The sequence below is a fragment of the Bradyrhizobium sp. HKCCYLRH3059 genome, assembly GCF_051168035.1.
In the GTDB taxonomy this organism is placed as follows: Bacteria; Pseudomonadota; Alphaproteobacteria; order Rhizobiales; family Xanthobacteraceae; genus Bradyrhizobium.
In genome coordinates this window covers 1-56,516 of sequence record NZ_JBNPUF010000017.1, presented here as the reverse complement: position 1 = coordinate 56,516, position 56,516 = coordinate 1, and the positions used below count along the sequence as shown (strand labels likewise).

Annotated in this window: 50 protein-coding genes, 1 tRNA gene and 2 pseudogenes (1 of these 53 running past the window's edge); 29 read left to right on the top strand and 24 right to left on the bottom strand. The window is 65.4% G+C overall.

The genetic code is table 11. From position 1 onward, the window contains the following. A protein-coding gene (locus ACQR13_RS32030; RefSeq protein ID WP_315737661.1) for a histone crosses the window boundary here: on the bottom strand, nt 1–100 show its start. 194 nt of this gene lie to the left of the window's left edge; the window shows 100 of its 294 coding nt (coding positions 1–100); it begins with the start codon at nt 98–100; the stop codon falls past the left edge of the window. A 72-nt stretch (nt 101–172) separates the two neighbouring features. After that, the gene (locus ACQR13_RS32025; protein ID WP_316203031.1) at nt 173–1,618 is read right to left on the bottom strand and encodes a cryptochrome/photolyase family protein; all 1,446 of its coding nucleotides are present in this window, start codon (nt 1,616–1,618) and stop codon (nt 173–175) included. Nucleotides 1,619–1,744: 126 nt separating this feature from the next. Here ACQR13_RS32025 and ACQR13_RS32020 point away from each other — a divergent pair, with 126 nt between their 5' ends. Beyond that, nucleotides 1,745–3,448 carry a methyl-accepting chemotaxis protein gene (locus ACQR13_RS32020; RefSeq protein WP_315717688.1) on the top strand — a complete coding sequence of 568 codons (1,704 nt, stop codon included), beginning with the start codon at nt 1,745–1,747 and terminating at the stop codon, nt 3,446–3,448. 9 nt (nt 3,449–3,457) lie between these two features. Here the strand turns inward: ACQR13_RS32020 and ACQR13_RS32015 are convergent. Both ACQR13_RS32015 and ACQR13_RS32010 read right to left on the bottom strand, forming a co-directional pair. Next, nucleotides 3,458–3,607 (bottom strand): annotated as a pseudogene (locus ACQR13_RS32015) (C4-dicarboxylate ABC transporter permease); the annotation flags it as partial. A gap of 542 nt (nt 3,608–4,149) precedes the next feature. Continuing rightward, nucleotides 4,150–4,773, bottom strand: a complete 624-nt coding sequence (locus ACQR13_RS32010) for a hypothetical protein (RefSeq protein WP_316203030.1) — start codon at nt 4,771–4,773, stop codon at nt 4,150–4,152. Between ACQR13_RS32010 and ACQR13_RS32005 the strand changes: the two genes are divergently transcribed. The 5 genes from ACQR13_RS32005 (at nt 4,772) to ACQR13_RS31985 (ending at nt 8,648) form a co-directional block, all read left to right on the top strand. Further along, nucleotides 4,772–5,278 (top strand): Spy/CpxP family protein refolding chaperone, encoded by a 507-nt coding sequence (locus tag ACQR13_RS32005; protein WP_316175958.1) that lies wholly within the window; start codon nt 4,772–4,774, stop codon nt 5,276–5,278. The two genes, ACQR13_RS32010 and ACQR13_RS32005, sit on opposite strands and share 2 nt — an antisense overlap. A gap of 180 nt (nt 5,279–5,458) precedes the next feature. Further along, a complete protein-coding gene (locus tag ACQR13_RS32000) occupies nt 5,459–7,426 on the top strand; it encodes a DEAD/DEAH box helicase (protein WP_316203029.1) in 1,968 nt (655 codons plus the stop codon). Nucleotides 7,427–7,498: 72 nt separating this feature from the next. Further along, a complete protein-coding gene (locus ACQR13_RS31995; protein ID WP_315754333.1) occupies nt 7,499–7,900 on the top strand; it encodes a DUF2177 family protein in 402 nt (133 codons plus the stop codon). An 83-nt stretch (nt 7,901–7,983) separates the two neighbouring features. After that, nucleotides 7,984–8,268: a type II toxin-antitoxin system ParD family antitoxin gene (locus ACQR13_RS31990; protein ID WP_316203028.1), complete on the top strand. Its 285-nt coding sequence runs from the start codon at nt 7,984–7,986 to the stop codon at nt 8,266–8,268. Nucleotides 8,269–8,297: 29 nt separating this feature from the next. Next, the gene (locus ACQR13_RS31985) at nt 8,298–8,648 is read left to right on the top strand and encodes a type II toxin-antitoxin system RelE/ParE family toxin (protein ID WP_315799207.1); all 351 of its coding nucleotides are present in this window, start codon (nt 8,298–8,300) and stop codon (nt 8,646–8,648) included. A gap of 18 nt (nt 8,649–8,666) precedes the next feature. Here the strand turns inward: ACQR13_RS31985 and ACQR13_RS31980 are convergent, their stop codons facing one another. Next, nucleotides 8,667–9,326: a peroxiredoxin gene (locus tag ACQR13_RS31980; protein WP_315717694.1), complete on the bottom strand. Its 660-nt coding sequence runs from the start codon at nt 9,324–9,326 to the stop codon at nt 8,667–8,669. 365 nt (nt 9,327–9,691) lie between these two features. On the opposite strand from ACQR13_RS31980, the gene ACQR13_RS31975 reads away from it, so the two are divergent. Together ACQR13_RS31975 and ACQR13_RS31970 are read left to right on the top strand one after the other, a co-directional pair. Further along, nucleotides 9,692–10,261, top strand: a complete 570-nt coding sequence (locus ACQR13_RS31975) for a hypothetical protein (RefSeq protein WP_315717695.1) — start codon at nt 9,692–9,694, stop codon at nt 10,259–10,261. Between the two features lie 196 nt (nt 10,262–10,457). After that, nucleotides 10,458–11,186 (top strand): hypothetical protein, encoded by a 729-nt coding sequence (locus ACQR13_RS31970; protein ID WP_434863568.1) that lies wholly within the window; start codon nt 10,458–10,460, stop codon nt 11,184–11,186. A 329-nt stretch (nt 11,187–11,515) separates the two neighbouring features. On the opposite strand, the gene ACQR13_RS31965 is transcribed toward ACQR13_RS31970, so the two are convergent. Next, nucleotides 11,516–13,372, bottom strand: a complete 1,857-nt coding sequence (locus ACQR13_RS31965; protein WP_316165046.1) for an alkaline phosphatase family protein — start codon at nt 13,370–13,372, stop codon at nt 11,516–11,518. A 203-nt stretch (nt 13,373–13,575) separates the two neighbouring features. Here ACQR13_RS31965 and ACQR13_RS31960 point away from each other — a divergent pair, with 203 nt between their 5' ends. Then, nucleotides 13,576–14,070, top strand: a complete 495-nt coding sequence (locus ACQR13_RS31960) for a ferritin-like domain-containing protein (RefSeq protein ID WP_315737676.1) — start codon at nt 13,576–13,578, stop codon at nt 14,068–14,070. A gap of 181 nt (nt 14,071–14,251) precedes the next feature. On the opposite strand, the gene ACQR13_RS31955 is transcribed toward ACQR13_RS31960, so the two are convergent. Further along, the gene (locus ACQR13_RS31955) at nt 14,252–14,923 is read right to left on the bottom strand and encodes a TetR/AcrR family transcriptional regulator (protein WP_315754786.1); all 672 of its coding nucleotides are present in this window, start codon (nt 14,921–14,923) and stop codon (nt 14,252–14,254) included. Nucleotides 14,924–15,004: 81 nt separating this feature from the next. On the opposite strand from ACQR13_RS31955, the gene ACQR13_RS31950 reads away from it, so the two are divergent. Next, a complete protein-coding gene (locus tag ACQR13_RS31950) occupies nt 15,005–16,129 on the top strand; it encodes an FAD-dependent oxidoreductase (RefSeq protein WP_316193707.1) in 1,125 nt (374 codons plus the stop codon). A 44-nt stretch (nt 16,130–16,173) separates the two neighbouring features. Here ACQR13_RS31950 and ACQR13_RS31945 read toward each other — a convergent pair whose 3' ends face one another. The 3 genes from ACQR13_RS31945 to ACQR13_RS31935 form a co-directional block, all read right to left on the bottom strand. Beyond that, on the bottom strand, nt 16,174–17,424 hold the full coding sequence (locus ACQR13_RS31945; protein ID WP_316193670.1) for an arsenic transporter: 1,251 nt from the start codon (nt 17,422–17,424) through the stop codon (nt 16,174–16,176). A 22-nt stretch (nt 17,425–17,446) separates the two neighbouring features. Beyond that, nucleotides 17,447–18,727 (bottom strand): MFS transporter, encoded by a 1,281-nt coding sequence (locus tag ACQR13_RS31940; RefSeq protein ID WP_316193669.1) that lies wholly within the window; start codon nt 18,725–18,727, stop codon nt 17,447–17,449. A gap of 116 nt (nt 18,728–18,843) precedes the next feature. Further along, nucleotides 18,844–21,309 carry a PAS domain-containing hybrid sensor histidine kinase/response regulator gene (locus ACQR13_RS31935; RefSeq protein WP_316193668.1) on the bottom strand — a complete coding sequence of 822 codons (2,466 nt, stop codon included), beginning with the start codon at nt 21,307–21,309 and terminating at the stop codon, nt 18,844–18,846. A gap of 226 nt (nt 21,310–21,535) precedes the next feature. On the opposite strand from ACQR13_RS31935, the gene ACQR13_RS31930 reads away from it, so the two are divergent. The 5 genes from ACQR13_RS31930 (at nt 21,536) to ACQR13_RS31910 (ending at nt 26,478) form a co-directional block, all read left to right on the top strand. Continuing rightward, nucleotides 21,536–22,663, top strand: a complete 1,128-nt coding sequence (locus ACQR13_RS31930) for a zinc-binding metallopeptidase family protein (protein ID WP_316175952.1) — start codon at nt 21,536–21,538, stop codon at nt 22,661–22,663. Between the two features lie 68 nt (nt 22,664–22,731). Beyond that, a complete protein-coding gene (locus ACQR13_RS31925; RefSeq protein ID WP_315754780.1) occupies nt 22,732–22,959 on the top strand; it encodes a hypothetical protein in 228 nt (75 codons plus the stop codon). Nucleotides 22,960–23,115: 156 nt separating this feature from the next. Further along, nucleotides 23,116–25,131, top strand: coding sequence for an acetyl/propionyl/methylcrotonyl-CoA carboxylase subunit alpha (locus ACQR13_RS31920; protein WP_315717707.1), 2,016 nt, complete (start codon nt 23,116–23,118; stop codon nt 25,129–25,131). 181 nt (nt 25,132–25,312) lie between these two features. Further along, nucleotides 25,313–26,179, top strand: coding sequence for an isocitrate lyase/PEP mutase family protein (locus ACQR13_RS31915; RefSeq protein ID WP_315754776.1), 867 nt, complete (start codon nt 25,313–25,315; stop codon nt 26,177–26,179). Beyond that, on the top strand, nt 26,176–26,478 hold the full coding sequence (locus ACQR13_RS31910; RefSeq protein ID WP_315717709.1) for an acylphosphatase: 303 nt from the start codon (nt 26,176–26,178) through the stop codon (nt 26,476–26,478). The genes ACQR13_RS31915 and ACQR13_RS31910 overlap by 4 nt, the downstream gene beginning before the upstream one ends. Nucleotides 26,479–26,502: 24 nt before the next feature. Here the strand turns inward: ACQR13_RS31910 and ACQR13_RS31905 are convergent, their stop codons facing one another. Further along, the gene (locus tag ACQR13_RS31905) at nt 26,503–27,312 is read right to left on the bottom strand and encodes a class I SAM-dependent methyltransferase (RefSeq protein ID WP_315717710.1); all 810 of its coding nucleotides are present in this window, start codon (nt 27,310–27,312) and stop codon (nt 26,503–26,505) included. Nucleotides 27,313–27,461: 149 nt separating this feature from the next. Between ACQR13_RS31905 and ACQR13_RS31900 the strand changes: the two genes are divergently transcribed. From ACQR13_RS31900 to ACQR13_RS31890, 3 genes are read left to right on the top strand one after another with little or no spacing between them, the layout of a single operon-like run. Then, nucleotides 27,462–28,022, top strand: a complete 561-nt coding sequence (locus ACQR13_RS31900) for a GbsR/MarR family transcriptional regulator (protein WP_315717711.1) — start codon at nt 27,462–27,464, stop codon at nt 28,020–28,022. A 16-nt stretch (nt 28,023–28,038) separates the two neighbouring features. Further along, a complete protein-coding gene (locus ACQR13_RS31895; RefSeq protein WP_316226505.1) occupies nt 28,039–28,698 on the top strand; it encodes a DUF4166 domain-containing protein in 660 nt (219 codons plus the stop codon). After that, entirely contained in the window at nt 28,695–30,131 is a 1,437-nt protein-coding gene (locus ACQR13_RS31890) for a TIGR01777 family oxidoreductase (RefSeq protein ID WP_434863567.1), read from the top strand. The genes ACQR13_RS31895 and ACQR13_RS31890 overlap by 4 nt, the downstream gene beginning before the upstream one ends. Before the next feature lie 16 nt (nt 30,132–30,147). On the opposite strand, the gene ACQR13_RS31885 is transcribed toward ACQR13_RS31890, so the two are convergent. Together ACQR13_RS31885 and ACQR13_RS31880 are read right to left on the bottom strand one after the other, a co-directional pair. Next, nucleotides 30,148–31,194 carry an AraC family transcriptional regulator gene (locus ACQR13_RS31885; protein WP_315754769.1) on the bottom strand — a complete coding sequence of 349 codons (1,047 nt, stop codon included), beginning with the start codon at nt 31,192–31,194 and terminating at the stop codon, nt 30,148–30,150. Between the two features lie 59 nt (nt 31,195–31,253). Beyond that, on the bottom strand, nt 31,254–32,111 hold the full coding sequence (locus tag ACQR13_RS31880) for a LysR family transcriptional regulator (RefSeq protein WP_315717715.1): 858 nt from the start codon (nt 32,109–32,111) through the stop codon (nt 31,254–31,256). A gap of 108 nt (nt 32,112–32,219) precedes the next feature. On the opposite strand from ACQR13_RS31880, the gene ACQR13_RS31875 reads away from it, so the two are divergent. Next, the gene (locus ACQR13_RS31875; protein ID WP_315717716.1) at nt 32,220–32,648 is read left to right on the top strand and encodes a tautomerase family protein; all 429 of its coding nucleotides are present in this window, start codon (nt 32,220–32,222) and stop codon (nt 32,646–32,648) included. Between the two features lie 2 nt (nt 32,649–32,650). On the opposite strand, the gene lipB is transcribed toward ACQR13_RS31875, so the two are convergent. Further along, nucleotides 32,651–33,373 (bottom strand): lipoyl(octanoyl) transferase LipB, encoded by a 723-nt coding sequence (lipB, locus tag ACQR13_RS31870; protein ID WP_315754767.1) that lies wholly within the window; start codon nt 33,371–33,373, stop codon nt 32,651–32,653. 65 nt (nt 33,374–33,438) lie between these two features. On the opposite strand from lipB, the gene ACQR13_RS31865 reads away from it, so the two are divergent. The 6 genes from ACQR13_RS31865 to ACQR13_RS31840 all read left to right on the top strand — a co-directional run bounded on the left by ACQR13_RS31865 (nt 33,439) and on the right by ACQR13_RS31840 (nt 39,863). Further along, nucleotides 33,439–33,687, top strand: coding sequence for a FliM/FliN family flagellar motor switch protein (locus tag ACQR13_RS31865; RefSeq protein WP_315717718.1), 249 nt, complete (start codon nt 33,439–33,441; stop codon nt 33,685–33,687). A gap of 135 nt (nt 33,688–33,822) precedes the next feature. Next, nucleotides 33,823–33,907: transfer RNA gene (locus tag ACQR13_RS31860), tRNA-Leu, on the top strand. Nucleotides 33,908–35,116: 1,209 nt separating this feature from the next. Next, nucleotides 35,117–36,808, top strand: a complete 1,692-nt coding sequence (locus ACQR13_RS31855) for a PQQ-dependent methanol/ethanol family dehydrogenase (protein WP_316204566.1) — start codon at nt 35,117–35,119, stop codon at nt 36,806–36,808. 141 nt (nt 36,809–36,949) lie between these two features. Then, entirely contained in the window at nt 36,950–38,161 is a 1,212-nt protein-coding gene (locus ACQR13_RS31850; RefSeq protein WP_434863566.1) for a c-type cytochrome, read from the top strand. Between the two features lie 70 nt (nt 38,162–38,231). Further along, on the top strand, nt 38,232–38,921 hold the full coding sequence (locus ACQR13_RS31845) for a response regulator transcription factor (RefSeq protein ID WP_315754761.1): 690 nt from the start codon (nt 38,232–38,234) through the stop codon (nt 38,919–38,921). Between the two features lie 207 nt (nt 38,922–39,128). Further along, nucleotides 39,129–39,863, top strand: a complete 735-nt coding sequence (locus ACQR13_RS31840) for a response regulator transcription factor (RefSeq protein WP_315717727.1) — start codon at nt 39,129–39,131, stop codon at nt 39,861–39,863. Here the strand turns inward: ACQR13_RS31840 and ACQR13_RS31835 are convergent. Further along, nucleotides 39,817–41,169 carry a hybrid sensor histidine kinase/response regulator gene (locus ACQR13_RS31835; RefSeq protein WP_315717728.1) on the bottom strand — a complete coding sequence of 451 codons (1,353 nt, stop codon included), beginning with the start codon at nt 41,167–41,169 and terminating at the stop codon, nt 39,817–39,819. The two genes, ACQR13_RS31840 and ACQR13_RS31835, sit on opposite strands and share 47 nt — an antisense overlap. Beyond that, on the bottom strand, nt 41,166–42,338 hold the full coding sequence (locus ACQR13_RS31830; RefSeq protein WP_315754759.1) for an FIST N-terminal domain-containing protein: 1,173 nt from the start codon (nt 42,336–42,338) through the stop codon (nt 41,166–41,168). Before ACQR13_RS31830 ends, ACQR13_RS31835 begins: the two co-directional genes overlap by 4 nt. A gap of 212 nt (nt 42,339–42,550) precedes the next feature. On the opposite strand from ACQR13_RS31830, the gene ACQR13_RS31825 reads away from it, so the two are divergent. Then, nucleotides 42,551–42,922 carry a c-type cytochrome gene (locus ACQR13_RS31825; protein WP_315754757.1) on the top strand — a complete coding sequence of 124 codons (372 nt, stop codon included), beginning with the start codon at nt 42,551–42,553 and terminating at the stop codon, nt 42,920–42,922. A gap of 179 nt (nt 42,923–43,101) precedes the next feature. Here ACQR13_RS31825 and ACQR13_RS31820 read toward each other — a convergent pair whose 3' ends face one another. The 8 genes from ACQR13_RS31820 to ACQR13_RS31785 form a co-directional block, all read right to left on the bottom strand. Then, nucleotides 43,102–44,475, bottom strand: a complete 1,374-nt coding sequence (locus ACQR13_RS31820) for a HAMP domain-containing sensor histidine kinase (RefSeq protein WP_316170824.1) — start codon at nt 44,473–44,475, stop codon at nt 43,102–43,104. Between the two features lie 4 nt (nt 44,476–44,479). Beyond that, entirely contained in the window at nt 44,480–45,133 is a 654-nt protein-coding gene (locus ACQR13_RS31815; RefSeq protein ID WP_315717732.1) for a response regulator transcription factor, read from the bottom strand. Between the two features lie 63 nt (nt 45,134–45,196). Next, complete coding sequence (ccmI, locus tag ACQR13_RS31810; protein WP_316165074.1) at nt 45,197–46,516, bottom strand: c-type cytochrome biogenesis protein CcmI; 1,320 nt, start codon at nt 46,514–46,516, stop codon at nt 45,197–45,199. Beyond that, entirely contained in the window at nt 46,513–47,025 is a 513-nt protein-coding gene (locus tag ACQR13_RS31805; protein ID WP_434863565.1) for a cytochrome c-type biogenesis protein, read from the bottom strand. The genes ccmI and ACQR13_RS31805 overlap by 4 nt, the downstream gene beginning before the upstream one ends. Then, on the bottom strand, nt 47,022–47,558 hold the full coding sequence (locus ACQR13_RS31800) for a DsbE family thiol:disulfide interchange protein (protein WP_315754748.1): 537 nt from the start codon (nt 47,556–47,558) through the stop codon (nt 47,022–47,024). Before ACQR13_RS31800 ends, ACQR13_RS31805 begins: the two co-directional genes overlap by 4 nt. An 8-nt stretch (nt 47,559–47,566) precedes the next feature. Further along, complete coding sequence (locus ACQR13_RS31795) at nt 47,567–49,555, bottom strand: heme lyase CcmF/NrfE family subunit (RefSeq protein ID WP_315717736.1); 1,989 nt, start codon at nt 49,553–49,555, stop codon at nt 47,567–47,569. Between the two features lie 299 nt (nt 49,556–49,854). Next, nucleotides 49,855–51,297, bottom strand: a complete 1,443-nt coding sequence (locus ACQR13_RS31790; protein ID WP_316217534.1) for an ankyrin repeat domain-containing protein — start codon at nt 51,295–51,297, stop codon at nt 49,855–49,857. 46 nt (nt 51,298–51,343) lie between these two features. After that, nucleotides 51,344–52,645 carry an NAD(P)-binding domain-containing protein gene (locus ACQR13_RS31785; RefSeq protein WP_315827886.1) on the bottom strand — a complete coding sequence of 434 codons (1,302 nt, stop codon included), beginning with the start codon at nt 52,643–52,645 and terminating at the stop codon, nt 51,344–51,346. 358 nt (nt 52,646–53,003) lie between these two features. Between ACQR13_RS31785 and ACQR13_RS31780 the strand changes: the two genes are divergently transcribed. From ACQR13_RS31780 to ACQR13_RS31770, 3 genes and pseudogenes are all read left to right on the top strand, one after another. Then, nucleotides 53,004–53,882 carry a pyridine nucleotide-disulfide oxidoreductase gene (locus tag ACQR13_RS31780; protein WP_316165079.1) on the top strand — a complete coding sequence of 293 codons (879 nt, stop codon included), beginning with the start codon at nt 53,004–53,006 and terminating at the stop codon, nt 53,880–53,882. 12 nt (nt 53,883–53,894) lie between these two features. Next, nucleotides 53,895–55,253, top strand: coding sequence for a cytochrome c3 family protein (locus tag ACQR13_RS31775; RefSeq protein WP_434863564.1), 1,359 nt, complete (start codon nt 53,895–53,897; stop codon nt 55,251–55,253). A gap of 490 nt (nt 55,254–55,743) precedes the next feature. After that, a pseudogene (locus tag ACQR13_RS31770) lies at nt 55,744–56,516 on the top strand (hypothetical protein); the annotation flags it as partial.

Sequence of the window (56,516 nt, the reverse complement as noted above, 5' to 3'; positions counted from 1 at the left end):
GTCGGGCCTTAGGTGCCGTCGTGATCACCGGATCCTTCGGCGCCTCGGCGGGCATGCTGGTCTCGGTCACGGTCGGATCAGAGAGTGGAGTGTCGTCCATATCGGGTCCCCCGATTTGTTGGAAACCCTGCGACGATAGCTGGATTCTCTGTGCTGTCAAAGCGCACCCCAACTAATCACTTGTGCGCAAGCTCGCGTAGGCTGCCAGCGCGCGCTCCCGCCCGGGCTTGTGATCCACGATCGGCGCCGGGTAGGTGCGGCCGAGTTCAACCCCGGCCTCGGCGAGCTCGAGCGGCTTCGCCGCCCAGGGCTGGTGGATCAGCGTGGCCGGCAGGCGCGCCAGCTCCGGCACCCAGCGGCGGACATAGGTCCCGCGAGAATCGAATTTTTCGCCCTGCAGCACGGGATTGAAGACGCGGAAGTAGGGCGCGGCGTCGGCGCCCGATCCCGCAACCCATTGCCAACTTGCCGGATTGCTGCCCGGGTCGGCGTCGACCAGCGTGTCCCAGAACCACTGTTCGCCGAGCCGCCAGTCGATCAGAAGGTGCTTCACGAGCAGCGAGGCGACCACCATACGGACGCGGTTGTGCATGCTCCCGGTATGCCAGAGCTCGCGCATCCCGGCATCGACGATCGGATAACCGGTTCGCCCGCGCTGCCAGGCCTGCAGCGCTGAATGATCCTGCGCCCAGGGAAAGGCATCGAAGGCCGGCTGCAGATTGCGGGTTGCGAGGTCGGGATTGTTGTAGAGCAGGTGGCGGCTGAACTCGCGCCAGCCGAGCTCACTCAGGAACTTGTCGATGCCGGCGGCGGAAGCTGGACGCGCGGCGGCGGCAAATCGCGCCGCATGCCAGACCTGGCGCGGGCTGATCTCGCCGAAGCGCAGATGCGGCGACAGGCGGGAGGTCGCCTCGATGTCGGGCCGGTCGCGATCGGCGGCATAGGTCTGCACGGCCGTTTCGAGAAAGCTGGCGAGGCGCGCCTGTGCCGCGCGCTCGCCGGCTTGCCATGACGCCCGCAGGCCGCCGGCCCAGTCGGGCTTGCGCGGCTCGAGCGCGAGCTCACCGATCGGCAAGCTTGCGCCGCCGGGGGCGTGCGACAGCCGGGCCGGCCGCGGCAGCGGCTTCGGCGGATCACCCAGAGTGAGCACACGCTTCCAGAACGGTGTGAACACGCGCGGGCCGCGCCCATCCTTGCCGCGCAACTCGGCCGGATCGACCAGAAGGTCATCGGGAAACACGCGTGAAGAGACGCCGATCTCGGCGAGTGCTGCTTCGACGCCGGCAGCCACGGCGCGGGGGCCGGCCTGCGCGACATCGTTCCAATACACCGCGCTGGCCCTGGTTTGGCGCGCCAGCTCGCCGAGCACCTTGGCCGCGGAGCCGCGCCGGATCACGAGCTCGGCGCCGAGCGCATGTAGTTCGGCCTGGAGTGCACGCAACGATTGCGCGAGCCACCAGCGCGCCGCGCCGCCGAGCGGACGCAACCCAGGGCTTTCCTGATCGTGGACGTAACTACAAACGATCCGAGTGCCCGACTTCGCTGCTTCATGCAACGCGGGGTGGTCAGACAGCCGCAGGCTCTCGCGAAACCATACGATGATGGGGGAGGAGGACATGATCGGGGTATCTTATTGCCGTCTTTATCGAGAGTTCCGGTATTCTACGCTCCGGAAAATAACCGCTTTGAAACCAACTACGGGCAGTTTGAGATTCAGTTGCAGTTCCCCTGGAAGGTTTATCTCGTGTCCGTCAAATTGAAGCTCGGCACCAAGGCGCTGATCGGCGCCGTTGTCGTGATCGCCCTGAACACAGCTCTCGTGGTCGGCGCGGCGTACTGGTCGCTGTCCTCCGATTTCACGGATCGTGCCAAACGCGACATCGAAGGCAATCTGCGCACCTTCGCGCTGACGTTCACCGAAACGTTCGGCGACGCGAAAGTCAGCGTGCAGAACGGCGTCGTTACGCGCATCGAGATTCCGGCGATTCCCGAGATCAAGGATCACGCGATCGTCGATCGCGCGGTGTCCTATGTCGGCGGCAGCGCCACGCTGTTCGTGGTTGATGACAGCGGCCAGTTCGTCCGCCGCTCGACCAATGTGAAGAAGGAGAATGGCGACCGCGCCGTGGGCACCCAGCTTGCCGCGGATCATCCGGCGCAGGCGCTGCTGCGGCGCGGCGAGGCCTACAAGGGCCCCGCGACGCTGTTCGGCAAGTCGTTCATGACCGCTTATTTTCCTGTCACCAATCCGGCTGGAAAGGTGATCGGCATTCTCTATGTCGGCGTGCCCATGGCCGAGCTCGACGCCATGCTGTCGCAGGCGATGCGGACCATGGTCGTCGCCGCTGCGATCGCCGCGCTGCTGGTGCTTGGCTTGACCATGCTGGCGGTTCGCCGCGTCACCAAGCCTCTCGCCGCGGTGACCGACGCGCTCACCGCCATCGCCGAGGGCCGCGAGGACGTTGCGATCAAGTCCGATGACCGCAGCGACGAGATCGGTGAAATCGCCCGCAGCCTTGTCGTGTTCCGCAGTGCCGCGAGCGAGCGGCGCCGAATGCGCGAGGAGCAGACCGCTGCGGCCGCAGCGGCTGTCGAGCAGCGCAAGGCCGAGCTGCAGCGTTTCGTCGATTCGTTCCAGGCCAGCATCGGCGGCATCATCGAGAACGTCTTGACCTCGTCGGGCGAGTTCGAGCGCGAGGCGCGCCAGCTCACCCAGACGGCGCGGACCACCGCCGACCTGTCCGGCCACTCGGCCGGCGCGTCGGAGACCGCATCCGAGCACGTCCGCACTGCGGCTGCTGCCTCGGACGAGCTGTCCGGCTCGATCGCCGAGATCATCCGCCGCGTGCAGGAGTCCAACGCCATCGCCGCCGAGGCGGTCAACCAGGCGACCGCGACCGACCAGCGCATCAAGGAGCTGTCCGACGCCGGCAACCGCATCGGCGACGTCGTCAAGCTGATCACCTCGATCGCCGAGCAGACCAACCTGCTGGCGCTCAACGCCACCATCGAGGCCGCCCGTGCTGGCGATGCCGGCCGCGGCTTCGCGGTGGTCGCTCAGGAGGTCAAGACCCTGGCCGGCCAGACCGCCAAGGCGACGGAGGAGATCTCCAGCCAGATCGCCAACATGCAGACCGTGACCCAGGAATCGGTCGACGCCATCAAGGCAATCGGCTCGACCATCGAGCGCATCAACGGGATCGCCGCCTCGATCTCCGCCGCCGTCGAACAGCAGCGCGCCGCTACGCAGAACATCACCCAGAGCGTCCGCTCGGCCGCAACCGGCACCGCAGAGGTCGTCGAGAACATCCGCAGCGCGGCGCGCGGGGCAGGCGAGACCGGCGAAAGCTCCAACCGGATGTTCGCCTCGGCCCAGGCGCTGTCCGGCGAGAGCCTGCGGCTGAAGGCCGAGGTGCAGAAGTTCCTCGACGGCATGCGCGCGGCCTGACACGGCTGCTCACCCGTAGAGCAATCGTGGCAGGATGGTCACGATGCCCGGAAACAGCGTGAGCAGAAGCACGAAGCCGATCATGATGAGGAGGTAGGGGGCGGTCACGCGCGCGATGTAGCCGAGACCGTCCTCCGTCAGGCCCTGGATCACGAACAGTGCCCGGGACGACAACAGAGATCTGCGCAAGCGTCTCAAGACATGACCTCGCATTCCCGCGGCATGAGCAGCCCGAGTTCTGCGGCCTGTTTACCCTCTGCAAAACGAGAGGGCGCAGGGAATGCCGGGTGAAGGCCTCACCCATGGCCCGCCTGCGAAAAAAATGCAGGCGGCAGGTACCACAGGCAAAGCCGATCAACCGGCATTCCCTGCGCGATGTCTTCACGCTTATACGCAGTCTCCCTGGTGCGCCGGGCGTGTTGGCCACCATGATCCGCGCGGCGCGCTAGCGCCGTCGCGAACGTGACACCAGCTTCGGGGTGTCAGGACGCTGCGACTTCACGTCCGCGATCATGCCGGTCGTCTGCGCGAAACGCGCGTCCGGCATGGTTCGCGGCCACCGCATCCCGCACCGACGTTCGTGACGACGCGTACGTCCCTCTGCATGGGGCAGGACGACGCGGATCATACACGATTTACGAGAAAACGAAAGAGAAAAATTCGGCCTTTTCGAAATTGGCCGGACGACCTCCCGGCGGCGGTCAGGTGTGATTGCTGTCTCCGCGGCCAGGCTCGATCTTCTGATCCGGTCTCTGCAGGGCCGCATACACGGCGCCCAGCACGACGCTATACGCCTCGACCATCGCCAGCGAAAACAGCGCCGGGCCGGCGCCCAGGCCGAGCGACGTTGCGAACGGTCCAAGGCCGATGGCGGGAAACAACCCGATTCCGAGCAGCAACCAGCCGGCGAGCCCGAGCAGGAAGCCTTTGGCGACACCGCTGCCGCCGGGCAGGCGGTGGAAGAAGCGCCCGAACAGCAGGCCGATCAGGAAGGCTCCGTTGAGCTGCGAGAGCAACCACAGCGGCGCCCCATCATGCATCGCTCCGGCGAACAGGGGCGAGAGCGTGTCGAGAAGCGCCGTGGCGGGATCGAACTGCGGCAACAGGTGAAGCCGGCTCTTGAGCTCCATCAGGCCGATATGCGCCAGCGTCCCGCAGCCCGATGCGACCGCCGATGTCCATATCCAGCGATAGCTGCGTATCGTTGTCATCTCCTCAATTCGCCATGGCTCTGCAGTGATCCGTTGATCTTGCTCAAGCACGAAAGCTCGCCGCGCGCTTAGTTTGCGCAAACTCATCGGTGCCACGTCAAGGAGTTCTGCCATGCGATTAGATCCACGCGCGCTGGTCTTCGCGGCCGCAATCGTGACCGTCACCGCCGCACCGGGCGTTGCCCAGCCGGGCGCGGGCGGACCAGGGTGGGGCCCCGGGATGATGATGGGGCCGGGGATGATGGGCGGTCGGGGCTTCGGCTTCCTGTGCAATCCCCGCATGGCCGGATTTGCCGAATGGCGGATGTCGCAGATCGAGGCCGCCATCAAGCCGAACGACACGCAGCGGGCGCGGCTCGATGATCTCAAGGCGGCATCGGCCAAGGCCGCGGAGCTGATCACGAAGGACTGCCCGGCGACGCCGCCGGTCAAGGCGACCGACCGCCTCGCACTGGCGGAGCAGCGCCTCGACACGATGCAGCAGGCGATCAAGATCGTCCGCCCGGCGTTTCAGGCGCTGTACGACTCGCTCGATGACAAGCAGAAGGCGGCCATGGACGCCAGCGGTCCGCGTAACTGGGGCTGGCATCACTGGCATTGGCCGTGGAGCGACGAGTAGCCGAGACCTGGCGCGGCAGTGGCCGCGCGTCTCGCCTTCCCGGCCGCGCGGCCGTCGACCATCGGTGTCGTCCGGGCGGGCTGGGCGCACTGAGCAGGACGGCATTTGACCGTTCACGGCCCTCGTGTTCCGGCGCGGCATGGCGTAAAGCAGCCGGATCGAAACGAGGTTTCCCGTCACTTGTCCTTTCCCACGACGAATCCGCCGCTCGCCCGCGCCCTGGCCGAGCGCAATTATGAGACTCCGACGCCCGTACAGCTCGCCGTGCTTGCACATGACGCCGTCGACCGTGACCTGTTGGTTTCGGCGCAGACCGGCTCGGGCAAGACCGTGGCCTATGGGCTGGCGCTTGCGAAGAACCTGCTCGGCGAGGCCGAGCGGTTTGCGCGGGCGACCGCGCCGCTGGCGCTGATCGTGGCGCCGACGCGCGAGCTTGCCTTGCAGGTGCAGCGCGAGCTCGCATGGCTCTATCAGCACGCCGGCGCGCGCGTCGTCTCCTGCGTCGGCGGCATGGATCCGCGCCGCGAGCAGCGCGAGCTCGAGGCGGGCGCCCATATCGTGGTCGGCACGCCCGGGCGGCTGTGCGACCATCTCCGGCGCGGGCGTCTCGACATCTCGGAATTGAAGGCCGTGGTCCTCGACGAGGCCGACGAGATGCTCAATCTCGGCTTTCGCGAGGACCTCGAGTTCATTCTCGAGACCACGCCGGAAACGCGCCGGACCCTGCTGTTCTCGGCGACCTTCCCGCGCGGCATCGTGGCGCTGGCGAAGCAGTATCAGGACGACGCGTTCCGGATCGAGGTCGAGGGCGACGAAGGCGGGCATGCCGACATCGAGTACCGCGCCATCCGCATCGCCGCCGACGATGTCGAGCACGCGGTCGTCAACGTGCTGCGCTTCTACGAGTCGCCGAGCGCGATCGTATTCTGCAACACCCGCGAGAAGGTGCGCCATCTGCAGGCGGCGTTGCTGGAACGCGGCTTTTCCGTCGTCGCGCTGTCGGGTGAGCTGACCCAGAACGAGCGGACCACGGCGCTGCAGTCGCTGCGCGACGGGCGCGCGCGGGTGTGCGTGGCAACCGACGTCGCAGCACGCGGCATCGATCTCGCCAAGCTCGACCTCGTGGTCCATGCCGAGCTGCCGAACGATCCCGAGGTGATGCAGCATCGCTCGGGCCGCACCGGCCGCGCCGGCCGCAAGGGCGTCAGCGTGCTGCTGGTGCCGCCGGCGCGGCGGCGGCGGGCGGAAACGCTGCTGAACCTCGCCGGCATCGAGGCCGCGTGGGGCGCGGCGCCGCAGGCTGATGAGATCCGCAAGCTCGATCAGGAGCGCATGCTGCACGACCAGGTGTTCACCGAGGAGACGACGGCGGAGGATCTGGCGCTCGCGCAGGCGCTGCTGGCGGAGCGGTCGGCCGAGGACATCGCCGCCGCATTGGCGCGGCTCTATCGCGCGCGGCTGCCGTCGCCCGAGGACATTCTGGATCCGGGCCAGGATCGCGGCCGTGCGCGGGAGGATCGCGGTCGCGACACCGCCAGGCCGGCGCGCGGCGAGGAGCGGCCGCCGTCGCCCCGAACGAAGACAGGAAAGCCGTCGGCGCGCCACGGCATGGGCGAGCCGAGCGTCTGGTTCCGGGCGGCGATCGGGCGCAGGAAGAATGCGGAAGCGCGCTGGCTGCTGCCGATGATCTGCCGCCGCGGCGGCATCGACAAGCACGACATCGGCGCCATCAAGATCCAGGACACGACGACCGAGTTCGAGATCGCCGCGCGCGTCGCCGATGCTTTCACTGCGAACATCCGCCGTCCCGACAAGGAGGACAATATCCGGATCGAGCCGCTGGCGGGCGTGCCCTCGGGGCAGGCGTCGCCGGACAAGCCGCGCGCCGACAAGCGGCCGCCGCGGCGCGAGGCGGACGAGACGGCCTACCATCCGTTGCAGCGCGATGAGCCGCGCGGGGGCAGGGACGCCAAGCCGCGTGGCAAGCCGCATCGCGAGGGGCCGGCGAAACCTGGCCAACAGCTGGCGTTCGCGAACAAAAAGCAGCATCGCGACAAGTCCAGCCACGGCGGACAGACGTATTCAGACAGACCCTCGCGGGCGAAGGCGCCGGGTGGAAAGAAGGCCAAGGCCAAGCGCCGCGGCTGATCGGCCCGGCCCGGGCGGGGGCTGCCGTCGCTCCGCGTCATCGGCAGGTGAACCACCAGGGAGGAGCCGCGCATGAGCCGGTACGCCGTTCTGTATTTCGCGACACTGGCCGTGCTGCTCGGCTTCGACATCCCGTTCCTGAGCATCGTCGCCAGGGGCTTCTTCCAGTCGCAGGTCGGCGAGATGCTGGGCGAGATCCGCCCCGTGCCGGCGGTGCTGTTCTATCTGCTCTATGTCGTGGGGGTGTTGATCTTCGTCAGCGGGACGGCCGATGCGACGTGGCGCTCGACCTTGCTCTACGGCGCACTGTTCGGGCTGTTCTGCTACGCGACCTTCGAGCTGACGTCGCTGGCGATGCTCAAGCAGTGGACCTGGGCGGTCGTGGCGGTCGACATCGGCTGGGGCGTGTTCGTCACTGCGGTGTCGGCGACGCTCGGGCTGCTGATCGCGGACTGGGCGACGCCACGGGGCTAGCACGTTCCTGGGCCTGGAAGGCTGGCGACAGGAGCCGTCGCCCGTGGCATAGTGAGCCTATAACTCACGCGATGGGCCTTGCGATGGCGGTACGAAACGTCGTTCTGACGGACGATCAGGAAAAGATCATCCAAGGTCTGGTGGAGTCCGGCCGGTACCAGAACGCGACTGAGGTGCTGCGCGATGGGCTGCGTTTGATCGAGCAGCGCGAGGCCGAAGATGCTGCACGGCTGAACGGCCTGCGTGAGGCCGCGCAGGCCGGTTTTTCTGCGCTCGATCGCGGCGAGTTCAAGGAGTTCACCAGCATGGACGAGCTTGAAGCCTATCTCAACGGCCTCTCGGACAGGCTTATCAGCCGCGCCGATTGATCGCCGCGCCCGCACGGGAGCATCTGACGATGGAGGAGACGTGGAGAGTTCGTCTCAGTGCCGTCGCAGAGCTCGACTTCGCGAATATCCTGAAATGGACGGTAGAGAACTTCGGTCGCCGTCAGGCCGAAGTGTACCGGGACACGCTGCTGCGCGCGATCGGAGAACTAGCGTATGGTCCCGATGTTGCGGGATCCAGGGCTCGAGATGAGATCATGCACGGCGTTCGCACACTTCATGTCGCACGACACGGCCGCGCTGGGCGCCATCTGCTGCTCTACCGCGTGGGTGGCCGTGGGATCATCGAGATCGGCCGCATCCTGCATGACCGTATGGACCTGCGGCGGCATTCGCCCTTCCCATCCGAGAAGGGCGAATGAACTTGGCCGCTCGAGCACTCACTTCGGCTGCGGCACCACACGCAGATACGGCTTCGGCGCCTTCCAGCCATTCGGATAGATCGTCTTGGCCTCGTCGTCGGACACCGAGCCGGCGATGATGACGTCCTCACCCTGCTTCCAGTCGGCGGGGGTGGCAACGCGGTGCTTGGAGGTGAGCTGCAGCGAGTCGATGACGCGGAGAATTTCCTGGAAGTTGCGCCCAGTGGTCATCGGGTAGACCAGGATCAGCTTGATCTTCTTGTCGGGCCCGATGATGAAGACGTTGCGGACGGTCTGGTTGTCGGCCGCGCTGCGCTTGGACGGATCCCCGGAGATCGCCGCCGGCAGCATGTCGTAGAGCTTGGAGACGTTGTAGTCGGTGTCGCCGATCATCGGGTAGTTCGGCGCGGCACCCTGCGTCTCGCGAATGTCCTCGGACCACTTGGCGTGGTTCTCCACCGGGTCGACCGACAGGCCCATCAGCTTGACGCCGCGCTTGTCGAACTCCGGTTTCAGCCGCGCCAGCGCGCCGAGCTCGGTGGTGCAGACCGGGGTGAAATCCTTCGGATGCGAGAACAAGAGGGCCCAGCTGTCGCCGATCCAGTCGTGGAATTTGATCTTGCCTTCGGTGGTTTGCGCCTCGAAGTCCGGGGCAGTGGAGCCGATCTGGAGAGCCATGGCAGTCCTCAATTCATTGCAGTGGCGGAAATAAATTCTTCTAAACACTATAGGAAATACTGCTCCTCAAGGGAACTGTCTCACGAGAAAGAGAAAAAGATTTCTCTGGAACTCACGGAGCCAACAACTTCTTTTGAGTTCCCGGGCTGCGACGAAACATCCGTGAGACGACCGGTTGCCCAGATTTCGCCATCTGGCGGTCGCAACACGCCGCCCCCTGACGGCCCTCGGCATTGAACCGTGATCGAGGTCACTGCGGCAAATCGGCAACCGATACAAAAACCCACAGCAGCGTTTCGAACCGTTAACCACTCGTTCAGACGCGCGCCGACAAGGTGGGTCAACACAGCAACTGAGAAGAGAACATGGCTACCTCTGCACCAAAAACCATCGGCATCGATGGTCTCGAACCGTCCTCCTGTGAGACCGCGGCTTTCGCGCTCGGCATCGTGCGCGACGGCGTGATCACCGGTGAGGGTCCGACCACCGCGGGACGCGTGCATTTCTCCCGGGTGCTCGATGCCGACGACGTCGCCTGGTGCGTGCGCATCCTCACCGCCGCTGCGGTGAACGATGCCCCGGTGAGCCGTGCCGAAGCCGAGGCCCTGTTCGCGATCGACCAGGCCGCGACCGAACGCAACGATAACGGCCGGTTCGAGGACCTGCTCGCCAAGGCGATTGCGCATCACACCGCCTCCGCATCCGGCCTGCCGGTGCCGCCGCGCAGCGTCGCGCTGGCCGCCGAGACCGACATCGCGAGCTGGGCGCCGGCCAATGCGCGCGGCGTCCGCACCGACGTGCTGGAATGGGTCGCCAAGCAGATGCGCGGCAAGCGCCAGGGCAACCGCGTCCTGAGAGCCATGGTCGCGACGCTCGTCGGCGTCACCGTGCTGCCGCTGGCGCAACTGCCGTCGATGATCGACATCGGGATGTAAGCGCAGCACGCCTCATCCACGAGACCGAGTTCGAGGAGCGCGATGACATCATCGCGCTCTTTTCTTTTCGGCGTATGCGTGGCGTGCGTCGGCTCCTGTAGGCGCAGACCCGCTGCTTGACGAGGCGGACCGGTGGCATTGAAATACTCCGCTGGCGCCGGTGCACCTGCCGTGATTGCGCAGATCGGGGGATATCGTGGAGATCGTGATCCGAAGCCTCGAAGCTTGGCTTTTTGGCTTCGTATGTGCGCTGCCCTACATCTGGAACAGGCGTTACGTTCCGCGGGTGCTCCTGAGCGCGTTCGCGCCGATCCTGTTCCAACTATGGCTGTTGTGGAATCTCAAGGGAGCCTGGTTCGCGGTCGCGCGGGACTTCGCGTTCTCTGGCGATCTTGTGCTGGAAATCTTAGGAGGGATTTGCGCCGCACAGGTGAGGCTTATTCTGGCGCGCTGGGGCTTACAGACCTCGAACGATCGAGGTCTCATCGATCGTTTGCGGAGTTTGCACTCGGTGGTGCTAATGTTGCTGTCGCTCGCTGCTGCTGCCCTGGCGACATACCTCATGCTCGAGTGGACATCCGGGTTCGAATGGCAGCCCTACATCGCGATCGTGATTGCGATCATGTCTGTCGCCATTTGTCTGGCGTGGCTCTATCGGCTCAACACGATCGCGTTTGTCTGGACCGAGGCCGCGGGCGGCTATCTCGGCAGCTTTGTCGCGGCCGTGCATCGCGAATGGGACATCATCACGGCAACTGCGAGTCGCCAGCACTATGATTATGCAATCGAGATGCTCATGATTCCGGAGTACTTCCTATTTGCTGCGGCCGGCGCGCTCGCAGCGGGACTGATGATCGGCTTCTCGTTCGTTGCGCTCAGACTGCAGCGCATGCGGACCACGATAGCTGTCCGTGCGTCTGGCTAGACGAGTGTTTCCTTAGAACCGACGGTGGTTGCTGGGTTGAGCTCTCGCCGTCTCCACGGCTGTCATGCTCCGCGAAGGCGGAGCATCCAGTAGTCCGCGGCAGAAGATATTGAACCGAGACGTCACGGCGTACTGGATCGTCCGCCTTCGCGGACGATGACAGCGGGGGTCTGCACGTCCATATCAATATGGCCAGGACTTTGGAAACGGTCGTCTAGTGCCAATGCGAATTTGCAAGGCGGAAGGAGCCTTTGACCTAGCAAACAAGAATGCCCCGCTTTCACGGGGCACTAAGTCTTTTGGTCTTGGACGGGCGTCGCAACGCCTGACTACTTCGCCGCCGCCTTCTGCTTCGGCGCTTCCTCGTCCAGGCCCACGGTGCGGCCGGGGAAGCCGGCGACGTCGAAATAGCGCTGGGTGCCGACGCGCTGCAGCTTCAGCACGGTCCGCAGGCCGCCGGCGGCCGGGTCCGACTTGATGACGTCCGACGTCGCCTTGGGCGTTGTGCCGTTCGGCATCGCCTCGGTCATGATGCGGCCGATCAGCTTGCCCTTCGGGGCGACCTTGAGGTCGAGCAGCTTCGCCGCGGTGATGCCGACATCGGCATTGCTGACGGGCAGGGGATCGACGAAGCCGGCCTTGAAGTCGGGTCCGATGGCCGCCATGAAGTTGTAGGTGTCGCCGCGGCCGAACGAGCCATGCATGCCCTGGCCCTGGCGCAGCACGGTGTCGGCGACCTCGACCTGGCAGTTGGACGGCTGGTCGCAGTCCGGCGCGACGTAGGAGCGGAAATTGACCACGATCGCCGGGTGCGGCGTCACCGCCTTGCCCTGCAGGTTGATCCGCGACAGCGGCAGCGTGCCGGGAATCTCGCCGAGCTTGTCGTCGACGAAGATGCCGGAGACGTAGTCCTGCGCCAGCAGCGCCTTGACGGTGCGGCGGGCGAGCTTCCTGTCGTTGTTGGGCAGATAGATCAGGTCGGAGCCGCCATTGGTGGCGACGACGAGGTCGGGCTTGGCAGGATCCTTGCCGAGCACGCCGTTGCCGGCCTTCGGGTGCTTGCCCTCAGATACGGCCGCGTTCTTGTCGTTGGGATCGAACAGCGGCAGATCGAGCGCCTTGGCGAGGTCGATCGCCAGGAAGCCCATCGGCAGGAAATCCTTCGGCGTGTCGTCGTAGCCGACCTTGGCCGACGGGCTCGTCTTGCTCTCCTTGGAGATGGTCGAGAAGCCGTGGTCGGCCTGGACCATGATGTTGGTCGAGGCGGCAAGCCCGAGATCGTCGAGCGCCTTGCGCAGCGCCGCCAGATTGTCGTCGGCATTCCTGATGCCGGCCATCGAGGTCGGGCCGTTGATGCCCGGCGTGATGGTGTTGAGGCTGTCGCCGTGATTGTGCTGGCTGCCGTCCGGGTCGCGCGACCAGAACACCAGAACGAACGGCTTGTTGCGGGCCTTGAACATCGGCAGTACCGCCTTGGTGGCGACGTCGACCATGTAGGCCTGCTGCGCGACGTTGGCCGAGGTCGTGCCCGGCGTCTTGGCGTCGCCCGCCTTTCCGTTGTCGCCGCGCGACGGCGTCGCCAGCGGCAGGCCGGCCTTGGTCATGGCGTCCTTGACCTCGTCGGTCACCGGCACGCCATTCTTGTTGCCGGTGGAGTCGTCGATCACGATCGAGGAGGTCGCGCCGGGCTTGCAAGGGCAGCCGGTGTGGTCGAACAGATAGGTCGGGCCGAGCTTGCCGATCGCGGCGGTCGAATAACCGGCCTTGCGGGCAAGCTTCAGGATCGTGTCCTCGTTGAGGTAGTCGCCGTTGAAATGCTCGTCGATGTCGCCGAGCACGGCGTCGTTCTCGATGAAGGGCACGACGGTATCGCCGGCCGGCGCCGAGGTGTAGCCCGTGAAGATCGTGTTCGAGAATGTGCCGGTGTCGCCGAGATAGTGGCCGGTCGCCATGGCCGAGCCGTTGGCCATCGTGAAGGTCGGAAACAGCGAGTGCGAATTCTTGAAGTTGACGCCCTTGTCGCGGACGGCGGCCATGGCCGGGGCGGTCTCCGGCGTCACCTTGAGCGCACGCAGGCCGTCGGGAATGAACAGGATGAGATTATGGGGGGTGGCGTTCTGCGCAAATGCGGCTCCGGACGACAGCAAGGTCAGTCCGGCGCACAGCAGCACGAGCGGGCGGCGCATTGAAAACTCCTGAAGGCATTCGGCGGAATCGCGGCGTCTCGCCGCAGGGAAGAGCTTTAGTTTTGCCGGGTGACAGTTTTGTTACAAGAGGCTCGGAGGCCGCCGGCAGCGCTCAGGACAGGATTTCTTGCGGCGGGCTCGTCGGTGGCAGGAACTAGGGTATGGCTTTCTGGTTGTCGGCTCACAATCAACAGGAGCACACCATGCCTGCCGACAAAGACCTCAACGAGCTCTTCCTCGATACCCTCAAGGACATCTACTACGCCGAGAAGCAGATCCTGAAGACGCTGCCGAAAATGGCCAAGGCGGCGCAGTCGGAGAAGCTGGCGGCGGCGTTCGAGAAGCACCACGACGAGACCGAAGGCCAGATCGAGCGGCTCGAGCAGATTTTCGAGCTGATCGGCAAGCCCGCCCGCGGCAAGAAGTGCGATGCGATCGAGGGCATCATCGACGAGGGCAAGGAGATCATGGACGAGTACAAGGGGACACAGGCGCTCGACGCCGGCCTTCTTGCTGCAGCGCAGGCGGTCGAGCACTACGAGATGTCGCGCTATGGCACCCTGAAGGCCTGGGCCCTCAAGCTCAACCTGCCGAAAGCCGCCAAGCTGCTCGACCAGACGCTGAATGAAGAGCGGAAGACCGACGAGACGCTGACCAAGATCGCTGAGACCGCGGTCAACTACGAAGCTGCGGCCTGATCGTCAGGTCGATCGTGACCACAACGCCGCCGCCGGCGTGCCACCAGCGCCGGCGGCGTCGTCACGAGTCGCACCTTTGGAGGCTGGTTGGAGCCTGCCAAGGTGCCGACCTCGATGTTCTCCTGCCGGTTGCGTCTTTCCCTGCGTTCTGACGAAGCAGGGGCTGCAGGTCGGTCGCTGCCTATCGGATGGTCCCGATCCCGGCCAGGATGAGGTCGATGCCGGCAAGAAACTGCTCGCGGTCGTCGTGCTCGCGCAGGTCCGTCGCCACGCGATGGGCGAACGGGTACTCCGCGGAATCGAGCTGCGCCCATTGCGCGGCGACCGATCCGAGGAACGCCGCGCGGTCTGTCTCGCGCGGCAGCAGGCGGGCGTTCGCGGCGTTCTGCCCGGCCACGCCGAGGATGTAGTTCACGAGCGCAGACGCGGCATCGAACAGGGCTCTTTCGGGGACACCGAGCGTCTGGAGCCGTCCGCCGACGCTTTCGACGATCTGCAGCATCGCGGGCCGCCACGGTTCACGGAAAAGCTGGGCGCCGACCCACGGGTGGGCGTCGATCGCATCGAACACCCCGAGCGCAACGGCACGGATTGCCTGTCGCGGCTCGGCATCGCCGCCGACACCGGTCATGACGCGGGCAATGACGTCATCGGTGGCCGCTGCGAGCAAGTCGCTCTTGTTGGCGACGTGCCAGTAGATCGCCCCGCTCCCGGTTGCCAGCCGAGCCGCGAGCGCGCGGAAGGTCAGAGCGCTTTCGCCGCCGGCGTCCAGGATCTCGATCGCCGCCTCGACGATCTTCTCCTTCGAGAGCGCGTCCGCGCGCCGTTCCGTCCGTATTGATCTGGTCGCCATGACCATCATCTTGACATGATTGGAACGTTGTTCCAATCAACTTTCATGGAACGGTGTTCCAGGCCGGTTGAAAGGCAGATGATGACGACACCCGTCACGATCGTCGGTGCGGGCCTCGGTGGCCTCACGCTCGCACGCGTCCTCCATGTCCACGGCGTCCCGGCGACGATCTATGAGGCGGAGCCGTCCGCGGAAGCTCGGACGCAAGGCGGCCAGCTCGATATTCACGAGCACGACGGACAACGTGCCCTCGCAGACGCCGGCCTCATCGACGCGTTCCGTGCGATCATCCATGACGGTGGCGCGGCTTCGCGCGTGCTCGACCCGCATGGCACGGTGCTGCTCGCACAGGCCGATGACGGTCGACGCCCTGAGGTGTTGCGGGGTGATCTGCGGCGGATTCTTCTCGAGTCCTTGCCAGCTGAGACGATCCAGTGGGGCAAGAAGCTGACCGGCGTCGTGCGCCTCGGCGACCACAGGCATGAACTGAGATTCGCGGACGGGTCGAGCGTGGTCACGAGCCTCCTGGTCGGCGCCGACGGCGCCTGGTCGAAGGTTCGGCCGCTGTTGTCGGCCGCCAAGCCGGAATATGTCGGCACGACGTTCATTGAGACCTACCTGCATGACGCCGACGAGCGGCACACCGCGGCGGCCGAGGCGGTCGGCGGCGGCGCATTGTTCGCGCTCGCTCCGGGACAGGGGATCTTCGCCCACCGTGAGACGCGAAGCGTTCTTCACGCCTACGTCGCGCTGAACCGCTCCGCCGCGTGGATCGCGGGCATCGACTTCACGGACGCTGCCGCTGCGACCGCCCGGATCGCGGCCGAGTTCGACGGATGGGCGCCCGCGCTCACCGCGCTGATCACCGACGGCGAAACCCCGCCGGTCCCGCGTATGATCCACACGCTTCCGAACGATCATCGATGGGACCGTGTGCCCGGAGTGACGCTTCTCGGTGATGCCGCGCACCTGGCGCCGCCGGCGGGCGAGGGCGCGAACCTGGCGATGTTCGACGGCGCCGAGCTCGGCAAGGCAATTGCCGCCCACCCCGGCGACATCGAAGCGGCACTCACCGTCTACGAAGAGGCGTTATTCCCGCGCAGCGAATCGGCGGCCGCGGGCGCGCACATGATCCTCAAACTCTGCCTCGGCGACAGCGCGCCATTCGGGCTCGTCGACTTCTTCAACGGAGCCCTGGAGCGGTAGGGGCTCCCACACTCATCAACGTGCCCATCGCGAATCAATCGATGTCAGATCGCTGCCGCCAGCGCCGCGATCAGCGCCGGCGGCGTTGCGACGAGTCCGATCTTGAGAAACTGCCAGGCGGTCACCTCGATCTTCTCGCGCCGCAACGCCGTCAGCCAAAGGATGGTGGCAAGCGAGCCTGTGACCGAGATGTTCGGGCCGAGATCGACCCCGATCAGGATGGCCCGGATGACCTCATGCGGCAGGTGGTCGCTGGCGGCGACGGAGCCCGCAACCAAGCCGACCGGCAGGTTGTTGGCGATGTTGTCGGCCACTGCGGTGATCAGGCCCGCGGCCCACGCCGTGCCGTGCGGCGACGACGTCACGCCCTGGTGCAACCAGGCGCTGAGCTGTCCGATCGCGCCGGCGCGGCTTAGACCCTCCACCATCACGAACAGGCCGCCGACCAGTGGCAGCACACCCCATGAGATGCCGCGGATCACCGGCCAAGGCGATTGCCGGCTGACCAGCAGGATCGCGGTCGCCGTGACGACGCCACAGACGAAGGTCGGCAGGCCGAGTTGCACGTCGAGCGCCGAGGCAGTCAGAAGCACCGCTGCGATGGCGCCGATCCCGAACGCGGCGAGCCGGCCCTCGCGGCTCAGGTGCGGTTTCTCGACATCGGTGCGCAGCGTTTCCTCACGGAGCGCGCGGCGCTGGGTCAGCCACAGCGCGACATAGGTCAGGGCGATCGCGACCATCGAGGGCAGGGTGAACTGGCGCAGCCATTCGGTGAGATGCGGCATGCGTTCGCCGAACACGACCAGATTGGCCGGATTGGAGATCGGCAGCACGAAGCTCGCGGCATTGGCGATGAAGGCGCAGACGTACAGATAGGGCAGCGGCGAGGCGCCGGCGGCGCGGGTGGCGGCATAGACGGCCGGCGTCAGCACGATCGCGGTCGCATCGTTGGAGAGCAGCACGGTGACCAGGGTGCCGACCGCATAGACCAGCAGGAACAGGAGCTGCGGCGAGCCGCGCGCATGCTCCACCGCATAGGCCGCCAGATAGTCGAACAGGCCCTCGCGGCGCGCCAGCTCGGCAATCAGCATCATGCCGATCAGGAACAGATAGACGTCGACGCCCTTGCGGATGCCGGTGAGCGCTTCAGCGACAGGCAGCAGGCCGAGCGCGACCAGCAGGATCGCGCCGGCGACGGCCCACACGGCCTCGGGCAGCCGGAAGGGGCGGATGATGACGCCAGCGGTGGCGGGAATGATGATGGCGTAGGCGAGCCAGGTATCGTGCAGGGACATGATCAGGGATCGATAGAGCAAATCATTCGGCGGGGATAGCGGGCGAGGGCGCCGCATTCGGGTGCGCGGCCTCTGCTCCACCGGTCTCGGGAAGCAGCAGCCAGCATACGATCACGGCGAGCGCGGCCGCCGCGCCGAGCACCAGGAATGCGGCGCTGTAGCCGCCATGGACGACGACCAGGCCCGCCAGCGCGGTCGACAGCGCCGCGCCAATGCTCTGCGCTGTGATCACAGCGCCCTGCGCGATGTTGAAGCGTCCGGTGCCGCGCATCAGGTCCGCGACGATCACCGGCATGATCGCGCCGAAGATGCCGGCGCCGACGCCGTCCAGCAGCTGCACGCCGACCAGCCACGCCTTGTCGTCCGATAGCGTATAGAGCACCGCGCGCAGCGGCAGGATCAGCAGCGCCGCCAGGAAGAACCGCTTGTGGCCCCAGCGGTCGGCGCGGGCGCCGACCAGCAGCGCCATCGGTACCATCACGAGCTGGGCCGCGGCGATGCAGGCCGACATCAGGCTGGTGCCGAGATTCTTGTCCTGCAGCGCCAGCTTCTGGCCGACCAGCGGCAGCATGGCGGCGTTGGCGAGGTGAAACAGCGCGACGCAGACCGCGAAGATCAGCAGCGGACGGCAGGTCAGGAGAATGCTGAGGCCCGAGGGCTGCTCGCCCCGCTTCGGGCGATTGCCCTCCGCCTGATGCGCCAGTCCGCGCGCGACGTCATGGTCGATGGCGCGCTCGGGGATGGCGAGCACGCTGATGAGGCTGCCGGCCGACGTCACCGCCATCAGATAGAACACCGCCGACGGTCCGAGCGCGTAGGCGGCAGCGCCGGCGATGACGGCGCCGACCGTGTTGCCGGCATGGTTGAAGGTCTCGTTGCGGCCGACCCGCGCGGTGAAGGCTTTGGCGCCGACGATCCCGAGCGACACCGCCGCGATCGCCGGCGCGAAGATCACGCCGGCGGCATTGGCGATGCTCTGCGAGATCGCGACCGGCCAGAAGCTGGTCATGAGAGGTAACAGCAGCGAAGCGGCCGTGACGACGATCGCGGCTGATATCATGACCAGCCGTTTTGCCCTGGTGGCGTCGACCAGCGCGCCCGCGGGCGTCTGCGCGACGATGCCCGCGATCGTCGCGAGCGACATCACGACGCCGATCGAGGCCTCGTCCCATTTCTGCTCGGTCAGGAGATAGATCGCGAGATAAGGGCCGAGCCCGTCACGCACATCGGCCAGGAAGAAATTGGTGGCGTCGAGTGCATGGCCGGCGCGGGCCAGGTCCTTGCCGCTATCGAAGTCCGCCATGCCGCCTCGTTGCGCGTGATCCATCGCAACAGCGGTGTACGCCATTTGGTTCCGCAGGGCCCTCGGTGTGACCCACTCCGTCCACGTGGCATTCCGGGGCGCGGAGCGCGCACTACTCAGCGCGGCAGCGGCGCCTTTTCGGCCATTGCCTTGCGCAGGATGCGCGACAGCGACTCCACCGAATAGGGCTTCTTGATCAGCTCGAAGCCGTGATGGGCATTCTCCGCGAGCACGTGGCTGTAGCCGGATGTCAGCACCACCGGCAGGCCGGGATAGCGGTCGCGGATGATGCCGGCAAGCTCCAGGCCGTTGATGCCGGGCATGATGACGTCGGAGAACACGAGGTCGACCGCGAATTCGTCGTTCGCCAGGATTGCCAGCGCATCGGCGGCATTGGCGACGCGGCGCGTCACATAGCCGAGATCCTCGAGCAGCTCGGTCGAGAACTGCCCCACCTCGTCATTGTCCTCGACCACGAGCACGCGGTAGCCGCGCCCGATGGTCGCCGGCTCGATGCGCGCGGAGCCGGCTTCCGTGCCGGATTGCGGAGCCGTGGCCTGCGGCAGATAGATCGTGAAGGTCGCGCCGTCGCCGATGCGGCTGTCGACCGCGATGTCGCCTTCGGACTGCTTGGCGAAGCCGAACGCCTGGCTGAGGCCGAGACCCGTGCCCTTGCCGACCTCCTTGGTGGTGAAGAAGGGTTCGAAGATTGCGTTGAGATGTTGAGGCGCGATGCCGCCCCCCGTGTCGGCGACCGAAATCGCGATGAAGGCACCGGGCCGGGTGCTCTGGCCACGCAAGGCCGGGATGCTCTCGGTCCGCTGCACGCCGATCTTCAGATGTCCTTCACCGTTCATGGCGTCGCGCGCATTGACGGCGAGATTGATGAGCGCGTTCTGGAATTGCGCGACGTCGGCGAGGGTGAACAGCCCGCTGTCCGTGACCGCGAGCTCGATCTGGATGCGGCTGCCGACGAGAGGACGGATCAGTTGCACGACGCTCTCGACCTGCTCGCCAACATTGAACACCTGCGGCGTCAAGGGTTGTCGCCGCGCGAAGGCCAGGAGCTGCGCGGTCAGCTTCGAGGCGCGCTCCACCGTCTCCGAGATCGCATCGACATAGCGCCGGCGCCGCTCCTCGGGAAGATCGCGGCGGCGCAGGAAGTCGGTGGCCGAGCGGATGATGGTGAGCAGGTTGTTGAAGTCGTGTGCGACGCCGCCGGTGAGCTGGCCGATCGCCTCCATCTTCTGCGACTGCCGCAACAGCTCCTCACCCTGGATGCGCTCGGTCACGTCGATCGCCTCGGCGACCGCGCCGGTCACGACATCATGCTGGTCGAACAGCGGCCGCATCGAAAGCTCGAAATGCCGCTGGCCGCTGGCGAAGTCGAGCCGCATCTCGGTCCGAAAGCTCTCGCCGGCGAGCACGCGGGCGAACGCCTTGCGCAGCATCTCGGTCACGCCCGGCGTATGGGTGAACCAGGGCGCATCCCAGAGCGGCTGGCCGATGACGTTCACTTCACCGGCGCGCATGCCGGCGACCGCGATGCGGTTGGCATGCATCACGCGGCCCTCGACGTCGAGGATGGCCTGATACTGATTGCTGGTGTCGAAGATCGCGCGCATGCGCGCTTCATTGGCCTCGAGCTGGGCGGTGCGCTCCCTGATCCGCTCTTCGAGGGTCTCGTTGATGCGGCGCAGCTCGATCTCGGCCTGCTTGGCGGCCGTGACGTCGTGAGCGACGCCGATGAAACCGACATGTTTGCCGTTCGCATCCCAGCGCGGCTGCGATTCCGATCGCAGCCAGCGCCATTCCCCGTCGGCGCGCCGGTAGCGTGCCTCGAGGAAGAACGGCTTCAGCGAGCGCTCTCCCGACTGCTGCTGCTCGAGGATACGCGGAAGGTCCTCGGGATGCAGCACCTTGCGCCAGTCGAAGGCCAGCGCCTCGTCAGGCGGCATGCCGAGGAAATCGATATAGGCGCGATTGACGAAGGAGCGGGTGCGGTCGAGCTTCGTCACCCAGATCGGCACCGGCGCGCTGTCGGCGATCAGCCGGAAGCGTTCCTCGCTCTCGCGCAGCTTGGCTTGCGCCAGCATCTGGTCGGTGACATCGATATGCGCGCCGACCAGACGGATCGCGCGGCCGTTCCAGTCACGCTCGATGCGGGCGATGACGCGGACCCAGCGGATCTCGCCGTCGCTGGGACGGATGATGCGGTATTCGGTGGTGTAGTCCTCCTGCTTACTCTTGACTGCAGCAATGAAGTCCTGCTCGGCCTTGACGCGGTCGTCGGGATGCACGCGTCTGACCCAGTCTTCGTGAGTCTCGTGGACAGCCTCCGGCGGCAGGCCGTGAATGATCAGGTATTCGGGGGAGCGGCGGTTGCGGTAGCCTTCGCGCAGGTCGACCTCGACGCCGCCGACCCGGGCGATCCGCTGGATGCGCGCGAGCTCCGCCTCGCGTTCCTGCAGCGCGCGATAGGCCTCATCGCGATCGCGCGCAATCTCCTCGATATGCTGGCGCAGCGCATCGGCGGCAGCCTCCGGCCTCACTTCGTCTCTGGGCGCATCCGCGCTGTTCATGCTGACCTGCACTGATGTGGCGAGCAGTCGCCCGAGCATTCCATCGCGGGTGTTCGGAAGCGTGGCGACATTGGGACCAAGGAAAGCAAACTGACCAGAGATTATGGCGGGCAAACGCCGGCATGACGTGAACGTGAGGGCAGATAAAAAGTTCCGTGCTCCCGGAACGGACTGTTACTGTCGTGCGTCGTCAGGCCCTGAACACCGCAACACGAAGGTCCACGCTGTGAAGCTCTTCGTCTGTCAGGCCTGCAAGAACATCCTGTATTTCGAGAATCGCAGCTGCGGGCGCTGCGGCCACCGGCTCGCCTTCATGCCGGAGCGCCAGATCCTGTCGGCGATCGAGCCGGCGGAGGAGGGCTTTCGGACGCTCGCCGACCACGGGACGGGGCGCTTCTTCTGCGCCAATGCCGAGCACGACGCCTGCAACTGGCTGCTCGAGATCGGCGAGACTTCGGGCTTCTGCCGCGCCTGCCGGCACAACGGTACGATTCCCAATCTGTCTGATCCCGCGCAACTCGCCGGATGGCGAGAGCTGGAGGTGGCCAAGCACCGGCTGTTCTATTCGCTGATCCGCTGGAAACTCCCTGTGAAGACACGGATCGAGGATCCCGGGCACGGGTTGATCTTCAACTTCCTTGCCGATGACCCCGCCGGTCAGCAGAAGGTCCTGACCGGCCACGACAACGGCCTCATCACCATCGCTCTGGCCGAGGCCGACGATTTCGAGCGCGAGCGGCGCCGGCTCGAAATGGGCGAGCCGTACCGGACCTTGCTCGGTCATTTTCGCCACGAGGTCGGGCACTACTTCTGGGACGTGCTGGTGCGCGATGCCGGCAGGCTCGAGGAATGCCGGGCCATGTTCGGCGACGATACCCAGGACTACGGCGCGGCGCTGAGGCGGCATTACGATCAGGGGCCGCCGGTGGACTGGCAGGACAATTTCGTTTCGGCCTACGCCACCACACATCCGTGGGAGGATTTTGCCGAGACCTGGGCGCACTACCTCCACATCGTCGATACGCTGGAGATGGCCTCCGAGTTCGGTATCGAGATCGATCCGCCCGCCGACCAGATCGGCGGGCTGACGGCGCGCGTCACCTTCGATCCGTACGTCGCGGAGGACTTCGACACCATCGTCAACGCTTGGCTGCCGTTCACCTTTGCGATGAACAGCGTCGCGCGAGCGATGGGCGCGCGGGATCTCTATCCTTTCATCCTGACGCCGCCGGTCATCGGCAAGCTGGGCTTCATCCACCGCCTGGTGCGGCAGGGTGCACAGCAAGAGTCTGTCGCTCTGGCTCCCGAAAAGCCACAGGCCGAGCCGCAGCAGGAAGAGATCGGGGCGGCGTGATCCGCCTTGACTCCTGAGAACATAAAGTGAACATGAAGGCGTGACCGGAGCGAGGACCGTCATCGCGCATGCAGCCCAGATCGCAATCCAAGACCAATGCTCAAGCCGCGGACAGCGAAGACCTCGCGCTGGAGGCCGCCGTGGACGAGGCCATCGCTGCCTGCGAAGGCGATCCGCGGGCGGCCATTCGTGCCCTGATCGTTGCGAACGATTTCCTCGAGACCGAGGTCGGCGAGCTGATGAAGGCGGTGTCGCACGCCTATGCCCGCGGACGTTTCCACAGCTATTCCGGCTGACGGCAGGGGACACGGCTGGCATGCCTCGCCGGACGGCAGGGGCGGAACGAGAGGCGGGTTGCGCGCGGGCGATTTTGGTATAGACGAACCGGTCAAGCTCGCGGTGTTACGCCTGTGCCACGAGCGGGGAGCCCGCCCAAAGGTATCAAGCAAGAAATGTTCAAAACCATTCTGATCGCGAACCGCGGCGAGATCGCCTGCCGGGTCATCAAGACCGCCCGCCGCATGGGAATCCGAACCGTTGCGGTCTATTCGGAAGCCGACCGCGATGCGCTTCATGTCGAGATGGCCGATGACGCCGTGCTGATCGGCCCGCCCGCCGCCGCCGAGAGCTATCTCCTGATCGACCGCATCGTCGAGGCCTGCCGCAAGACCGGCGCCGAGGCGGTGCATCCGGGCTACGGCTTCCTGTCCGAGCGCGAGGCTTTCCCGCGGGCATTGGCCGAGGCCGGCATCGTCTTCATCGGCCCCAATCCCGGCGCCATAGCCGCCATGGGCGACAAGATCGAATCCAAGAAGGCGGCCGCCAAGGCCAAGGTCTCGACCGTGCCCGGCTTCCTCGGCGTCATCGAGGACGACAAGCACGCCGTGCGCATCGCCGACGAGATCGGCTACCCCGTGATGATCAAGGCCTCCGCCGGCGGCGGCGGCAAGGGCATGCGCATCGCGCGTTCGACTGCCGAGGTCGCCGAGGGTTTCAATCTCGCCAAGGCCGAGGCCAAGGCTTCGTTCGGCGACGATCGCGTCTTCATCGAGAAGTTCATCGTCGATCCCCGCCACATCGAGATCCAGGTGCTCGGCGACAAGCATGGCAACGTGATCTATCTCGGCGAGCGCGAATGCTCGATCCAGCGCCGCAACCAGAAGGTCATCGAGGAGGCGCCGTCGCCGCTGCTCGATGAGGAGACGCGGCGCAAGATGGGCGAGCAGGCGGTCGCGCTTGCCAAGGCCGTGAACTACGACTCCGCCGGCACCGTCGAGTTCGTCGCCGGCCAGGACAAGAGCTTCTACTTCCTCGAGATGAACACCCGCCTGCAGGTCGAGCATCCCGTGACCGAGCTCGTCACCGGTATCGATCTCGTCGAGCAGATGATCCGCGTCGCCGCCGGCGAGAAGCTTTCGCTTGCGCAGAAGGACGTGACGCTGACCGGCTGGGCGGTGGAATCGCGCGTCTATGCGGAAGATCCGTTCCGCAGCTTCCTGCCGTCGATCGGCCGCCTCGTGAAGTATCGCCCGCCGGCCGAGAGCAAGGCTGACGGCATCACCGTGCGCAACGACACCGGCGTGCAGGAGGGCGGCGAGATCTCGATCTACTACGATCCGATGATCGCCAAGCTCGTCACCCATGCGGAGTCGCGGGCTGCCGCGATCGAGGCGCAGTCGACCGCGCTCGATGCGTTCTATGTCGATGGCATCCGCCACAACATCCCGTTCCTGTCGGCGCTGATGAACCATCCGCGCTGGCGCGAGGGCCGGCTGTCGACCGGCTTCATCGCCGAGGAGTTTCCCAAGGGCTTTGCCGCGCGTGCGCCGGAAGGCGAGATCGCGCGCCGGCTGGCGGCGGTGGGTGCTGCGATCGACCACGTGCTCGGCGAGCGCAAGCGGCAGATCTCGCAGCAGATGATCGGCCGGCCGGTGAAGCGCCAGGGCCGCCGCGCGGTGTGGCTCGGGCGTGACGAGATCCTGCTCGACATCACCAGGGAGAACGGCGCGATCACGGTCCGCTTCGTCGGGGCCGACGGCAAGGTCGGTCCGGCGCATCAGTTGGTGTCGGACTGGAAACCGGGCGATGCGGTCTGGCACGGCACCATCGATGGCGCGGCCATCGCAGTTCAGACGCGCCTCATTGCGAACGGTGTGCGGCTCGCGCATCAGGGCGTCGAAGCGCCGGTCTACGTCTACACGGAAGCCGAGGCGACCGCGGCGCGGCTGATGCCGGTCGTCACCGCAGGTGATAGCGGCAAGAAGCTCCTGTGCCCGATGCCCGGCCTCGTGGTCTCGATCGCCGTGACCGAAGGGCAGGAGGTCAAGGCCGGCGAGACGCTCGCCGTGGTCGAAGCCATGAAGATGCAAAACGTGCTGCGCGCCGAGCAGGACGGTACGGTGAAGAAGATCCACGCGACAGCCGGCGCTACGCTCGCGGTGGACGCGCTGATCCTGGAGTTTGCGTAAGCTCAGAAGTCGACGTCGTTGCGAACGAAGCGACTTTGTCCGCCGAAGCCTGTAGGCGAAGGCGGAAGCAATCCGGGGCTCGGGAGACGACTCCGGATTGCCTGGTCGCGGAGCCTGTCATCGGGCCGCGCTTTGTGCGGACCCGTTGGCTCCTCGCAATGACGGGAGAGAGGAGGCGAGGATGACTTTCCGTGCACGTCGAGAGGCGCTCCGTGCGATCCTCGCCGGCGATCGCTGCATCCATCCGGGATCGGTATACGACGCGATTTCGATCCGGATCGCCGAGGACCTCGGCTTCGAGCTCGGCATGTTCGGCGGCTCGGCTGCTTCGCTCGCCGTGCTCGGCGACCCCGACATCGCGCTGATCACGCTGACGGAGTTGGCCGAGCAGATGCGGCGAATGTCGCGCGCTGCCGCGCTGCCGGTGCTGGTCGATGCCGATCATGGCTACGGCAACGCGATGAACGTGCGCCGCACGGTGCAGGAACTGGAAGCGGCCGGTGCCGCGGGTCTCACCATCGAGGATACCCTGCTGCCGCAGGCTTTCGGCGAAGCGAAGCCGCAACTGATCTCGCTTGCCGAAGGGGTCGGCAAGGTGAAGGCCGCGCTCGATCGCCGCGACGATCCCGCGCTGGCCATCCTGGGACGGACGGGCGCCGTTTCCATCACCTCGCTCGACGACGCGATCGCGCGAGCCAGGGCGTATGAGGCCTGCGGCGTCGACGGCCTGTTCTTCACCGGCATTACCGCGCGCGACCAACTCGATGCGGTCGCGGCGGCGACGACGCTGCCGATCGTGCTCGGCGGCGCGCCGGAGGAGATGTCCGATCTCGGCTATCTCGCCTCGCGCCGTGTCCGCGTCGCGCTACAGGGCCATGCGCCGATCGCCGCGGCGACGCAGGCGGTGTATGAGACGCTGAAGGCGCTCCGCGACGGCGCCTCGCCGAAGCAGCTCAAGGGGCTGCCGTCGGCGGAGCTGACGGCACGCGTGATGCGCGAGGCGGATGTGAAGAAGCGCCTGCGCGATTTTCTGGGGCTCGGATCATGATCGATCGCGCCATCGTCCACGTCTTGGTGCGCGGCCGCGTCCAGGGAGTGGGTTATCGTGCCTGGGTCGAGGACCAGGCCATCCTGAACGGCCTCGAAGGCTGGGTCCGCAACCGCACCGATGGCAGTGTCGAGGCGTTGTTCGCGGGTCCCTCGGACGACGTTGCCGCCGTGTTGGCAGCCTGCCGCGAGGGACCGCCAGCAGCGCATGTCGATGCCGTGATGGAAAACCCGGCGACGGCCGATCAGCTCAAACCGCGCCGGCCGGGCGAGGCGTTCTCCGTGTTGCCGACGCTCTAACGACACGGCGCGCGAGCCCGCCGCTCACCCCGCCGAGATCACCAGCGCCTGGATGCGGCCCTCGATCGGTCCGTTGCCGAACCGGCGCGCCAGCGCGTCCGCGGTCGCCTGCGTCACGGCGGCGAGGCCGGGCGTGCCGCGTGCTTCGATCTCGCCGCGCATCGGTGTGCCCTGGCAAAATGCCGTGGCCGGGTCCTGAGGCGACGCCGCGCGGCTGCGATGCGTCACCGTCTCGATCGCGATGTCGGTGAAGCCCGCTGCGGTCAGATCGGCCTCGATCCGCCCGGCATCGAAATAGCCGTGCGGAGTCCGGGTGAAGAACTGCGGCGGGCTTTCGGGGAAGACCTGCTGCAACGTCTCGTGAACGACGTGAGGGATTTCATTCTCCTCGATCCGATCCCAGACGTTGAAGACGAAACGTCCGCCGGGCCTGAGCACGCGGCGGGCCTCCGCATAGCCCTTGACGCGATCGGGGAAGAACATCGCGCCGAACTGACATGCGACGGCATCGAAGCTCGCGTCGGCAAAGGGCAGGGCCAGCGCATCGGCTTGATGAAATGCGATGCGGTCCGCAGCGGCGAGATGGGTCTTCGCCTGCGCGAGCATCGGCTCGTTGAGGTCGGTGGCGGTGATCCGGACCTCCGGCGGCAGTTGAGCATGCAGGGCCCGCGTAACCACGCCGGTGCCCGCCGCCGTCTCCAGCACGTCGCGCGGCAGGTACGCCGCGATGCGCCGCGCGAGGTCCAGCGCATAGGGCACGAAGATCAAGGGGACCATCAGTTGATCGTAGATCTGTGGGATCGATCCAGTGAACGCCTTGTCGGATGCCGTCATGGCTTGCTCCTGTTGCAGAGGGGGCAGGCGGGGAACCGGGCGGGTCGGCAGGCGCAAAATGTGCGCCGTAACATCCGTCGGGCCAGCTCCCAGCCCGGTTCAAAGCCGGGTCTCTTGACATTCATCCTCGCCCGTCAGATATTTCTGTTATGACAGAAATTACAGGTCATCGAAAACTTCCGCCCGCCGTCGAGCGTTTCATCCTCAACTGGGGCGATATGGGCGACCGGTGGGGCGTGAACCGCTCGGTGAGCCAGATTCACGGGCTGCTGTACCTCGCCGAGAAGCCGATGACGGCGGAGGACATCGCCGACACGCTCGGCATGGCCCGCTCCAATGTCTCGAACTCGCTGAAGGAGCTGCTCGCCTGGGGCTTGATCCGGCGCGTGCCGATCCTCGGCGACCGCCGCGATCATTTCGAGGCCGAGACCGACATCTGGGAGGTCGCACAGCGGATCGCGGCCGGCCGCAAGGAGCGCGAGATCGATCCCGCGATCGCTGCGCTGCGCGCCTGCGTCGCGGAAGCGACCGGCGATCCCGCGATCAGCACGGTCGCAGCCAGGCGGCTGAAAGACATGCTGGCGTTCACCGAGCTGGTCGACCGCTGGTACGTGCAGATGCTGAAGGTGCCGCGGCCGCGTCTCGTCGCGCTGATCAAGCTCGGCGAGAAGATCGCAAATCTGCTGCCGTCGGGAAGATCAAGGTCGTAGATGAGCGGAGGGCGTCATGGTGACCATGGGACATCTCGGACTTTCAACGCCCTCCAACGCCCGGCTTCATGACGATCACAGGTTTCGTGCGCTGTTGTCCGCCGAGGATTGGGGACGGCTGCCGGTATCGATCTGGCGCCGCTTCTCCAAGAAACTCGCCGACGGCGCGACCGTCGTCTATGTCGGCGAGGTCGATCAGGCCGAGATCAGTCGTGCCGGCTTCTGGTTCGCGCATCTGGCGCGGCTGATCGGCGGGCCGCTGCCGACGCACGCAGACATCGGTGTGCCGATGATCGTCGCGGTGACGGAGGACGCGGCGAGAGGCGGCCAGATCTGGACGCGCATCTGCGGACGCCCGCATGGCTTCCCTCAGGTGATCCATTCCGCCAAGCGCTTCGCCGGTCCGACGGGGCTCGAGGAATATCTCGGCTGGGGCCTTAGCATGAGCCTGCGCGTCGGCGTCGCCGATGGCGCGCTTCATTTTTATAGCGCCGGCTACACGTTCGACTTCGCGGGCCGGCGCTGGGCGCTGCCGGCATGGCTCACGCCCGGCGACCTCACCGTCACCCATTCCGATCTCGGCAGCGGCGTCTTTCGCTTCTCGCTCGAGATCATCCATCCGCGCTTCGGGCGCATCATCCGCCAGAGCGCCGTATTCCGGGAGTCCGCACCATGACGCCGCTGCTCTGGTCCCTGATTGCGCTTCAGATCGTGATGGGCGTGTTCGACACCGTCTATCACCATGAGTTCACCGAGCGCCTGGCCTGGCGCCCGTCACAGCGGGGCGAGCTCAAGCTGCACGGCGTCCGCAATATGCTCTATGCGCTGCTGTTCGCCGTCATCGGCTGGTGCGAGGTGCATGGATTGTTCGCAATCCTCGTGCTCGCGGTGCTCGTGGCCGAGATCGGCATCACCTTGACCGATTTCGTCGAGGAGGATCTGACGCGCAAGCTGCCGCCGAGCGAACGCGTGAATCACACGCTGCTCGCCATCAACTACGGCGCGATCCTCATGCTGCTGGTGCCGCTGCTGATCGGCTGGGCGATGCAGCCCTCGGCGATCGTGCCGGCCTTTGCCGGCTTGCTGAGCTGGATTGCGGCTGCCGCCGCGGTTGGCGCTGCCCTGTGCGGCCTGCGCGACTTCACCGCGGCACGGCGCCTTGCGCGGATGTCGCAGCCGGATGCGGCCGGGCTGGTCGCGGCGCTGCCGCCGGCGCAGACCATCCTCATCACCGGCGCGACCGGTTTCATCGGCGCGCGGCTGACGGCCGGTCTCACCGCGGCCGGCCATCACGTCGTCGCCCTGGTCCGCGACCCGGCCAAGGCCGCCATGTTGCCGGCGCCGCTGACCTTGATCACCAGTCTCGATCAGCTCGCGTCCGACACCCGTATCGACGCGATCGTCAATCTTGCCGGTGAACCGATCGGCAATGCGCCGTGGACCGCGGCCAGGCGCGCGACGATCCTGCAGTCCTGGCTGGCTACGACGGAAGCCGTCTTATCCCTGATTGCGCGGCTCGACCGTAAGCCGAAGGTCTTGGTCAACGGTTCGGCGATCGGCTGGTACGGCCTGTGGCAGGACCAGCCGCTGACCGAATCCGCCAAGTCGCATGGCTGCTTCAGCCATGAGCTCTGCGACGCCTGGGAGCAAGCGGCTCGCGGTGCCGAAGCGCACGGCGTCCGCGTCGCACTGCTGAGGATCGGGCTCGTGGTCGGCCGCGACGGCGGCTTCCTGGCGCGGATGCTGACGCCGTTCGAATTCGGCCTCGGCGGGCCATTCGGCTCCGGTCTGCAATGGATGTCCTGGATCGAGCGCGACGATCTCGTTCGGCTGATCGCGCATGTGATCGCGACCGAGGCCATCACCGGGCCGGTCAATGCGACGGCGCCGCTGCCGGTGCGCAATCTCGCCTTCACCGCCGAACTCGCGCGCTGCCTGCGGCGTCCGGCGCTGCTGCGCGTCCCCGCCGGCCTGCTGCGCCGGATCGGCGGCGACTTCGCCGAGGAGCTTTTGCTCGGCGGCCAGCGCGTGGTGCCGAACAAGGCGCTGTCGAGCGGCTTCGTGTTCCGGCATCAGAGCCTGCGTAGCGCGCTCGAAGCCATCCTGTGAGCGGTCGAAAAAAGCGTCACGGTTGCTCGGCGCGTGCCATCGTCGCCGATGGCAGCTCGCCGAACGTGGCGCGGTAGTAGCGGGCGAAGTGTCCCGCATTGGCAAAGTTGCAGGCGGTGGCGGCCGCTGCCACCGTGACGTCGGGATCGCCGGAGCGCAGCATCTCGCGGGCGCGCCGCAGGCGCACCGATTTGGCAAAGGCCATCGGCGAATAGCCGCGCACGCGCTCGAACAGACGGAAGATCGAGCGGGCGCTGACGCCGGCTTCGCGCGCCAGGTGCTCGATCGTGATCGGCTCGCGCCAGTTCGCCTCGATGTAGTCCTCGAGCCGCTTGACCAGGCCGAAATCCGGCATCGGGGAGGGATCCAGGAGCGTGTCGCGGAAACGATGACGGCTGGCGCAGAGGAAGGCGACATGCACCGCATCCTCCAGCTCGCGATAGACCGCGGCGGGGAACGCCGCATCCTGCTCGTTGAGCTGGGTCGTCAGGAAATCCAGCAGCCGCATCAGGTTGCGGGCCTGCGGATCGGCGGCCGGAATGGCAGGGTCGATCGTAAAGTCGGCGCGCGGCTGCACGCCGACCAGCGCCGTCAGGCGCCGTCGCAGCGCCTGCGGATCGAGCCGCAGAGTCAGTCGCCGATGGCCACCCTGGCACGCCATCTGCCATGGCACGCCGGCCGGCGCGACTGCGAACTGATGCTCATTGACGTCGGTCGCCTCGCCGCGGGCGCAACTGACCGCGCGTCCCTTCAGGGCGATCTGCACTCTCATGAAATCGGCGGCGCGATGGTCGCAGACCATGTCGCAGGTCGTGGTGCCGAACGCGAGGCCGATGGTCTCGAGCTCGATCAGGTTGACGATCGCCTCGAAGCGCTCGGCGTTCCTGAAGTCGACGCGCTCGGCGCCGAGCCGGCGCCCCGCGAGGTCGCGCAGCACGTCGGCGTTCGAGGTTCGGATCAGCGCGTGGCGATGCAATGGTTCGAGGCCGGTCGCGCCGGTCGAGGCCGGGCTCGGCTTTGCTGGGGCGCTGACGAGGTCAGCTGCGGTCAAGAGACGGTTCAAGCCGCTGCTCCTGAACTCCGATTATTAATCCATGCTACATCAGGCTCCGCGGGCGTCAATTACTTCGAGATCGCGGCGCTTCGGAATGCTGCGGCCAGTGTGCGCAAGGCCGCGCGCTTGGCCGCATCGCCCGCCTTCGCATGCAGCATCACCTTGGAGCGGCCGAGCTTGGGCAGGCCGAGATCCGTTCCGACATCGATCAGTCCGCTGGGTGCGATCCGGCGGGCCAGCGGCGCAATCGCAAGACCGGCCCGCGCGGCGGCCGCAACGGCCGTCACTCCGCCGCCGACGAACGTCTCGCTGAAGCTGATTCGGGCGCGCTCGAGCGCGCGGACCGCGATGCTGCGCACGCCACAGGGCGGCGCGAGCGTGGCGAGCGGCAGCGTGCCGGCCGCCGGCAGACGAAATCTGGGAGCTGCGAACCAGCCGAACTCGTCCGTGATCAACGCCTCGCCACCGCGGCGGCTCGCCTCCTGGCGGACGATCACGGCGTCGAGCTTGCCGGCATCGTAGCGGTCGAGCAGGTCGCGCGAGAAGCCGATGCTGACCGACAGGACGAGGTCCGCCATGGCAGCATGCAACTGCTCGAGCATCGGCACCAGCTCGGGGCCGGCGACGTGATCGCTGATCCCCAGCGACAACAGCGGCCGGGCACGAGGAGCGCCGGTCAGCGCGAGGTCATGTGCGGCAACCAGCGCGCGGGCGTTCTCGGCGAAGGCCGCGCCGTCGGCGGTGAGCCGGACCGCGCGCGGCGAGCGTTCGACCAGCCGCTTTCCGAGCAGCGCTTCCAGGCGCTGCAGCTTCAGGCTGACCGCAGCCTGCGTGGTGCCGAGCGTCTCGGCCGCCCGGGTGAAGCTGTGCAGCTCGCTCACCAGCAGAAAGGCGCGGACGGTCGCGATGTCGAGCGTGGCTGTCATATGCGATCGTTATCATTGATATCCATCCCGATAAGATACCAAAATGACAGGCGCGCGGCTAGTTTTGCTGTCGAGGCGCAGTCACGCGCTGGATACCGGGAGCCAACCATGCCGTTGATCAACATCGTCTATGCCAGCCAGCGCCGCTCGCCGTCGCTGAAAAAGGCCATCGCGGACGCCGTCACCGAATTGACGGCGCGGATCCTGCGCAAGGATCCCAAGGTCACCGCCGTCATCGTCTCGGAAGCGGATGCCGCGGACTGGTTCGCCGGCGGCGCCTCGCTGGCGGAGCAGGGGCTTGCCAGCTACTGGATCGACGTTCACGTCAGCGAGGGCACCAACACCAAGGACGAGAAGGCCGCCTATCTGGCCGCGGTGTTCGCGCGCATGGCCGAGCTGATCGGCCCGCTGCATCACGAGACCTACCTTCATGTCGACGAGGTCAAGGCGGATGCCTACGGCTTCGGTGGCTTGAGCCAGGAGCGCCGCTATGTCGCGGCGAAGCTCGACGTGCCGCCGCAACAGGGCGCCGCGTGAGCTCATGCCGTCTCCGGCTGCGCGACGCTGACGGCGCCGAAGACGCTCTCGAACGCCTGCCGGAACGCGATGTCGACATCGGCGAGCGTCACCGGCAGGCCGAGATCAACCAGGCTGGTGACGCCGTAGCGCGGATCGGTCACGCCGCAGGGCACGATGGCCTGAAAGTGCGACAGGTCCGGCTCGACATTGATGGCGATGCCGTGAAAGGTGACCCAGCGCTTCAGCCGCACGCCGATCGCGGCGATCTTGTCCTCATGGCCCTCGCCCTTGTCGGGCCGTTTGACCCAGACGCCGACGCGATCCTCGCGCCGCTCGCCGCGCACGTTGAAGGCATCGAGGGTGCGGATGATGGTCTCCTCGAGCGCCGCGACATAGGCTCGCACATCCGGCCGGCGCCGCTTGAGGTCGAGCATGACATAGGCCACCCGCTGGCCGGGCCCATGATAGGTGACCTGGCCGCCGCGCCCGGTCGGCACCAGCGGAAAGCGCGGATCGCGCAGGTCTTCGGCCTTGCCCGACGTACCGGAGGTGTAGACCGGCGGGTGCTCGAGCAGCCAGACCATCTCCGCGGCCTCGTGAGCGGCGATCGCGGCCGCCCGCGCCTCCATGAACTCGGTGGCCTGGGCGTAGTCGATCAGCGAATCGGAGATGCGCCACGCCACGGCGTTGCCGGGGGGCCCAGCAAAGGTGGTCAGATCGAGTGTTTCGCGGCTGTTAACCATTGGCTAACCACAACATGGTGATGTCTGGGCAACGAAAATCCAGTCGTGACTTCGGTGGTCCTGCAGTGTCAACCCTCGATAAAGTGACAGTCGACCTGATGGTCGTTCTCGGCACCTGCTCCATGCCCATCCACCAGGTTCTGCGCCTGTCCCGCGGCGCCATCATCGAGCTGGACGCCACCGAGGCCGACGACGTCAAGGTGCTCGCCAACAATCTGCCGATCGCAAATGGGGTGGTGCTGGTCGACCGCAACCGCATCGCGGTCGAGGTCAAGCAGATGCTGCCGCGCTCGCCGACGCCGACGTCGCGATAGCGCGCCCCGGCCAAGCCAAAACCGTCCACAATCCGGTATTTTAGGGCAGGGCGGGCCTTGTCCCCCCGACATCGATTTGATACACGGGCGCCACTGATCCGGTGCCGCCCTTCCTCTGGCTCCGGCTTCTTCTTCGCGCTCGTGGCGGAATTGGTAGACGCGCTGCCTTGAGGTGGCAGTGGGTAACACCGTGGGGGTTCGAGTCCCTCCGAGCGCACCATCCCTCTCTCCCCAAAACTTCAAATCTGTTTGCGGTTTGTTCCGGCCTCGCGCCTTTCGTTCGGGCGATGGGCTGCGGTCCCGCGGCGCGATGGCGTCCGAGTTGTGCCGGTCGTTCCGCCCTCGAGAATGAGAGGGCGCGGGGAATGCCGGGCGCTGGCCGCACCCATGGCCCGCCTGCGAAAAAAATGCAGGCGGCAGGAACCACAGGTTCAGCCGAGACATCCCGGCATTCCCCGCGCGATGGTTTTCACGCTTATGTCGCGATCTCCCCGGTGTCCGGCTCTTTAGCCACCGTCGCCCTCGGGATCATCGCCCGACGACTTGGCGCCAGCATCGGGGCGCCAGGACCACGCGTCTTCACGTCCGCAAACCTGCCGTTCGTCGGCGAGCCCGTGAGCCCGCTGCAGCACGCCTGCGGCCACCGCATCCCCAGACCCCACGTCTCGTGACGATCGCGAAGCGCCCCTCTCGGCGGGTCCAGGATGGCGATACACAAACACGTATTCGGAAAAATAGCAACAAGATTATTTTCTTCAGAAGGTCTGGACGGGGCCAAATCAGCTTGATGACGCTGACGGAGTCCGTCGCGCCGTGCACCCCGACTCCGCCGCACGTGACGCTGCCATGGGACGGCAAAGCGACGCCGAAGGCGACGCGTGCCACCATTGGCGCCAGTGGGGCGGGCGGTGGGCACGGCTCGTGCGAGATCGTGCACGACACCATCGTTGTTGGCGCGCCTTTGCCCGCCCTGCGGCGCCTGCGTGGCGTCATCGCTCAACCATGATCACCAGATGAGCGGGGGCGTGCCGCGATGCGTTCGCCGAACTAAACGATGCCGCCGTTCGGTCCGGGTTGTTCAAGGCGTCATCTCGAGAGCGACGGCTTCCCTCGCTGTGGCGACCGCGAGGACGCCGGGCGGCCACGAGACCGCACAGCAGAAGCGCGCCTCGTTCATCATGGCGATAACGATCCTTCCGCCCGCAGGTCATGGAATTCCGGTAAGTCGCTGAAAGGGCGCGATAATCGGCGTTCAACCCCGATCCCCTGCGCCTACTACCTTCCGCCTATGAGAGCCGGGCGGAGCTGATGCTGTAATCGCCCCGTTGCTTGCAGCGCGACTGCTCATCTTGGGGCTGGCGCACGCGCCATACGACCACAACAAAGACATAAGCGGAGGGAACTGATGAACTTCACAAGCAGGAGATTCTTGGCTGGCATCTCGACGGTTGCCTTCCTTGTCGCCGGCACGTTAGGCGTCCGCGCCAACGACTCGGCGCTGAAGGCCGCCAGCGAGCCCGGCGCCTGGGCGATGGCCGGGCATGACTACGGCAACACCCGGTTCAGCCCGCTCAAGGAGATCAACACCGAGAACGCCAGCAAGCTGTCGCTGGTCTATTCGTTCTCGCTGGCCTCGCTACGCTCGAACGAGGCCTCGCCGATCGTGATCGGCAACACGCTCTACGTCTCGACGTCGTGGGGGCCGAAATACGTCTATGCGCTGGATGCCGCGACCGGCGCGCGCAAATGGACCTATGAGCCGGACATTCCGGACGATACGCTGCAATATGCCTGCTGCGACGTGAACAGCCGCGGCATCTCCTACGCCGACGGCAAGCTGTTCGTCGGCCGGCTCGACGGCAAGCTGACCGCGCTCGATGCCGCCACCGGCAAGGAGCTGTGGACGTCCAAGGTGGTGGACTACAAGCAGGGCTCGGTGATCACCTCGCCGCCGCTGGTCGTGCGCGACAAGGTCATCACCGGATTCGGCGGCGGCGAGTACGGCGTGCGCGGCTCGCTGCAGGCCTACGACATCAACTCCGGCAAGATGGTCTGGCAGACCTATACCGTGCCTGCGCCCGGCGAGCCCGGCAGCGAGACCTGGAAGGGTGACACCGGCCTGCATGGTGGCGGCGCGGCCTGGCTGGTCGGCTCCTACGATCCGAAGAGCGACACGGTCTATTGGGGCACCAGCAATCCAGGTCCCTGGAACACCGCCGTGCGCTCGACCGGCAATGGCGATTTCGGCAAGCTGACCAATCTGTATACGGCATCCACGCTGGCGCTCGATCCGAACACCGGCAAGATCAAGTGGCACATCCAGACCACGCCTGCCGATGCCTGGGACTATGACGGCGTCAACGAGGCTATTCTCGCCGATCTCAAGGTTGGCGGTGCGGCTGTCCCGACGCTGATGAAGGCCGATCGCAATGGCTTCTTCTTCGTGGCCAACCGCGAGACCGGCAAGGTGATCTCGGCCGAGAAATACGTCTTCGCCAACTGGGCGCAGAAATGGGACACCTCGACGTTGCGCGCGGTCGAGGATCCGGACAAACGGCCGGGCCCCGGACATCCCGTCAAGGACGTCTGCCCGAACCTGATCGGCGGCAAGAACTGGCAGCCGATGTCGTACAATCCGGACACCGGCCTGGTCTACATCCCGGCGAACAATGTCTGCATGGACTGGTCGGTCAGCGACGTCTCGTACAAGCGCGGCGTGTTCTATCTCGGTGCGGAATTCCCGACCAAGGAAGGCCCCGGCGGGTTTCTCGGTGAGCTCATCGCCTGGGATCCCGTGAACAACAAGAAGGTCTGGTCGATCCAGGAAGACCTTCCGTTCAACGGCGGCACGCTGAGCACCGCCGGCGGCTTGGTGTTCTCCGGCAATCTTCACGGCGACTTCCGCGCCATCGACGCCAAGACCGGCAAGATTCTGTGGAAGAAGAATCTCGGCTCCGGCATCGGCGCCGGTCCGGTGACCTATTCGGTCGACGGCAAGCAGTACGTCGCCGTCGTCGTCGGCCGCACCGCCTCGATCCCGGCGTTCCTGGGCGAGATCGGCAAGAAGATGACAAACGCTGCTCCCGAGGGCGGCGCCCTGTTCGTGTTCGCGGTCCAATAACCGCAACGCTCGCGACGGCTGCGCGTGGCCCCGGCCGCGGGGACACGCGCGGCGTTCAGCCAATCCGCTTCAAGCGGACGAAGACGGCCGGCCGCGAGACCGAGCCGTACAAACAGATAAACAAGACCTGAGGGATCGAGGATGCGCCTGAATCGCCGTCAGACTGGCTCGAATTGGCGGGCCGCCGCCGAACTGGCAGCAAGCGCGACGGCTCTCGTCGCCTTGGTGGCCTCCACCGTGCTGGCCGCGTCGGCGGCGAGCCTGGCCAACGAGGCGGAGCCGCTGCGGCTTTGTGCGGATCCGACCAATCTTCCGTTTTCGAGCGACAATCCAACGCAGCCGGGATTCTATCTCGAGGTTGGCCAGGCGCTGTCGCGTGAGCTCGGCCGCCCCGTGACGTATGATTGGTACAAATCCTATTTCGGCAAGCGAACCGTGCGCGTGACGCTGCTGGGCAAGCAGTGCGACGCGATGATCGGCCTGCCGCTGTCAGCGGACTTCATGGGACCGGCCGTGATCTTCTCGAAGAAGATCGCGACCGAGACCTACGCGCTCGTCAGCCGCGGAACGTTGGTGGTCCATGGCATCGACGACCTTCGAGGCAAGCGCGTCGCGGTGCAATACCAGACCACGCCGCAAAATCTGCTGGCCCAGCGCGACGACATCGAGAAGGTGACGGTGCTGACACCGGACGAAGGCTTGGCGGCGCTGGCCCACGGCAAGGCCGACATCGCCTTCATCTGGGGGCCGGTTGCAGGCTGGCTGAACAAGACGATCTACCAGAGCAGCTTCCGGATCCAGCCGGTCGAGGGCGACGGTCTGTCCTGGGATGCCGCGATCGGCCTTGCCAAAAGCTCCACGCAATTGCGCGATCAGATCGACGCCGCGCTGCCGCAGCTCGCACCGCGGATCGCCGAGCTGGCGGTCAAATACGGGCTGCCGGGCGAGCCGTCGATCAGGCTCGGCGCCGTGCCGCGCCCGATCAGGCTGGCGTCGACGACTGACCCTGCTCAGCTTCTCCGCCAGCCGGTCGCCGAGGCCGCCGTGATGAGGGTTTCGGACTCGACTGCGAGCGAGTCGAAGACCGAGGCGGTGACGCTGGGCAAAGAGATCTTCAACGGCACCTGCGCGCATTGTCACGGACCCGACGCCGTGCAGGCGGAACGGCGCATCGACCTGCGACGGCTGCGGACCCGCTACGGCGAGGACATGCGCGACAAATTTTGGACCACCGTGCATGAAGGCCGTCCCTCCAAGGGCATGCCCGCCTGGAAGGAGGTCTTTACCGACGACCAGTTCGAGAGCATCTATACGTTCCTGCTGACCGTGCAGTCGTCAGAAACGGCAAATTGAAGGAGGGGCACCGGCCGACACGATCTGCCGGATCCACCCGGCACGTGCTGGCGGCGAGTGAAGGTCGGACATGACGCGCTTTCTGATCATCGACGATCATCCGCTGTTTCGCGAAGCTCTCGGCAATGCGGTGCGTCTGGCGCATCCCGACGCCGAGATCTTCGAGGCGCTGTCGATTGCCGATGCGCTCACCACCCTCGCAATGAAACCCGACATCGACCTGGCGCTGCTCGACCTGACGCTGCCCGATGCCATGGGCTTCTCGGGATTCCAGCGGCTTCGCGCCGCGTATCCGCGGCTTCCAGTCGCGATCGTCTCGAGTGAAGAGGACCAGAACGTCGTGCGCGAGGCGCTTTCGCTCGGCGCGGCCGGCTATCTGCCGAAGTCGACCTCGAAGCGTGAGCTGACGTCCGCGATCGAGCGCGTGCTCAGCGGCTCGATCTCGGTTCCGAAAGACTTCGTGCCCGTCGTCGAGCGCCACGGGAAGGGGTCATCTCGCGCGCTGCAGGCGCGTCTCGAGGAGCTGACGCCACAACAGCTTCGCGTCCTCGACCTGATCAGGCGTGGCTATCAGAACCGGGAAATCGCCAGCGAGCTTCAGCTTGCGGAGTCGACCGTCAAGGCGCACATCACCGAGATCCTGAGAAAACTCCGTCTGTTCAGCCGCAACAAGGCCGTCATCGAGATCGGCAAGATCGCGCTGAACGTGCCGGCCGACCGGCAGGGATCGCGCACCGCTTCGGGTCGAAAGCACCCGTAGCGAATTGTTGCGCCGCACGACTCCACGGCCACCGCAGGCGTGGCGACGTCGATGGCGTCGTGGTCGTTGATTGATGCCAACCAACGCGGTATCGCTGATGCTCCGGTTCTGACGTTCCTTCGAAGACGCAGCCCGCACGCTGGTTGAATGTCGGATCCGCGACACTGAATGATCCGGATCTTCGATCCGGCCGGGGGAGGCAGGCACGTGGCTCGATTGCTCATCGTCGAGGACCATCCGCTGTTTCGGGAGGCGCTGGAGAGCGCGATCCGCGCCGCTCTGGCTGATGCCGAGATGTGCGAGGCGACGTCCGTCGACATGGCCGTCGGGCTTCTTTCATCTCCGCCGAGATTCGACCTGATCCTGCTCGACCTCTCGACACCCGGAACGACCGGACTCTCCGGCGTCATCCGCATCCGCAAGACCGCGCCGCGCACACCGATCCTGGTGGTTTCCGCGCATCGGGACCCGGACCTCGTCGCCCATGTTCTCGCGCTGGGTGTCTCCGGCTACATCTCGAAGTCGACTTCGAAGCAGCAACTTGCCGACGCGATCAAGGCCGTGCTGCGGGGCGAGGTCCATGTTGAAGGCGGCTCCCTCTGCGCCAGTGCGCGCCGTGGCCGACTTCCTGCTCAGGACCTCCTGAAGCGTCTTCACGAGCTGACGCCGCAGCAACTGCGCGTGCTCGACCTGATCCGCCGCGGACTGCAGAACAAGCAGATCGCCTATGAGCTCGGGATCTGCGAGACGACGGTGAAGGTCCACGTCTCGGAGATCCTGCGCAAGCTTCGCGTCATGAGCAGGACCAAGGCCATCATCGAGATGGAAAAGATCGACTTCGTGAACCTCATCGGCGAGCCGCGCACGCCGGCTCGGGCAAACGGCGCTGAGGCGCTCAAGACAGCAAGAACGACAACAGCGCGCGAAGCTCCGCAGGCCTGACCGGCTTGGTCAAGATCTCGAGCCCGTATTGGCTTGCTTCCCTGGCTGCGTCTTCGGAATAGTCGGCCGTCACGATCATGGCCGCAACATCTCGGCCGAGGAATTGCCTGATGTCCCGGATGGCGGCAAGCCCGCTCTCGTCGCCATCCAGGTGGAGATCCGCGATGATCGTCTCGGGGACCGCCCCGAGCGCACTCAAACGCTGCAAAGCGTCATTCAGCGACGCCGTCGCCACGACGTCGCAGCCCCATTTTTCCAACAGACTGACCATGGCCTCGGCGGTGGCCAGGTCGTTTTCGATCAGCAGGATCTTGGCGCCTTCGAGCCCGCCATAGTCGTGGTCGACGTGATCCGCAGGATGCGGATCCGGCAGTACGGCTGCCGGGTCGGCGCGGTCGAGCTCGAGCTTGAATGTGGACCCATGTCCAACCCGCGAAGCCAGCCCGACCTCATGGTCCAATGCCTTGGCGAAGCGGCGGACGATCGACAGGCCCAGCCCGAAGCCGGCTTGATCCTCGGCGCTCGGCTGACCGCGCTGGAATTCGAGAAAGATCGCTTCTTGTTGCGGTTTGGGAATGCCCGGGCCGGTGTCGTGGACCTCGATGCGAACCCGGCCTGCTCCCGGCCCCGGCCGGCATCCCATGACGACGCCGCCTCGCCGCGTGTAGCGCAGAGAGTTGGCGAGGAGGTTCTGCAAGATGCGCCGCAGCATCATGGCATCCGAGACCACGGCGATCGAGCACGGACAAATGCGCAGGGACAACCCGCGTTTGGCCGCGATCGGGGCGAATTCGCGTTCGAGCGGCTCGAACAGGGTCGAAAGCAGAACGGGCCTGACATCGGGGCGCAGGGCTCCGGCATCGAGCTTGGCAATCTCCAGCAGGGATCGCAGCAGATCCTCGAGCATGGCCAGCGAATGGTCGACCTGGCCGACCATGGCCGTTCCGCGATCGGACGAGACTTCGTCCGCCAAGGTCGAGAGCGTGAGCCGCGCGGCGTTGAGCGGCTGAAGCAGATCATGCGTAACGGAGATGAGAACCGAGGATTTCAGGGAGCTGGCCGCTTCAGCCTGCTGCTTGGCCCGAAAGAGGTCCTTGTTGGCGGTTTCGATCGAACGCAGCGCATCACGCAGCTGGCGCGTCCGCTCGCGCACCTGCTGATCGAGCGCGATCGCCGTTTCGAACAGCGAGAACGCATTGAACTGCTGGTCCATCGAGCGTTCGACCCGGGACATCAGCGCGGCGTTGATCTTCCTGAGCTTGGCCGCCTCGCGCTGCAGGTCTTCCGGAGACCCCGCGGCGGTCATGGCTGCGCCGCTCCACGTTTGCCGATCGCGACCCCGGTCAGCGTCTGATTGACGTGCATTGAACCGTACTGCTCGCCATAGGTATGGAATCCGACGATCCGGTTGTCGCGATAGAGATCGGACATTTCCCGCGCAAACTGATGCTGCTCTGCGTCAAGACGCCTGAGGATGCACTCGAAACCGATGAAGATCGAGACCTCGCCGATCTCGTCGCGGACCTCGGCCAGCATCTCGCGGGCGGCCGCCACGGAGTTGCGTGACCTCGCCGCCGTCAGCACCATTCCTTCGTCGATCGCGCAGAAGAACCGGAGCGAGCCGTCAGGGCTGACGCGCTGAATCGAGCGCGCGAAATAGGAGCCTCCCACGCGCACCAGGACCGGATGGGCCGCAAACAGGAACGGGTCGAGCTCGGAATCGGCTATTCCGATCGCGCGACAATATTCCTCCGCCGCCGGCTCGGCATTGAGCTGCTTGACGATACGCTGCTCGAGATCGGCCTCCGTCACCACCATCTTGGTCGAGGTCGGCTCGAAATTGTCGCATTTGAACAGCCGGAACGGCAATGACGTCCCGATCAGGATCAGCACGGCCATGTCCGTGTGGGCCTTGCCGTCGTGAAAGACCCAGGTGCGCTCGAACCGCAGACCGTCGCCGGCCGACCCGCCAACCAGGGGAATATTGTCGAGCGAGGCGTAGATCGCCGACATGATCGCCTCTTCGCGCTGGCACATGCCGTCGATCAGGACGAGCCCGAATACGCCGTCGTCGTCGCGACCACCGTGCCGCGAGAGGTCCTGCCTCATCTGGTTGCCGAGGCGACGTCCTTCATCGACGCGAAAGCCCGACAACCCGAAGATGGGCTGTGCGAATACCGTGAAATCCTCGGCGGCAAATCCGAGAGCGACGACGCTGTTGTCGTCCCAGCCATCGGGCGACAGCTCTCCGGCCGTCGTACAGCCGTATACGGGGACGTCCGCAAGACGGGTCGTCACCTCCACCATGAACTCGTTTGGATCGTAGTGGGGCGACAGGAAGATCAGCACCATCGCCAACCCCTCGGCCGGCAACTGGCCGCAGATGTCGGCCGCCGCAGCGGCCTCCGTCGCAGCCTTGGACTTTGCAGCAGTCACGCCAGACGGACGCGGGGGCCGAGGATCGGCGTCTCCCATCGGGCACCTCCCAGAACGACACTTTGGTTTGTTGGCGATCGTTCGTTTTTTTAGAAGATTAAGCCAATTGAGCAGCAACGGCAACCGCGCGGCTTGATCCAGGACAAGGACTTGGGCCGGGCTGTCGTCCGATCATCTGCGCGGATCTGCTCACCGGCATGGCCCGGGGGCTGGCCCGCGCCCGCTCCGGATCGAATAGGGAAAGATTTCGCATGCTCCGCCGCATCGCTCTTGTCGCCGTTCTCGCCAGCCTGGCACCGAGCGCCCGCGCGCTCGACGGAAATCCGGTCGCCGGGAAGAGCATCTTCCAGCGCATCTGCCAGAACTGCCACTCTGCCGAGATCGGCGTCAACAAGGTCGGCCCGAGCCTCTGGAACATCGTTGGACGGCAGCCAGCGGCTGTGCCGGACTACGCCTATTCGGAGAGCATGAAAAAGAACAATGCGCCTTGGACCGCGACGGCACTGGATGCCTATATCGCCGATCCTCGCGGGAACGTTCACGGCGTCAAGATGTATTTCAAAGGATTGGCGGACGCGAAGGAGCGGGCCGACGTCGTCGCCTATCTGTCGACTCTGAAATAGCGTAGCCGGGGAAGCTGGCGACTTTGCCGACGCTGCAGGCCGCGCCGTTGGAAAAGAGCCGCTCACCGATTACGACTGGCATCGTTGGCGCGCTGGCCCAGGGCATCATCGCTATGAGCGGGTTGGGTGTCGGGCCGGCGTTTCTGCAAGCGGTTGTGAGGCTGCGGGTACCAGGCATGTCACGATGAGCTTGGATCACCCTTCTTTCGAAGCGAAAGCTTCAGGGCGACGCCCCCAATTCTCGAATCCTCGATCCACAGTCGGCCATCATAGAGGCTGGTCAGGTCGCGGGCGATCGCCAGACCGAGCCCAGTGCCGGGCTTCGCGTCGTCAAGTCTCGTGCCCACGTCGAACACGCGCATTCGATGCTCGACTGGAATGCCGGGCCCGTCGTCCTCAACCGTGATCAAGACGGTGCTGTCGAGATCCTCGATCGAAATCACGACGCGGTCACGTGCCCATTTAGCCGCATTGTCGAGCAGGTTGCCGATGAGTTCGGTCAGATCGTTGGTGTCGCAGGCAACGACGACGTCGGCTGCTCCTTCGACTTCGAATCGCCGGTCGTGCCCTGGGCTGAATCGCGAATAGGTATTGATGACGCTCCTCAAGACGTCTGCGACGACCGCAAACGCACCTGCATTCGCGATCGTGGAGGCCTTTGCGCGCGCCGTCTGGTAGTCGATGAGCAGCGCCATTCGCGAGCACTGCTCCGACAGAATCTGAGCGTGGATCTCCTGACCGGACGCTTTCAGCCGTGCTGCCTCCTCGTCGAGAATTGCCAGAGGTGTCTTCAGCGCGTGTGCAAAACTTCCTGCGAGTACGCGAGCGCGATCGACCATGTTGAGATTTGCCGCAATCATTCCGTTCAGCTCGGTGACGAGCGGCATGATTTCCTCCGGCAGGTCCTCAGGCAGCCTTGAGGTCTTGCCGCTACGCACGTCCACGATGGCGCGACTCATGCGCTGGAGCGGCCGCAGGCCGTAAGCGACCTGAGCGTAGGCGGTGCCAACCATGGCGAGGGCCATGATACCAAGCGTCGCTATCAGCGTCAGATTGAGGTGCTGCATCTCGTCACTAATCAGTCGCTCGTCTGCACCGACACGGATTTCGACGGGTTGCCCGAGGCGAGACGGCTCGCTGATGTTTCGGACCATGCGCATCGGCCCGGTCGGTCCCTCCACACTAAGCGCCGTGGAGGAGGGCAGGGAACCCTCGCGACTCTGGTCGGGCGTGAATGAAAGGAAAAGGTCATCCTGCAACGACGGCGAGCGCGCGCTTTCGCCGTTCTGCAGGATGACCTGCCAATACATTCCGGACCGGGCAGGGGAGAAACGCGGATCGCTCAGATCGCGGGCGATGAACAGCCGCTGCGTGGCGTCGAGTTCCACGAGATCGGCGAGCTCGCGGGCGTGATCCAGCAGGTCATGATCGAAGTGGGCCTCGACGACACGGCGAATGACGATCGAGAGCCCGAGCCCGCTGGCGAACAAGACGATGGAAATCCAGATCGCGGCGACCGCGAGCATCCGGGCTCGGAAGTTGCGGCTGAACATTGCTCTACCCGAAGCGATATCCCATGCCTCTGACGGTGCGAATGCAGTCACGCCCCAGCTTTCTCCTGAGCCGGGCAATGTAGACTTCGACCGTATTGGAGTCGCGATGGTCGCTGCTCGGATAGATGTGCTCCAGCAGCTCGGTCTGCGACACGATATGATCGGCGCGGCGCATGAGGAGTTCGAGAACGCGCAACTCGAGTGCAGTCAGGTCGACGATCTCCCCGTCCTTCTTGACCAGGCCGGCCGCCGCGTTGAATTCGATCTGCCGGAGGCGGAGCACGGCGTCCGGTCTGCTGGAGACCCGACGGAGCAGCGATTTGACCCGCGCGACGAGCTCCTGCGCCTTGAAGGGCTTTTCGAGATAGTCGTCCGCGCCCGCGTTCAGGCCGTTGACACGCTCGACCCAGCCGCTGCGGGCGGACAGGATCAGCACCGGCAGCGTGTGCCCGGTATGACGCCAGCGTTGCAGCACGTCGAGGCCCGAAATGCACGGCAGTCCGAGGTCGAGCACCGCGGCATCATAGGGCTGGCTGTTGCCCAGCATCCAGCCCTGCTTGCCATCGGTGGCGAGATCCGCCTCGAAACCGGCATCGGCCAGGCTTTCCCTGATGCGCTCCGCGTAGATGGGCTCGTCCTCTATGAGCAGAATGCGCATTGCCATTCCTCCGGTTGCCGAACGGGTTCCGACGATGCGGACACGCTGATCGGGCCTCGAACGCTATGGATTGATCCCGAGCTCTCTGGCTGCGTCAGCGATGCGCGTGCGCTCCGGGACGTCCTCCGCAAAGACCGACAATGCGCGTTGCAGCGACTGTTTCGCCGCCTCGACATCGCCCAGTACCACCCGCGAGCGGATCAACTTGATCCAGCCTTCTGCATCGCGCGGTGATTGCTCGAGTCGGCTCGCAAGGCCATCCACCATGCCCCGGATCATGAGGTTGCGGTCCTGTGTGGACATGCTTTCCGCCTTGCGAATGTCCTCGGCGCGGGGGCCGCGCGGCTCCGCCGGCTCGGTCGCGGAGGTCTTGCCGGAGCGCAGGAGTTCCTGCATGCGCTCGGCGGACAGGTTCGGTCGGGCAGGCGATGGCGAGCCGTCATCCTCTCCGAGCTCGCGACGAAGCGCGCCGAGCCGCTGCTTGAGATCGGGCAGCCACGGCTCGTTCGGATCGGCCTCCGATACGATCGCCGTCCAGTCGGCCATCGCACCCCGTTTGTCTCCCTCCTGTTCTTTCACGACGCCGATGAAGAAGCGGGCGCGCGCGTCCTTGGGATCCAGTTTGAGTGCTTCGTCGAAGTCCGCGCGGGCTGCGGACGTGACGGTGCCGTCCGCGGCCCGCACCAGCGCTTCGCCGCGTGCGCTGCGGTATTCTGCCGAGCCTGGCCGCAGCTCCATTGCGCGCGCATAGGCCTGTGCCGCCTCTGCAAAGCGCTCGATGTTGAACAGCGACCAGCCCAGCAGCCGCCATCCGTCGGCATCCTTGGGATTCCGCTCCAGTCTGGTCTGGACACGCTGGATCATCTCTTCGACCGGCGGCAGTCCGCTGCTCTGCTGCGGTCGGTCGCGACCGTCCTGGCCGGTCATCTGCTCCAGCGAGGCAATGGCCTGGGTGCCGGCGTCGGATCGCGCCTCGCCAACCGACCTCGCCGTGGTGCTGCTGGCGGTCTGGCCCGGTCCGGCCGCGGGGACATCCGGATTTCCGACGACCGCATACAGACCGACGGAGCCGAACACCACCGTCAGCGTGACGACACTGAGCGCAAATTTTCGTTCGGAGCTGGTGAGGGAGGGCGCCGATGGCTGTTCGGCGGCGGCTGCGGCGAGAATGCGCCGCTTGATCTCGCTGGCCGCGTTCTCGCCATCCGACTTGTCGATCAGGCCGCGTGCGGTTTCGTTCTCGATCTCGCGGAGCTGGTCGTGGTGGACGGCAAGTCCCTGAGCCGAAGCCAACCGTCTCCGCTCGTAGCTGCGGATGAATGGCGTCGATATGAGCACGGCGGCCACGGAAATCATCGCCGTCAGGATCAGCCACAGCATCATGAAAGGCTCCGTCGATCGAGGATCGCCTCGATGGCTTCGAGTTCGTCGGCGTTGAGCGGAGCGACGTGCTCCGCCTCGGGCGCACTCGCATTGGCTGCCGCCCGGCGCACGTAGCGGCCGAAGCCGACGATGGCCGTGAGCAGGGCGAGCAGGGGACCGATCCACAGCGCGATGGTATTCCACTGCAAGGGAGGCTTGAGCAGGACGAAGTTGCCGTAGCGTGCGACCAGGAAGTCCACCGCCTGCCGGTCGCTGTCGCCGGCCTGCAGGCGATCGCGCAGCAGCACCCTCAGATCATGCGCCAATGGAGCGTTCGAGTCGTCAATGCTCTGATTTTGACAAACGACGCAGCGCAGCTCCTGGCCCAGCGCGCGCGCGCGCGCCTCCAGTCCCTCGTCGCGCAACATTTCGTCGGGAAGCACCGCACGAGATGGCGACCATGTCGCCGTCAGCACGAGCGAGCTGACGAGCAGCGCTTCGGCCGCGCGCTTGATCCGCCGGCAGTTCATGACTCGCTCCTGAGTGCCTTCAGCAGAGGTTCGAAATCGTCACGCCATACATCTTCGGTCAGCGGGCCGGGATAGCGGAAGCGGATGCGGCCGGCCCGATCGATCACGAAGGTTTCGGGAACGCCGGTCACGCCAAGATCGATGCCGGCCCGGCCGGACTCATCGGAGCCGACACGGGCATAGGGACTGCCATGCTTGGCAAGCCAACGTTTGCCGTCGTTCCGATCGTCCTTCCAGTTCAGCCCATAGATCGGGATCGCGGAGCTCTCTGCGAGCTTGAGCAGCATGGGATGCTCGACGCGGCATCCGGGGCACCAGGATGCGAAAACGTTGAGCAGGACCACGTCGCCCTGCAGGTCGGTATTGGCAAGACCGCCGCTCTTGCCGTCGAGCGACGCGAGCTGGAAACGCGGCGTCGGCTTGTCGATCAGGGTCGAGGGCATTCGCTGCGGATCGTTGGTCAGGCTGAAAGCCAGTCCAGCGGCCAGTGCGGCGAAAGCCACGAGAGGTATGAGATAGGGGAGGCGCGGCATATCTCGTCCTATTCAGCAGGAACGGCAGTCGGTACGGCCCGCATCGCCCGTCGCGGAGCACCGACACGAAATCTCCGGTCGGCCAGCGAGATGAAGCCGCCGAAAGCCATCATCAGTGCGCCGATCCAGACCAGCGGCACCAGAGGGTGATAGTAGCAGCGCACCGCCCACGCGCCCTTGTCGTCGGGATCACCGAGCGTCACGTAGACGTTCCAGATCAGGTTGGTTCGAATGCCGGCGGCGGTCGTCTGCTGCTGTCTGACGGGATAGAAGCGGCGCTCGCTGGAAAGCTGCGTGAACGGCTTGCCGTTCCGCGTGATGTCGAACGTGCCACGCTCGGCTTCGTAGTTGGGGCCTGGAAATTTTCCGATCGAGCGCAGCTTGATGTCGTAGCCCGCGAGCTGCAGGCTCTGGCCCGGCCGCAGCATCTGCACCTTCTCGCTGGCCCACGCGGTCATCCCGGTAATGCCTGCGACGGTGACGCCCATTCCCGCATGGGCCAGCACCAGGCCGTAGACCGCGAGCGGGGTGGTGCGCGCGAGGTTGAGCGAGGTCGCCAAGGGAGTCGTCATGCCGAGGCGGACGCGATGAGCCAGCACCATCAGCGAGCCGATCACGAGCCAGACGGCGATGCCGAAGAAGAACGCAACCAGGAAACGCTGTCCGAACGTCGCGACGAGGATCGCGACGGCAATGAATGCCGCAAGTCCCCCGGCCAGGCGGAGTCGTTGCAGGGCCGCAACGAGGAGATCGCGCTTCCATTTCAGAACCGGGCCGATCACCATGGCAAGCAGCAGCGGAACCATGATCGGAACGAACGTCAAGTTGTAGTAGGGAGGACCGACGGAGATCTTGTCGTTTCCGAGCATGTCGACGAGGAGCGGGTAGAACGTGCCGAGAAACACGGTGGCCACGGCTGCCGTGAGCAGCACATTGTTGAGGACGAGGCCGCTCTCGCGGCTGACGGCTGCGAACAGCGCACCGTGCTTCAGGCTTGGGGCCCTGATCGCATACAGCGTCAACGCCCCGCCGGTCGCCACCAGGATGAGCGCCAGGATGAATGCGCCACGCGACGGGTCCTGTGCGAAGGCATGAACGCTGGTGAGCACGCCGGACCTCACCAGGAAAGTCCCGATCAGGCTCAATGAGAAGGTCACGATCCCCAGCAGGATCGTCCAGCTCTGGAGGGCGCTCCGTCGTTCGACCACCAGGGCGGAATGCAGGAGCGCAGTCCCCGCAAGCCACGGCATGAAGGAGGCGTTCTCGACGGGGTCCCAGAACCACCAGCCGCCCCAGCCGAGCGTGTAGTACGCCCATGCGCTGCCCAGCGTGATTCCAATCGTGAGAAAGCACCAGGCCGCGAGCACCCACGGTCGGACCCAGCGGGCCCAGCTGGCATCGACCTTTCCCTCGATCAGCGCGGCGACCGAGAACGAGAACGCCATCGAGAAGCCGACGTAACCCAGATACAGAAACGGTGGATGAAAGGCGAGGCCAGGATCCTGCAAAATCGGATTCAGTCCGTTGCCTTCGAGGGGAGCATCGACCAGCCGCGCGAACGGATTCGACGTCGAGACGATGAACGCCAGAAAGCCGAGGCCGATCATGCCGTGCACGCCGAGAACGTTGCTCTGCAGCCGCTCCGGAAGGTTCGTTCCGAACAATGCAACTGCCGCGCCGAACAAGGAGAGGATCAGGACCCACAGCAGCATGGATCCCTCATGGTTTCCCCAGACTCCGGAGACCTTGTAGAGCAGCGGCTTCAGCGTGTGCGAATTCGCTGCGACGACCTGGACTGAAAAGTCGGAGTGGACGAACAGCGACGTCAGGCATGCGAATGCGATCGCGACGAACAGAAACTGAGTCAAGGCAGCGTGACGAACGAAGCCGGCGATCATCGCGGATTGGCGGCGCAGCGCTGCGAACGGAACGATCGACTGCACCAGCGATACGAGGAGCGCGAGAATGAGCGCAAACGATCCGACCTCCGCTGTCATGTGGTATCTCCGACTGCAGCGGATATTCCTGCAGCTAACTATCAAGTGTCTGTGATGCGCCGACAATCAATGCGCCGAATGAGGCATCATTCGTACGGAATGATGATGATCCATCGACGTGCATCGTAGTGTAACTGCAACTCATTCGCACTCACGGCCGGAGAACGGTATCATCGGGGCGTCTTGGTACTTAGTGTTATATTCGTTGAGATATAGCGTGCGAATCATCTGCCGCGCCGTCGAGCAGCGAACGCGACGTCGACCGCATGATAGGCAGGGTGGCGAAACGAAATCGTCCGCTATTCCAGAAGCTTGGCGATATCGCCGTGACCGCTGGCAGCGGCGATGTCGGTGGCACGTTCGCGGCGCTTGTTCCTCAACTGCTTTTCGGCACCGGCGGCGAGAAGGCTGTGCGCAATGCCGATATTCCCCTCATGGGCCGCCATCATCAGCGCGCTCATGCCCTGGCCGTTGCGCATGTTCGGGTCGGCCTTGCGCCTGAGAAGCTCACTGACGACATCCGCAAGCCCGGCGCGCGCGGCGAGGATGAGAGCGGTATTTCCGCCTCTTGTCGCGCGTTTCGGGTCGGCCCCATGGTCCAACAGAAGCAGCGAGGCCGCGGCGCTGCGGCCCTCGATGGCATTCAGCAACGGCGTCTTGTCGTCGGTGTCCGCGCGGTTGACGTCCGCACCTGCGCGGATCAGTTGTCCGATCGCGTGCGTATTGCCATTGCCGGCCGCGTGCCAGAGTGCGGTGCGGCCCTGCCCATCGGCGGCGTTGAGGTCGGATCTCTGAACGAGTTGCCGATCGAGCGGGCCATTTGGGCACGACGCGACCGCGATCATGAGTGGGGTCCGGCCGTCTGCCAACGCGGGCAGACTGCCGGAGGCGCCGTCGAGGAGCGCGGCGATAGCGGCGCCGTTGCAGCGGCTGAGCGCCATCAGTAGTGCGGTCGCGCCATCTGCACGCGCTGCAGACGGGTCGGCCGCCTTGGTCAGCAGCAGTCTGATGATGTCTCCATGATCCTTGTCCGCTGCCAGCATCAATGGCGTGTCGCCGCGCCGGTTGCTGGTGTTCGGATTGGCTCCCGAGGCGAGCAGGAGCTCCACCAGCCGAAGATGCCCGGCGGCCGCGGCGATCGCCAGAGGCGTATCGCCGTCCTCGTTGACCGCGTTGACGTCAGCCTTCGCAGCGATGAGCTGGCGCATCGGATCGAACTGGCCCCGCAGGGCGGCGTCGATGATGGCCGGATGGCCGTTTCGCATGGCGGCCTGCGCATCGAGCGTTGGGGGCGGCCTGCGCGCAGCTTCGCGCGCCGGCTCCCCGGCGCGCGGGCGCGCATTTCGGTTGACCATGTCGGCCAGCAACTGCTCGGCGGGCTGATAGCCGGCCGCCGCCGACTTGCGTAGCCAGTCCCGCGCCCGGTCGGGATCGGCCGGCGTTCCGCGGCCCGCAAGCCACATCGCTGCGACATTATACTGCGCCTTGACGTGTCCCTTCCTTGCGCTTGCCTCCATCCATTTGAACGCCAGCGTGTCGTCTGCTCTGGTGCCGAGACCGGCGCGGTAAAGTGATGCAAGCCGGTACTGCGCCTCCGGATTGCCGGCGCTGGCGGCGCGCTCGAGCAGCTTCAGTGCGTCCTCGGGATGTCCGGCGCGGATCGCGGCATCGGCCGCCTGGCTCGCGGATGCTTCCGAGCTCACGCCGGCCGGCGTTTCGCCGGCCGGGGCGACCGACGGCACGGTCGAGCCGACGAGACAGATCAGGGGGATGATGACGTGAGAGGACTTAAGCCGTGCCATATTTCGTCTCGACCTCGATACCCATGCTCTTCAGGAATGCGGTGGGCAGAATGCCGCCCACGCACACGATGACGGCATCGTTTCGGATCGTGCTCGTGCTGCCATTGGCATCGATCTCGACGTCGTCACCGCCGATCCGTTTGACTGACGAATTGTAGATGACGCGGAGCCGGCCCGATTGGGCGGCTGCTTCCGTCCGTTGACGGTTCTTCAGCTTGGCGCGACCGAACGACTCGCTGCGATGCGACAGGGTCACCGTCGTTCCAGGCTCATCGGCGATGGAGCATGCGGCTTCCAATGCAGCGTCGCCGCCGCCGACGACGAGCACGTGCTGGCCGCGATACTGCTCGGGGTCGACCAGTCGATAGACGACCTTGGTCTGCTCTTCGCCTGGAGCCTCCAGCTTGCGCGGCGTTCCGCGGCGCCCGATCGCCAGGAGCACGGCATGCGTTCTGTAGCTGCCGCGGTTCGTCCTGACGTCGAAGCCTTCTCCGACTCGGGTGACGGCCTCGACGCGCTCGCCGACGTTCACCTTGAGGCGGGACTTGCGCACGATGCTCATGAAGAAGGCGATCAACTGCTCCTTGCTGAGCTCTCTGAAGTTGAACTTGCCCGCGAGCGGCAGCGTGAAAGGTGCCGTCATCACCAGCTTGCCGCGGGGAAAGTGCGCGACGGTGCCGCCGAGCGAGTCCTGCTCGAGCGTGACGAAGCGCAGCCGATGCTGCAGGCAGGCGAGACTGGCGGAGAGACCGGCCGGACCGCAGCCGACGACCACCACGTCGAGCATATCGGACTTGCCGATGTTCTTGACCTTGCGGACGGAGTCGATCGCCTGGCGTCCCTGCTCGATGGCGTTGCGGACCAGCCCCATCCCGCCGAGCTCCCCGGCGATGAAAATGCCGGGCACGTTGGTCTGGAACGCTTCATCCACGTTCGGAATGTCGATGCCGCGCGTTTCGGTGCCGAACACCAGCGTGATGGCGTTCACGGGGCACACCGCCTTGCAGGCGCCGTGTCCGATGCAATGCGAAGGCTCGACCAGCGACGCCTTGCCGCCGATCAGGCCGAGAATGTCGCCCTCCGGACACGCCCTGACGCATGAGCCACAGCCGATGCACAAGGCAGGATCGATGATCGGATGGAGCGATGCCGGCTCGAGAAGACCGGCGTCCTTGGCGGCCGAGAGCTTCGCGACGCTCTTTATTTCCTTCCGCTTGCGCACGGCCATGTAAGTGGCCCAGACGCCGAGCATTGGCGCGGCGTAGACAATCAGGAGATCGATCGCCATGTCGTCTCTCTCTTTCTTACGAACTAACAGCGGAAGATAGAGAGTCGCCGACCGCGAACTCCGCGTGAAAAGGTCGGATGCGGTGCTAGATGCAAATTCCTCTCAAGAGATGCCGACATAGAAATTCCAGAATGATCTGACGTCTTGGAGACCAGGATTGGATCATTCGTTGAACAGATGCCGTCGGCGGAAATATGGCTCGCACTGATTTCGGACTAATGACGTCGGTGTCGGAAGACGGAGAGGGTTGTTGCAAGTGGTTATCACTAAGTTCTCTCTCGACTGAGATCCGGGGCTCCGCGAACGGGTCTGGCTTCCGCCGATCCGGCATTCGGGATTCACAGGAAACGTCGAGGTCATGAGCAGAGCAGCGGTCGCTCGCGCGAGCGGCAATCCTCTTCGAGGAACCATTCCGGTCGTCATCACGGTCATCGTCCTCGGAGCGATTGCCGTCGGGTGGCTGCAGAAGGAGGAGGAGTATATTACGCCGGGCTCCGGCACCGGATACTGGCTCGGGATCTACGGCAGCGTCGCCATGCTGTCGCTGCTGGCCTATTCGATGCGTAAGCGCTTCAAGTCGCTGCGCGGCATCGGCTCGGTGCCGTTCTGGTTCAGGACCCACATGCTGCTCGGCGTCATTGGTCCCGTGCTCATCCTATTCCATGCGAATTTCCAACTGGGGGCGCTCAACAGCAACGTGGCATTCTTCACCATGCTGATCGTGGCGATCAGCGGCGTGATCGGCCGTTACATCTATGGCAAGATCCATATGGGCCTCCATGGCGGGAGAGCGCGTGTCAAGGAGCTGCTCGCCGAGGCCGAGGCAATGCGAACGGAGCTCGGTGAGGAGATGCAGGCCGTCTCGTTCGTGTCGCGGGAGCTGGCTGCCTTCAGCAAGGGGCTCGACAACAAGGTGCCGCGAACTGCGCTGGGCAGCCTGCGGACCGGCGCGGTCATCGCAGCGCGGACGAGACGGCTGCGCGCCAATGTGGTTGCGGAAGCGCGCCGGCTCATTCGCGCCGAAGCCAAGCGCGCGCGATGGTCGTGGTCCGAGCGACGGCGTCGCGAGAAGCGAATCGAGGAGGTGGTGCGGCGTTACGCCGCCGCAGTGCGCAAGGCCGCTGAGCTGACGTTCTTCGAACGATTGTTTTCGCTGTGGCATGTGCTTCATCTGCCGCTGTTTTTTCTCATGCTGCTGGCGGGCGTCGTTCATGTCTGGGCCGTCCATCACTATTGACGGAGTTGCGTGATGCGGTGGCGTGTTGCGGTCGTTGTCGCCGTCCTGGCCGGCGTTGCCATGCTGTCGGCCGGAGTTCGAGCACAGACGTTGCTGGAAAAGCTGGTCATGCCCGGCCCGCTGGCCGAGAAGCATGCCAAGCTCGAGAGCGAATGCGGAAAGTGCCACGAAGCCTATACCCGGAAGGCACAGTCGGGCCTCTGCCTCGATTGCCACAAGGAGATTGCCGTCGATCGCAGGCAGCGTGAGCGCCTGCACGGACGTGACCAGGCGGCGCTGAGCCAGGAGTGCAGGCAGTGTCACACCGACCACAAGGGGCGTGGAACCGACATCGTCCAACTCGACAAGGAAACCTTCAACCACGACATGACGAACTACCGGCTGGTCGATGCGCACAAGACCGTGCCTTGTGCGGGATGTCACGTCGCGAAGGTGAAGTTCCGCAACACGCCCTCGACCTGCTTCGAGTGTCACAAGGCGCTCGATCCGCATCGCGGCCGGCTTGGTGAACGCTGCGAGAACTGCCACACGGCGGTGAAATGGCGCGCGACCAAGGAGTTCGACCACACGAAGACCCGGTTTCCCCTCGTGGGCGCCCACAAGTCGGTCGCTTGTGCGACGTGCCACTCCGGCGAGCAATACAAGGATCTGCAGACGTCGTGCGGCTCATGCCACCGTCTTCAGGACGTCCATGGCGGCCGCTTCGGCGACAAGTGCGAGACGTGTCACGATCAGGAGAAATGGAAGACGGTCCGCTTCAATCACGACAAGACCCGCTTCCCGCTGCGAAATGCGCATGCCAAGGTGAAGTGTGAGAGCTGCCATACGGGTGATCTCTATCGGGACAAGCTCGCGACGTCATGCGTGTCCTGTCACCGCAAGCAGGATCCGCATCAGGGCAAGCTCGGCGAACGCTGCGAGACGTGCCATAGCGATGCGGGCTGGCGGAAGAAGCTCTCCTTCGATCACGAGATTACGCGTTTTCCGTTGATAGGTCTGCACAAGTCGGTGCCTTGCGAGGAGTGCCACCGGACGCCGACCTACAAGAATACGCCGATGGCCTGCGAGAGCTGCCACAAGGATTTCCACCAGGGGAAACTCGGAGGGCGGTGCGCCAGCTGTCACAATCCGAATGGGTGGCGGCTTTGGCGTTTCGATCACGCGCGGCAGACACGATTCCCGCTGGTCGGTGTCCACCAGAAGATCACGTGCGAGGCCTGTCACAAGGCCAAGTCGCCGCCGGATCTGAAGTTGCCGATGGATTGCTTCAGCTGTCATCGCAGCTCGGACGTGCACAATGGCACCTTCGGTCAGACGTGCGAGCGCTGCCATGTCGCAACGGGATGGCGCAACGTTCAGATCAGGAACTGATTCGAACGGCTGCGTTGGCCGCACACGGCGTCTGAGATGGTGTCGAGCTGACATCGGCTCGCAGCGGCTATCAGTTCGCATGCAGATCAATGGCTTGCGTGATGAGCTTGCGGGACCATTGCGCGCGCGCGACGTCAGAAACCTTAACCTCCATTCAGCTTGAGTTCAGCTTGGCCCAGTTTTGGGCCAGCTTTGCGCGTCTCTGGAAGCCCTGTCGTAGGCGTAGCGAAGGCTGCGTGATCTGGCCGATGACTCCGTCGTCGCCCGATCGATGCAGCGCTCGATCAAGGGAGCACGGAGCGTTCCGAGTATTCGGTGGCTGGGGAAGACGTGCCGCCGGGCCGTAGGGGAAATCCGCAAGGGTGTCTTGGATTTGTCGGGGCGACCGCCGAGCAGCGGACGCTCAACGGTCTCGGCTGGATTGGGGTCGGCCGGTCTCCGTCGGATGTCCGGCTGGCGATCGAGTCGAGAGTGAAGAGCGGAGTTGGAGTTGAGCAGCTGCTACAGCAAGCTGGGGCTGGTGGCGCGAGCCTCGCACCGTATGGTGCAGTGGCTGCTCGCCTGTATGCTGCTCGCTCTCGTGTTGGCAGGGCATGCCGCCGCGCAGAGCTCATTCGACCATGTCTCGACAGGTTTTCCGCTGACCGGAAGCCATGTCGGGGTGGAGTGCTCGTCCTGTCACGTCGGCGGGCGGTTCAAGGGCACGCAGACGCAGTGCGCCAGTTGCCACAACGGCGCGCAGACGGCGGGCATGTCGGTCAACCACCCGATGTCCACGAGGCGATGCGAGAGCTGCCACCAGACCTCGACATGGAAGGACGTTCGGGCGATCGATCATACCCAGGCGAAGGCGTCATGTACGACCTGCCATAACGGCGTGATGGCACGGGGCAAGTCGAAGGATCACATCACGACGGCGGCGCCATGCGATGTGTGCCACAGGTCGACGGCGAGCTTTCGCATCAGAATGAAGATGGACCACGCCGGCATCGTCGCCGGTTGCGCCAACTGTCACAACGGGACGACGGCGCGCGGCAAGTCCAGCAACCATCTCCAGACCAATCTGCCGTGCGAGTCCTGTCACACCAGCACGGCGAGCTTCGGCGGCGCGGCGTTCAAGCACGCCGCGACCGACACCAACTGCGCGACCTGCCACAACAGCAAGACCGCGCAGGGCATGACGACACCGCCGCACATCCCGACCGGGACGCTGCAGTGCTCGAACTGCCACAGCAACACCGCGGCGAGCTTCACGACCTACAC

Coding starts and splice junctions, on each gene's coding strand:
- ACQR13_RS32025 (WP_316203031.1), bottom strand. CDS start 1,618: ATGTCCTCCTCCCCCATCATCGTATGGTTTCGCGAGAGCCTGCGGCTG.
- ACQR13_RS32005 (WP_316175958.1), top strand. CDS start 4,772: ATGCGATTAGATCCACGCGCGCTGGTCTTCGCGGCCGCAATCGTGACC.
- ACQR13_RS32010 (WP_316203030.1), bottom strand. CDS start 4,773: ATGGCAGAACTCCTTGACGTGGCACCGATGAGTTTGCGCAAACTAAGC.
- ACQR13_RS31995 (WP_315754333.1), top strand. CDS start 7,499: ATGAGCCGGTACGCCGTTCTGTATTTCGCGACACTGGCCGTGCTGCTC.
- ACQR13_RS31990 (WP_316203028.1), top strand. CDS start 7,984: ATGGCGGTACGAAACGTCGTTCTGACGGACGATCAGGAAAAGATCATC.
- ACQR13_RS31985 (WP_315799207.1), top strand. CDS start 8,298: ATGGAGGAGACGTGGAGAGTTCGTCTCAGTGCCGTCGCAGAGCTCGAC.
- ACQR13_RS31980 (WP_315717694.1), bottom strand. CDS start 9,326: ATGGCTCTCCAGATCGGCTCCACTGCCCCGGACTTCGAGGCGCAAACC.
- ACQR13_RS31975 (WP_315717695.1), top strand. CDS start 9,692: ATGGCTACCTCTGCACCAAAAACCATCGGCATCGATGGTCTCGAACCG.
- ACQR13_RS31965 (WP_316165046.1), bottom strand. CDS start 13,372: ATGCGCCGCCCGCTCGTGCTGCTGTGCGCCGGACTGACCTTGCTGTCG.
- ACQR13_RS31960 (WP_315737676.1), top strand. CDS start 13,576: ATGCCTGCCGACAAAGACCTCAACGAGCTCTTCCTCGATACCCTCAAG.
- ACQR13_RS31955 (WP_315754786.1), bottom strand. CDS start 14,923: ATGGCGACCAGATCAATACGGACGGAACGGCGCGCGGACGCGCTCTCG.
- ACQR13_RS31950 (WP_316193707.1), top strand. CDS start 15,005: ATGACGACACCCGTCACGATCGTCGGTGCGGGCCTCGGTGGCCTCACG.
- ACQR13_RS31945 (WP_316193670.1), bottom strand. CDS start 17,424: ATGTCCCTGCACGATACCTGGCTCGCCTACGCCATCATCATTCCCGCC.
- ACQR13_RS31940 (WP_316193669.1), bottom strand. CDS start 18,727: ATGGCGGACTTCGATAGCGGCAAGGACCTGGCCCGCGCCGGCCATGCA.
- ACQR13_RS31935 (WP_316193668.1), bottom strand. CDS start 21,309: ATGAACAGCGCGGATGCGCCCAGAGACGAAGTGAGGCCGGAGGCTGCC.
- ACQR13_RS31925 (WP_315754780.1), top strand. CDS start 22,732: ATGCAGCCCAGATCGCAATCCAAGACCAATGCTCAAGCCGCGGACAGC.
- ACQR13_RS31920 (WP_315717707.1), top strand. CDS start 23,116: ATGTTCAAAACCATTCTGATCGCGAACCGCGGCGAGATCGCCTGCCGG.
- ACQR13_RS31915 (WP_315754776.1), top strand. CDS start 25,313: ATGACTTTCCGTGCACGTCGAGAGGCGCTCCGTGCGATCCTCGCCGGC.
- ACQR13_RS31910 (WP_315717709.1), top strand. CDS start 26,176: ATGATCGATCGCGCCATCGTCCACGTCTTGGTGCGCGGCCGCGTCCAG.
- ACQR13_RS31905 (WP_315717710.1), bottom strand. CDS start 27,312: ATGACGGCATCCGACAAGGCGTTCACTGGATCGATCCCACAGATCTAC.
- ACQR13_RS31900 (WP_315717711.1), top strand. CDS start 27,462: ATGACAGAAATTACAGGTCATCGAAAACTTCCGCCCGCCGTCGAGCGT.
- ACQR13_RS31895 (WP_316226505.1), top strand. CDS start 28,039: ATGGTGACCATGGGACATCTCGGACTTTCAACGCCCTCCAACGCCCGG.
- ACQR13_RS31890 (WP_434863567.1), top strand. CDS start 28,695: ATGACGCCGCTGCTCTGGTCCCTGATTGCGCTTCAGATCGTGATGGGC.
- ACQR13_RS31880 (WP_315717715.1), bottom strand. CDS start 32,111: ATGACAGCCACGCTCGACATCGCGACCGTCCGCGCCTTTCTGCTGGTG.
- ACQR13_RS31875 (WP_315717716.1), top strand. CDS start 32,220: ATGCCGTTGATCAACATCGTCTATGCCAGCCAGCGCCGCTCGCCGTCG.
- lipB (WP_315754767.1), bottom strand. CDS start 33,373: ATGGTTAACAGCCGCGAAACACTCGATCTGACCACCTTTGCTGGGCCC.
- ACQR13_RS31850 (WP_434863566.1), top strand. CDS start 36,950: ATGCGCCTGAATCGCCGTCAGACTGGCTCGAATTGGCGGGCCGCCGCC.
- ACQR13_RS31845 (WP_315754761.1), top strand. CDS start 38,232: ATGACGCGCTTTCTGATCATCGACGATCATCCGCTGTTTCGCGAAGCT.
- ACQR13_RS31835 (WP_315717728.1), bottom strand. CDS start 41,169: ATGACCGCCGCGGGGTCTCCGGAAGACCTGCAGCGCGAGGCGGCCAAG.
- ACQR13_RS31830 (WP_315754759.1), bottom strand. CDS start 42,338: ATGGGAGACGCCGATCCTCGGCCCCCGCGTCCGTCTGGCGTGACTGCT.
- ACQR13_RS31825 (WP_315754757.1), top strand. CDS start 42,551: ATGCTCCGCCGCATCGCTCTTGTCGCCGTTCTCGCCAGCCTGGCACCG.
- ACQR13_RS31820 (WP_316170824.1), bottom strand. CDS start 44,475: ATGTTCAGCCGCAACTTCCGAGCCCGGATGCTCGCGGTCGCCGCGATC.
- ACQR13_RS31815 (WP_315717732.1), bottom strand. CDS start 45,133: ATGCGCATTCTGCTCATAGAGGACGAGCCCATCTACGCGGAGCGCATC.
- ccmI (WP_316165074.1), bottom strand. CDS start 46,516: ATGATGCTGTGGCTGATCCTGACGGCGATGATTTCCGTGGCCGCCGTG.
- ACQR13_RS31805 (WP_434863565.1), bottom strand. CDS start 47,025: ATGAACTGCCGGCGGATCAAGCGCGCGGCCGAAGCGCTGCTCGTCAGC.
- ACQR13_RS31800 (WP_315754748.1), bottom strand. CDS start 47,558: ATGCCGCGCCTCCCCTATCTCATACCTCTCGTGGCTTTCGCCGCACTG.
- ACQR13_RS31795 (WP_315717736.1), bottom strand. CDS start 49,555: ATGACAGCGGAGGTCGGATCGTTTGCGCTCATTCTCGCGCTCCTCGTA.
- ACQR13_RS31785 (WP_315827886.1), bottom strand. CDS start 52,645: ATGGCGATCGATCTCCTGATTGTCTACGCCGCGCCAATGCTCGGCGTC.
- ACQR13_RS31780 (WP_316165079.1), top strand. CDS start 53,004: ATGAGCAGAGCAGCGGTCGCTCGCGCGAGCGGCAATCCTCTTCGAGGA.
- ACQR13_RS31775 (WP_434863564.1), top strand. CDS start 53,895: ATGCGGTGGCGTGTTGCGGTCGTTGTCGCCGTCCTGGCCGGCGTTGCC.